Origin of the sequence: Cohnella phaseoli, assembly GCF_003386235.1 — a bacterium.
GTDB classification, from domain to species: domain Bacteria; phylum Bacillota; class Bacilli; order Paenibacillales; family Paenibacillaceae; genus Cohnella; species Cohnella phaseoli.
The window spans coordinates 229,397-287,067 of sequence record NZ_QRDZ01000003.1; the positions used below are offsets into that span (position 1 = coordinate 229,397).

Annotated in this window: 58 protein-coding genes (2 of these 58 running past the window's edge); 55 read left to right on the forward strand and 3 right to left on the reverse strand. The window is 55.7% G+C overall.

Annotated elements, in window-relative coordinates:
* The 3 genes from DFP98_RS05255 to DFP98_RS05265 all read right to left on the reverse strand — a co-directional run.
* Positions 1-143 carry the 5' end (the start) of a YifB family Mg chelatase-like AAA ATPase gene (locus DFP98_RS05255; protein ID WP_116059505.1) on the reverse strand. Its footprint begins 1,420 nt before the window's first position, so 143 of the gene's 1,563 nt are visible here — the first part of the coding sequence; it begins with the start codon at positions 141-143; its stop codon lies beyond the left edge, outside the window.
* 144 nt (positions 144-287) lie between these two features.
* Entirely contained in the window at positions 288-1,955 is a 1,668-nt protein-coding gene (locus DFP98_RS05260; RefSeq protein ID WP_246016423.1) for an ABC transporter substrate-binding protein, read from the reverse strand.
* Positions 1,956-2,077: 122 nt separating this feature from the next.
* Complete coding sequence (locus DFP98_RS05265) at positions 2,078-3,079, reverse strand: ABC transporter substrate-binding protein (protein WP_116059507.1); 1,002 nt, start codon at positions 3,077-3,079, stop codon at positions 2,078-2,080.
* 595 nt (positions 3,080-3,674) lie between these two features.
* On the opposite strand from DFP98_RS05265, the gene sucC reads away from it, so the two are divergent.
* From sucC to DFP98_RS05540, 55 genes are all read left to right on the forward strand, one after another.
* Positions 3,675-4,835, forward strand: coding sequence for an ADP-forming succinate--CoA ligase subunit beta (gene sucC / locus DFP98_RS05270; RefSeq protein ID WP_116059508.1), 1,161 nt, complete (start codon positions 3,675-3,677; stop codon positions 4,833-4,835).
* Positions 4,836-4,866: 31 nt separating this feature from the next.
* Positions 4,867-5,793 carry a succinate--CoA ligase subunit alpha gene (gene sucD, locus DFP98_RS05275; protein WP_116059509.1) on the forward strand — a complete coding sequence of 309 codons (927 nt, stop codon included), beginning with the start codon at positions 4,867-4,869 and terminating at the stop codon, positions 5,791-5,793.
* Between the two features lie 138 nt (positions 5,794-5,931).
* Positions 5,932-7,128, forward strand: coding sequence for a DNA-processing protein DprA (dprA, locus tag DFP98_RS05280; RefSeq protein WP_246016424.1), 1,197 nt, complete (start codon positions 5,932-5,934; stop codon positions 7,126-7,128).
* A 59-nt stretch (positions 7,129-7,187) separates the two neighbouring features.
* Complete coding sequence (topA, locus tag DFP98_RS05285; RefSeq protein WP_116059716.1) at positions 7,188-9,284, forward strand: type I DNA topoisomerase; 2,097 nt, start codon at positions 7,188-7,190, stop codon at positions 9,282-9,284.
* Between the two features lie 88 nt (positions 9,285-9,372).
* A complete protein-coding gene (gene trmFO / locus DFP98_RS05290) occupies positions 9,373-10,704 on the forward strand; it encodes an FADH(2)-oxidizing methylenetetrahydrofolate--tRNA-(uracil(54)-C(5))-methyltransferase TrmFO (RefSeq protein WP_116059717.1) in 1,332 nt (443 codons plus the stop codon).
* A gap of 108 nt (positions 10,705-10,812) precedes the next feature.
* On the forward strand, positions 10,813-11,358 hold the full coding sequence (hslV, locus tag DFP98_RS05295) for an ATP-dependent protease subunit HslV (protein WP_116059510.1): 546 nt from the start codon (positions 10,813-10,815) through the stop codon (positions 11,356-11,358).
* 32 nt (positions 11,359-11,390) lie between these two features.
* Positions 11,391-12,779: an ATP-dependent protease ATPase subunit HslU gene (hslU, locus tag DFP98_RS05300; protein ID WP_116059718.1), complete on the forward strand. Its 1,389-nt coding sequence runs from the start codon at positions 11,391-11,393 to the stop codon at positions 12,777-12,779.
* A gap of 82 nt (positions 12,780-12,861) precedes the next feature.
* Positions 12,862-13,635, forward strand: coding sequence for a GTP-sensing pleiotropic transcriptional regulator CodY (gene codY, locus DFP98_RS05305; protein WP_116059511.1), 774 nt, complete (start codon positions 12,862-12,864; stop codon positions 13,633-13,635).
* Between the two features lie 267 nt (positions 13,636-13,902).
* Positions 13,903-14,319 carry a flagellar basal body rod protein FlgB gene (gene flgB / locus DFP98_RS05310; RefSeq protein ID WP_342772460.1) on the forward strand — a complete coding sequence of 139 codons (417 nt, stop codon included), beginning with the start codon at positions 13,903-13,905 and terminating at the stop codon, positions 14,317-14,319.
* A 3-nt stretch (positions 14,320-14,322) separates the two neighbouring features.
* On the forward strand, positions 14,323-14,769 hold the full coding sequence (flgC, locus tag DFP98_RS05315) for a flagellar basal body rod protein FlgC (RefSeq protein WP_116059513.1): 447 nt from the start codon (positions 14,323-14,325) through the stop codon (positions 14,767-14,769).
* A 54-nt stretch (positions 14,770-14,823) separates the two neighbouring features.
* Positions 14,824-15,126, forward strand: a complete 303-nt coding sequence (fliE, locus tag DFP98_RS05320; RefSeq protein WP_371822868.1) for a flagellar hook-basal body complex protein FliE — start codon at positions 14,824-14,826, stop codon at positions 15,124-15,126.
* Between the two features lie 97 nt (positions 15,127-15,223).
* A complete protein-coding gene (gene fliF / locus DFP98_RS05325; RefSeq protein WP_116059514.1) occupies positions 15,224-16,792 on the forward strand; it encodes a flagellar basal-body MS-ring/collar protein FliF in 1,569 nt (522 codons plus the stop codon).
* A gap of 11 nt (positions 16,793-16,803) precedes the next feature.
* Positions 16,804-17,814: a flagellar motor switch protein FliG gene (fliG, locus tag DFP98_RS05330; protein ID WP_116059720.1), complete on the forward strand. Its 1,011-nt coding sequence runs from the start codon at positions 16,804-16,806 to the stop codon at positions 17,812-17,814.
* A complete protein-coding gene (gene fliH / locus DFP98_RS05335; protein WP_116059515.1) occupies positions 17,807-18,649 on the forward strand; it encodes a flagellar assembly protein FliH in 843 nt (280 codons plus the stop codon). The genes fliG and fliH overlap by 8 nt, the downstream gene beginning before the upstream one ends.
* Positions 18,636-19,955, forward strand: a complete 1,320-nt coding sequence (gene fliI / locus DFP98_RS05340) for a flagellar protein export ATPase FliI (RefSeq protein WP_116059516.1) — start codon at positions 18,636-18,638, stop codon at positions 19,953-19,955. Before fliH ends, fliI begins: the two co-directional genes overlap by 14 nt.
* 12 nt (positions 19,956-19,967) lie before the next feature.
* Positions 19,968-20,417, forward strand: coding sequence for a flagellar export protein FliJ (gene fliJ / locus DFP98_RS05345; RefSeq protein WP_116059517.1), 450 nt, complete (start codon positions 19,968-19,970; stop codon positions 20,415-20,417).
* Between the two features lie 42 nt (positions 20,418-20,459).
* A complete protein-coding gene (locus tag DFP98_RS05350) occupies positions 20,460-21,371 on the forward strand; it encodes a MotE family protein (RefSeq protein ID WP_147310131.1) in 912 nt (303 codons plus the stop codon).
* 31 nt (positions 21,372-21,402) lie between these two features.
* On the forward strand, positions 21,403-22,836 hold the full coding sequence (locus DFP98_RS05355) for a flagellar hook-length control protein FliK (RefSeq protein ID WP_116059519.1): 1,434 nt from the start codon (positions 21,403-21,405) through the stop codon (positions 22,834-22,836).
* Between the two features lie 26 nt (positions 22,837-22,862).
* A complete protein-coding gene (locus tag DFP98_RS05360) occupies positions 22,863-23,366 on the forward strand; it encodes a flagellar hook capping FlgD N-terminal domain-containing protein (RefSeq protein WP_116059520.1) in 504 nt (167 codons plus the stop codon).
* Entirely contained in the window at positions 23,359-23,745 is a 387-nt protein-coding gene (locus DFP98_RS05365; protein WP_116059521.1) for a TIGR02530 family flagellar biosynthesis protein, read from the forward strand. The genes DFP98_RS05360 and DFP98_RS05365 overlap by 8 nt, the downstream gene beginning before the upstream one ends.
* A gap of 88 nt (positions 23,746-23,833) precedes the next feature.
* A complete protein-coding gene (gene flgG, locus DFP98_RS05370) occupies positions 23,834-24,658 on the forward strand; it encodes a flagellar basal body rod protein FlgG (RefSeq protein WP_116059522.1) in 825 nt (274 codons plus the stop codon).
* A 61-nt stretch (positions 24,659-24,719) separates the two neighbouring features.
* Positions 24,720-24,953: a flagellar FlbD family protein gene (locus DFP98_RS05375; RefSeq protein WP_116059523.1), complete on the forward strand. Its 234-nt coding sequence runs from the start codon at positions 24,720-24,722 to the stop codon at positions 24,951-24,953.
* Positions 24,950-25,429 carry a flagellar basal body-associated FliL family protein gene (locus DFP98_RS05380; protein ID WP_116059524.1) on the forward strand — a complete coding sequence of 160 codons (480 nt, stop codon included), beginning with the start codon at positions 24,950-24,952 and terminating at the stop codon, positions 25,427-25,429. The genes DFP98_RS05375 and DFP98_RS05380 overlap by 4 nt, the downstream gene beginning before the upstream one ends.
* A gap of 80 nt (positions 25,430-25,509) precedes the next feature.
* The gene (fliM, locus tag DFP98_RS05385; RefSeq protein WP_116059721.1) at positions 25,510-26,511 is read left to right on the forward strand and encodes a flagellar motor switch protein FliM; all 1,002 of its coding nucleotides are present in this window, start codon (positions 25,510-25,512) and stop codon (positions 26,509-26,511) included.
* Positions 26,501-27,736, forward strand: coding sequence for a flagellar motor switch phosphatase FliY (gene fliY, locus DFP98_RS05390; RefSeq protein ID WP_116059525.1), 1,236 nt, complete (start codon positions 26,501-26,503; stop codon positions 27,734-27,736). Before fliM ends, fliY begins: the two co-directional genes overlap by 11 nt.
* 21 nt (positions 27,737-27,757) lie before the next feature.
* Positions 27,758-28,120 carry a response regulator gene (locus DFP98_RS05395; RefSeq protein ID WP_116059526.1) on the forward strand — a complete coding sequence of 121 codons (363 nt, stop codon included), beginning with the start codon at positions 27,758-27,760 and terminating at the stop codon, positions 28,118-28,120.
* Positions 28,121-28,144: 24 nt separating this feature from the next.
* Positions 28,145-28,687, forward strand: a complete 543-nt coding sequence (locus tag DFP98_RS05400) for a flagellar biosynthetic protein FliO (protein ID WP_116059527.1) — start codon at positions 28,145-28,147, stop codon at positions 28,685-28,687.
* Positions 28,684-29,430 (forward strand): flagellar type III secretion system pore protein FliP, encoded by a 747-nt coding sequence (fliP, locus tag DFP98_RS05405; protein ID WP_116059528.1) that lies wholly within the window; start codon positions 28,684-28,686, stop codon positions 29,428-29,430. Before DFP98_RS05400 ends, fliP begins: the two co-directional genes overlap by 4 nt.
* Before the next feature lie 31 nt (positions 29,431-29,461).
* Positions 29,462-29,731 (forward strand): flagellar biosynthesis protein FliQ, encoded by a 270-nt coding sequence (fliQ, locus tag DFP98_RS05410; RefSeq protein WP_116059529.1) that lies wholly within the window; start codon positions 29,462-29,464, stop codon positions 29,729-29,731.
* 6 nt (positions 29,732-29,737) lie between these two features.
* Entirely contained in the window at positions 29,738-30,523 is a 786-nt protein-coding gene (fliR, locus tag DFP98_RS05415) for a flagellar biosynthetic protein FliR (RefSeq protein WP_116059530.1), read from the forward strand.
* Positions 30,524-30,554: 31 nt separating this feature from the next.
* Positions 30,555-31,643, forward strand: a complete 1,089-nt coding sequence (gene flhB / locus DFP98_RS05420; RefSeq protein WP_116059531.1) for a flagellar biosynthesis protein FlhB — start codon at positions 30,555-30,557, stop codon at positions 31,641-31,643.
* 120 nt (positions 31,644-31,763) lie between these two features.
* Positions 31,764-33,797, forward strand: coding sequence for a flagellar biosynthesis protein FlhA (flhA, locus tag DFP98_RS05425; RefSeq protein ID WP_116059532.1), 2,034 nt, complete (start codon positions 31,764-31,766; stop codon positions 33,795-33,797).
* Positions 33,794-35,233, forward strand: coding sequence for a flagellar biosynthesis GTPase FlhF (gene flhF / locus DFP98_RS05430; protein ID WP_116059533.1), 1,440 nt, complete (start codon positions 33,794-33,796; stop codon positions 35,231-35,233). The genes flhA and flhF overlap by 4 nt, the downstream gene beginning before the upstream one ends.
* Positions 35,226-36,098, forward strand: a complete 873-nt coding sequence (locus tag DFP98_RS05435; RefSeq protein ID WP_116059534.1) for a MinD/ParA family protein — start codon at positions 35,226-35,228, stop codon at positions 36,096-36,098. Before flhF ends, DFP98_RS05435 begins: the two co-directional genes overlap by 8 nt.
* 68 nt (positions 36,099-36,166) lie before the next feature.
* Positions 36,167-37,690, forward strand: a complete 1,524-nt coding sequence (locus DFP98_RS05440; protein ID WP_116059535.1) for a protein-glutamate methylesterase/protein-glutamine glutaminase — start codon at positions 36,167-36,169, stop codon at positions 37,688-37,690.
* A 37-nt stretch (positions 37,691-37,727) separates the two neighbouring features.
* Positions 37,728-39,815 (forward strand): chemotaxis protein CheA, encoded by a 2,088-nt coding sequence (locus tag DFP98_RS05445; RefSeq protein ID WP_116059536.1) that lies wholly within the window; start codon positions 37,728-37,730, stop codon positions 39,813-39,815.
* A gap of 28 nt (positions 39,816-39,843) precedes the next feature.
* Entirely contained in the window at positions 39,844-40,305 is a 462-nt protein-coding gene (locus DFP98_RS05450; protein ID WP_116059537.1) for a chemotaxis protein CheW, read from the forward strand.
* Positions 40,306-40,308: 3 nt separating this feature from the next.
* Positions 40,309-40,926 (forward strand): chemotaxis protein CheC, encoded by a 618-nt coding sequence (locus DFP98_RS05455; RefSeq protein ID WP_116059538.1) that lies wholly within the window; start codon positions 40,309-40,311, stop codon positions 40,924-40,926.
* Positions 40,926-41,420 carry a chemotaxis protein CheD gene (locus DFP98_RS05460; protein WP_116059539.1) on the forward strand — a complete coding sequence of 165 codons (495 nt, stop codon included), beginning with the start codon at positions 40,926-40,928 and terminating at the stop codon, positions 41,418-41,420. Before DFP98_RS05455 ends, DFP98_RS05460 begins: the two co-directional genes overlap by 1 nt.
* 2 nt (positions 41,421-41,422) lie before the next feature.
* The gene (locus tag DFP98_RS05465) at positions 41,423-41,851 is read left to right on the forward strand and encodes a hypothetical protein (protein ID WP_116059540.1); all 429 of its coding nucleotides are present in this window, start codon (positions 41,423-41,425) and stop codon (positions 41,849-41,851) included.
* A 16-nt stretch (positions 41,852-41,867) separates the two neighbouring features.
* The gene (locus tag DFP98_RS05470) at positions 41,868-42,656 is read left to right on the forward strand and encodes a FliA/WhiG family RNA polymerase sigma factor (RefSeq protein WP_116059541.1); all 789 of its coding nucleotides are present in this window, start codon (positions 41,868-41,870) and stop codon (positions 42,654-42,656) included.
* Between the two features lie 16 nt (positions 42,657-42,672).
* Positions 42,673-44,088, forward strand: coding sequence for a flagellar assembly protein A (locus DFP98_RS05475; RefSeq protein ID WP_116059542.1), 1,416 nt, complete (start codon positions 42,673-42,675; stop codon positions 44,086-44,088).
* A 22-nt stretch (positions 44,089-44,110) separates the two neighbouring features.
* Positions 44,111-44,431: a hypothetical protein gene (locus DFP98_RS05480; protein WP_116059543.1), complete on the forward strand. Its 321-nt coding sequence runs from the start codon at positions 44,111-44,113 to the stop codon at positions 44,429-44,431.
* Between the two features lie 37 nt (positions 44,432-44,468).
* A complete protein-coding gene (locus tag DFP98_RS05485; RefSeq protein WP_116059544.1) occupies positions 44,469-45,077 on the forward strand; it encodes a hypothetical protein in 609 nt (202 codons plus the stop codon).
* Positions 45,070-45,660 carry a prolipoprotein diacylglyceryl transferase gene (locus DFP98_RS05490; protein ID WP_116059545.1) on the forward strand — a complete coding sequence of 197 codons (591 nt, stop codon included), beginning with the start codon at positions 45,070-45,072 and terminating at the stop codon, positions 45,658-45,660. Before DFP98_RS05485 ends, DFP98_RS05490 begins: the two co-directional genes overlap by 8 nt.
* A 414-nt stretch (positions 45,661-46,074) precedes the next feature.
* Positions 46,075-46,773 (forward strand): 30S ribosomal protein S2, encoded by a 699-nt coding sequence (gene rpsB / locus DFP98_RS05495; protein WP_116059546.1) that lies wholly within the window; start codon positions 46,075-46,077, stop codon positions 46,771-46,773.
* Between the two features lie 144 nt (positions 46,774-46,917).
* On the forward strand, positions 46,918-47,568 hold the full coding sequence (gene tsf / locus DFP98_RS05500; protein WP_116059547.1) for a translation elongation factor Ts: 651 nt from the start codon (positions 46,918-46,920) through the stop codon (positions 47,566-47,568).
* A gap of 67 nt (positions 47,569-47,635) precedes the next feature.
* Positions 47,636-48,364 (forward strand): UMP kinase, encoded by a 729-nt coding sequence (gene pyrH, locus DFP98_RS05505; RefSeq protein WP_116059548.1) that lies wholly within the window; start codon positions 47,636-47,638, stop codon positions 48,362-48,364.
* A complete protein-coding gene (gene frr / locus DFP98_RS05510; protein WP_116059549.1) occupies positions 48,364-48,918 on the forward strand; it encodes a ribosome recycling factor in 555 nt (184 codons plus the stop codon). Before pyrH ends, frr begins: the two co-directional genes overlap by 1 nt.
* Before the next feature lie 90 nt (positions 48,919-49,008).
* Entirely contained in the window at positions 49,009-49,812 is an 804-nt protein-coding gene (locus DFP98_RS05515) for an undecaprenyl pyrophosphate synthase (protein ID WP_116059550.1), read from the forward strand.
* 4 nt (positions 49,813-49,816) lie between these two features.
* Positions 49,817-50,608 (forward strand): phosphatidate cytidylyltransferase, encoded by a 792-nt coding sequence (locus tag DFP98_RS05520; protein ID WP_116059551.1) that lies wholly within the window; start codon positions 49,817-49,819, stop codon positions 50,606-50,608.
* A gap of 47 nt (positions 50,609-50,655) precedes the next feature.
* Positions 50,656-51,798, forward strand: a complete 1,143-nt coding sequence (locus DFP98_RS05525) for a 1-deoxy-D-xylulose-5-phosphate reductoisomerase (RefSeq protein WP_116059552.1) — start codon at positions 50,656-50,658, stop codon at positions 51,796-51,798.
* A gap of 110 nt (positions 51,799-51,908) precedes the next feature.
* Positions 51,909-53,171 (forward strand): RIP metalloprotease RseP, encoded by a 1,263-nt coding sequence (rseP, locus tag DFP98_RS05530; protein ID WP_116059553.1) that lies wholly within the window; start codon positions 51,909-51,911, stop codon positions 53,169-53,171.
* A gap of 47 nt (positions 53,172-53,218) precedes the next feature.
* Positions 53,219-54,667: a proline--tRNA ligase gene (gene proS / locus DFP98_RS05535; protein WP_116059554.1), complete on the forward strand. Its 1,449-nt coding sequence runs from the start codon at positions 53,219-53,221 to the stop codon at positions 54,665-54,667.
* 250 nt (positions 54,668-54,917) lie between these two features.
* Positions 54,918-57,671 carry the 5' portion of a PolC-type DNA polymerase III gene (locus DFP98_RS05540; RefSeq protein WP_116059555.1) on the forward strand. Its footprint extends 1,560 nt past the window's final position, so only the first 2,754 of its 4,314 coding nucleotides appear in the window; the start codon lies at positions 54,918-54,920; its stop codon lies off the right edge, out of view.

Below are 57,671 nucleotides of genomic sequence, written 5' to 3' on the forward strand. Positions count from 1 at the left end.
ACACGGTCGATCGATTCCCGCACGGCCGAATCGGGCAGCCCGACGACGTTTACCATAGGCAGGCCCGAGCTGATGTTCACCTCGACCTCGATCAGGCGACCTTCGATCCCCAGCACGCTGGCGCTCATCATTTTCGCATACATAACAAAAAAACACCCTCCTCCGTCCAAGATCATTAGTGAACGGGAAAGGTGCTTCCTCTCCGAAATATTGCGGTTGAAATAAGTGTACACGCCGGCGAAGCCCCTGTCAACGGCAGCCCGAACCGGTTTTCCGCTGAGCCTCGCTTAAGAAATCCGATTGAGAACCAACGGAAGCATATCGAGCAGACGCTCTTGAAATTTGGCGTCGTTATAGTTCCAGGCGTCGGCTTCGAGTACGTAAACGCAGCCGCTGCGAACGGCCGGCAAGCTTCTCCATAACGAACTTTCCATCATCGCTAGCGCGGCGCGGCGCGATTGTTCGTTCTCGGATAGCAGCATAAAAACATGGTCTCCCGCGTATTCGGGCAGTCTGTCAGGGGGGATCTCCGCGAAGCCTACGCCAGCTTCGACGATGTCGCGAATTCCGTCTGCAGCCTGAAAGCCGCAAGGGTGATAGAGCGCGGAGGATAAGCCGGAAGCTCCCATGACGAATAAATGCTCTCCGTGCTCGTAGACGAATACAGAAGCCGTATGACCCTGTCGCACGACGGAGCGTAGGTTGTTCCACATAGCCGCCGCCTTGGGGTTAAAGGAGGAAAGCCACTGCTCCGCTTCCCGTTTGCGACCTAGCCATTGTCCTAACGTATGCAAACGGTGCTCCAACGGAGCAAACGTATTAAAGGTAACGGTAGGCGCGATTTTGGATAAGGCGTTATATTGATTCTCATCCGCGTTCGCGAAAATGATCAGGTCCGGTTTAAGGGCTTGGGCTTTGCCGGGATCGATCGGCATTCCCACTTCGAGGAAGCCGCGCTCGCGTTCTTCGAGAAAGCCGTTGTTTTTGAAGCTGTCGCTGGTTCCGATCGCCCGAATGCCCAAGGCGCTTAAGTCGCCCAGCGTTTCCCCGTGATAGATGATCCGCTGCGGGCTTGCGGGAATATCTACTTCGTGGCCTGTCCAATCCTTCACGCGGATTTTGCCGCGGGTCGATTGCGAATATTGTCGGGGCGTCATTCCGGTAGATTGACGAAATCGGCGATTGAAGTAATATTCGTCCGCGAATCCGACCCGGCGAGCGATTTCCCGCAGCGGCTCGGCAGTCCGACGAAGCCATTCCTTCGCATGCCCGATTCGAACATCGGTCAAGTAATCAAGCGGTTTTTTGCCGGTAAGCTTTTGAAATGCCGCGCTGTACTGCCATTGAACGAGCTGCGAGATTTCAGCAAGCTGTTTTACGGTAATCGGGTACATATAGTTGTTGCGCATATAGCTAATCGTTAATTCAATAGCCTGAAGCGGGTTGGGGGAATGCCCGGCGCGCACGTTGTGCTCGAACAAAACGGCGAGCAATTCATTAAACTGCGCTTGACGAGTCAAACCCTCGGCGCCTCCGTGCGATCGTCTGCCCTCATACAGAATGTCGGCCAAACGGGAGAGCCGAGTGAAGGGGAGGGCGGCGAGCTCGCTCCCCTCCGGCAGAATCTCTCCGTCGTATTTTGCGTATTCGCCGCCTTGGATTTGAACGGCGGCGAAGGTCAATCTATAACAGCGTATCGCGTCGCATTCATTGACGAGCCTGAACGGGACTCCGGGGTTCAGCCAGTAGCATTTATCGGCTATAATCTTTGTAAGCTCGCGGTTTTGAAACAATCTGCCCTGCCCGTTCGTTACGATCAGCAGCGTGTACAGATCGGTTTCGTACATATGGGGATACCATGCGGCGTTATGTTCAATTCGTTCGATATCGACGAAATGGAAGAGCAGGGAGCTTAAGGGAACGCTGACGGAGTCGGAGCTTAAACCATTCATCATGCTATCCTCCTGAAGTGATAACCATTCTCATCAACGTCGATTGTATAATAAAAAGAAGACGTATTTCAACGGTTTCGTCGAAAACGTCTTCTAAGTTTTGAAGTCATGTTATGTTCTGTTGCCTATTTGGCCATCAACTTCGGAAGCTGCTCGATTAGCCACTGCCTGCTAAGGGCATCGCTTCCCGATTGTTTGATATCTAGCCGATAGACATGGCCTGCTTTGACAGCGGGCAGGTCTTGCCAGATCCGGCTATTCAATAAATCTTCGGTAGATTGAATGGCGTCCTTCAACTCGGAAGCCGGGTTAAGAATGAATATCCGATCTCCGGCATATTCGGGCAGCATCTCGGTCGAGATTTGTTCGAATCCTCTATCCAATACTTTCTGAATGGGTTCCGTCGGTTTTAGTCCGTCCGGGGTATACAGCACTTGGGATAGCCCGGTTCGCGCCATCACGAACAGTCGCTCTCCCGGATAATAAGTAAAGACGGAGGCCGTCTCCCCCGGCTTCAAGCCCGCTGCCTGCAGTTCCTTCCACATCTGATCCTCTTGTTTGTTATACTCTGCCAGCCACTGCTCCGCTTGCGGCTTTTTCCCCAGGACGTCTCCAAGCAGCGGCAAGCGTTCTTCGAGGGGAGCGAACGTATCGAATACGATCGTCGGCGCGATTTTGCTAAGCTGTTCGTAGACTTTCTCATCCGTATCGGCGATGATAACGAGGTCGGGCGCGAGCGAGATGATTTTCTCCAGATTGATCGGGAAGCCTACGTCTTCAATGCCGGCCAGTTGATCTTCATACACGGTTTCGGAAGCCATGCTGGTCGAAGTTCCGATCGCTTTAACGCCCAACGCTAACAAGTCGCTGAACGTTTCTCCGACGAAAACGACGCGCTCGGGGGAGACTGGAATTTCAATCTCGTGGCCGATGTAATCCGTTATTTTACGCACCGAAGCGGCAGGATTGGAAGAGGGGGATGCCGAGATTGTAGCGGACGGACTGGCGGCAGGGGCGCTCCCGTTGGATGCGGCATTGTTGTTTCCACTGCTCCCGCAAGCCGCCAATAACGTTCCAAACAGCGCGATCGTGCCGAGAGTTAAGACGATTTTCATTTTCTTGCTCATGAATTTGATTCCTCCGTAGTTTCAATGTGATCATTAGATAATGATAATCATTATCGATTCGTGTCAGTGAAAGTATAGAAGATGGCGCAGCTCCGCTCAATGGACAAAAATAAATCGGACAATCGAATTTGTACAAACATAAGGGGGGAGGCGCGGGTCGCACGGTTGGGGCATGAGTTTTGCGGCATTGGACAAAATAAAGCGAAACTGCAAGCCGAGATCTACTTATCGCAATTAAGAGATGCATTTCCGGCAATTCCATCTCAAAATTCGATGAAATCATTGCCAAAGAAGACTGATAATTTGTTGAAAAGATAAGGAAGCATTCGGCAATTAGTGATACAATGATGAAGGTTTTGTTACATATTTGTTTAACATGCGCGTTCATAGGATTCGACGTCGAGTCTGCTTTCAAGTGAGGCTTCGTGATCAAAAGCGAACTTATTGAACAACCTCTTAAAGGAATGTGTAACGGCTGCTAGCGGTGAACTCATCGCTAACATGGGTCAAGCTGTGACGGCCCCGCCCGGCGATTCCGCGCCGAAGCGATCGGCCGCACCAGATATTAAGCGCACAACGGGAGGATGCCAGAACCATGAATATTCATGAGTATCAAGGCAAGGAAGTCTTGAGGCAGTATGGCGTTAACGTGCCGCGCGGCAAAGTGGCGTTTACCGTCGACGAAGCCGTTAGCGCAGCGAAAGAACTCGGAAGCTCGGTAACGGTTGTTAAAGCCCAAATCCATGCGGGCGGACGCGGCAAAGCCGGCGGCGTCAAAATCGCCAAAAGCCTGGACGACGTCGCGAGCTACGCCAAGGAGCTGCTCGGCAAAGTGCTGGTCACGCACCAAACGGGACCGGAAGGCAAGGAAATCAAGCGTCTTCTGATCGAAGAAGGCTGCGATATCAAGAAGGAATACTATCTCGGGGTCGTCGTCGACCGCGGGACCGGACGCGTTGTTATGATGGGTTCGGAAGAGGGCGGCATGGACATCGAGGAAGTCGCCGAGCATTCCCCTGAGAAGATCATTAAAGTCGTCGTCGATCCGGCTGTCGGACTGCAAACGTTCCAAGCCCGTCAATTGGCGCTCGACATCAATATTCCGGTAGAGCTGGTCAACAAAGCGGTCAAGTTCATGTTGGCTCTATACAAAGCGTTCGAGGAAAAAGATTGCTCCATCGCCGAGATCAATCCGCTCGTCGTAACCGGCGGAGGCGACGTGATGGCGCTTGACGCCAAGCTGAACTTCGACTCCAACGCCCTGTTCCGCCATAAGGATATTGTCGAACTGCGCGACCTGGACGAGGAAGACGAGAAGGAAATTCAAGCTTCCAAGTTCGACCTGAGCTATATCGCGCTCGACGGCAACATCGGCTGTATGGTTAATGGCGCAGGTCTGGCTATGGCCACGATGGACATTATCAAATATTACGGCGGCTCTCCGGCCAACTTCCTTGACGTTGGCGGCGGCGCGACGAAAGAAAAAGTAACCGAAGCGTTCAAAATCATCCTGTCCGACGCGAATGTCAAAGGGATTTTCGTCAATATTTTCGGCGGTATCATGAAGTGCGACGTCATCGCAGAAGGCGTTGTCGCCGCAGCTCGCGAGCTTGGTCTCGACAAACCGCTCGTCGTTCGCCTCGAAGGCACGAACGTGAATCTGGGCAAAGAAATTTTGAACGGTTCCGGTCTGAATATCGTGGCCGCGGATTCGATGGCCGACGGCGCGCAAAAAATCGTTTCGCTTGTGAAGTGACAAGGGAGAACTTACCGGGGAGTGTATAATCATGAGTATCTTGATCGATAAGAACACCAAGGTGATCACCCAAGGCATCACGGGCGCGACGGGGTCGTTCCATGCTAAAGGTGCTTTGGAATACGGCACGCAGATGGTCGGCGGAGTAACGCCGGGCAAAGGCGGCCAAACGATCGATTTCGATCTGGAGAACGGGACGAAAGTCACGTTGCCGATCTTCAATACGGTTAGAGATGCGGTGACGGCAACGGGCGCAACGGCATCCGTTATTTATGTCGCGCCTCCGTTCGCGGCGGATTCCATCATGGAAGCGGTCGATGCGGAGCTGGACCTGGTCATCTGTATTACGGAAGGCATTCCGGTTATGGACATGATCAAAGTCAAGCGCTTTATGGAAGGCAAGAAAACTCGTCTGATCGGGCCGAACTGCCCGGGCGTCATTACGCCGGAAGAGATCAAAATCGGCATCATGCCGGGCTATATTCATAAAAAAGGCCACGTAGGCGTCGTTTCCCGTTCGGGAACGCTCACTTACGAGGCGGTTCACCAATTGACGACGCGCGGCATCGGTCAATCGTCGGCTGTCGGCATCGGCGGAGACCCGGTCAAAGGGTCCGAGTTCATCGACATTCTGAAGCTGTTTAACGAAGATCCCGATACGTATGCGGTCATCATGATCGGCGAAATCGGCGGTACGGCGGAAGAAGAAGCGGCGGAATGGATCAAAGCGAACATGACGAAACCTGTCGTCGGCTTCATCGGCGGCGCAACGGCGCCTCCGGGGAAACGGATGGGACATGCGGGCGCGATCATTTCCGGCGGCAAAGGCACGGCTGCGGAGAAAATTTCCGTGCTCGAAGCCAACGGCATTCGCGTCGCTCCGACGCCTTCCGACATGGGCGCGACGCTTGTCGCCGTGCTTGAGGAAAAAGGATTGCTGGAAAAGTGCAAAGGTTAATGGTACAGTAGCAGTAGGATAAAATAATTGCCGGAAACCATTGTTTTCCGTGCACGGCAAGGCAAGCAGCCTTCCGCGCCCTCTTCGAGGGAGTGGAAGGCTTTTTGTCGTACATGAGCCTGGGGAGGGTTTGAGGAGATGCTGGACAACGAGGAGAATAAGAAAAAGGATAATGTCAGGGTCGTATCGCTGGCGGAGGCGCTCGAGACAGGCATGACGCGAGAGGTGCTGATCGCGCTGCATGAGGCCGACGGGATCGGGCGGGTGACGATTGCGACGGTTTTCCTGTACGGCGTCATGAAGGGGCCGGGCTCCTTGCGGGATTCGGGAGATTTTCTCGCCGGCGATTGGCGGGACATGGGGCTGAGCGCAAGGCAGGCGCTGGCTGCGGAGCGAAGCGTGCGCCTCGCTGCGAGAGAGCGCAGACAAGTTCGTTACGCGGAGGGAAGGATGGGGGTCGTCACCTATCTGGACGACGACGATTACCCGTCCCTGCTGCGGGAGATCGCCGACCCCCCTTGGGTGCTCTATTGCAGGGGGAGACTGGAGCTGTTAAGGCATCCGGCGATTGCGATTGTCGGCACCAGACTTGCCACGGGTTACGGGCGCAAGATGGCGGAGGGGCTCGGTGAGGGCTGTGCGGGGCGCATGACGGTCGTCAGCGGGTTGGCTAAGGGGATTGACGCGGCGGCCCACAGAGGCGCCGTATCCGCCGCATACGGGACGATAGCGGTGCTTGCCGGCGGCGTCGATCGATGTTATCCTCCGGAGAACGCCGCTTTGTATCGCGAGATCGGGATGCAAGGGCTGCTGCTGGCGGAAAGTCCTCCGGATACGATTCTTCACCCCGGATTGTTTCCTCTGCGCAATCGCATCATTGCCGGTCTTTCTTACGGCGTCGTCGTCGTAGAAGCCGCGCACAGGAGCGGCGCGCTGATTACGGCGGATCTGGCGCTCGGCTACAATCGAGATGTGTTCGTTATACCGGGGCAGGTGACTTCTCCGCGAAGTTTGGGCGCGCTCGAATATTTTCGCAAAGGGGCGCATCCGGCGCTGGACGCTTCCGATATTTTTCAATATTATGAGTATCGAATGCCTTCCGTCACAGGGCCGGAACCCGCAAACGGCGCGGCGTCCGGGGCTTCCGCGGGGGAGGAGGGGCTGAACGAAGACGAACTGCTCGTCTACCGTTTAATCCTCGATCGGCCCGCTTCCGTCGATGAATTGGCGACCTTTTCCGGGATGACGTTTGGACATTTACACTCCGTTCTGCTAAATTTACTAATGAAACGACGAATTGAACAACGAACCGGTTTCGTATATCATGTCCTTTAATAATGAAGGCATAAGAAATAGGCACGAGGACTTGTCGACCGTAGGAGAGGAGGATGGACGTGGCGGACTCGCTAGTGATTGTGGAATCGCCGGCTAAGGCGAAGACGATCGGCAAATATTTAGGAAGCAAATTTATCGTCAAAGCGTCCATGGGGCACATTCGCGATTTGCCGAAAAGCCAGATCGGCGTCGAGGTGGAAAACGGCTTTCAGCCGAAATACATCACGATCCGGGGCAAAGGCAACGTTTTGAAGGAATTGCGCGATGCCAGCAAAAAGGTGAAAAAAGTTTATCTCGCAGCTGACCCCGATAGGGAAGGCGAAGCGATCGCGTGGCATTTGGCCCATTATCTGGAGCTGGACGAGAAGGAAGATTGCCGCGTCGTTTTTAACGAGATTACGAAGCAAGCGGTCAAGGACGCTTTCAAGTCGCCCAGACCGATCGATATGGATTTGGTGAACGCCCAGCAGGCGAGAAGGGTGCTCGACCGGCTCGTCGGATACAAAATCAGCCCGCTGCTGTGGAAAAAGGTCAAGAAAGGACTTAGCGCCGGCCGCGTGCAATCGGTCGCCGTTAAGCTGATCAACGACCGCGAGAACGAGATCAATGCATTCGTTCCGGAAGAATATTGGAGCATTACCGCTCATTTGACGCAGGGCAAAGCGGCGTTCGAGGCGAAGTTCCATTCCGTTCATGGCGAGAAGAAGGAGCTGCACAGCGAAGCTGAGGTTAAGGAAGTGCTGGCACAGCTAACCGGAGCGCAGTTCACTGTCGGAGAGGTCAAGGAGAAGGAGCGCCAGCGCAACCCGTCTCCGCCGTTTATTACGAGCTCGCTGCAGCAGGAAGCCGCGCGTAAGCTGAACTTCCGCGCTTCGAAGACGATGCAGATCGCGCAGCAGCTTTACGAGGGCGTCGATCTGGGCAAGGAAGGGACGGTCGGTCTCATTACGTATATGCGTACCGACTCGACTCGTATTTCGCCAGTTGCGCAGGAGGAAGCCAGAGAGTATATCGAGGGCAAGTACGGCAATCCATTTTTGCCTGAAACTCCTCGGGTTTACACGAAGAAGAACGCTTCCGCGCAGGACGCGCACGAAGCGATTCGTCCGACGTCGGTGCTGCGCGATCCGGAATCGGTCAAGGCGTTCACGTCCAAAGATCAGTTCAGACTGTATAAGCTGGTCTGGGAGCGCTTCGTCTCCAGCCAGATGTCGTCGGCCGTGCTCGATACGATGACCGTCGATCTGCAGAATGGGCCGGCTGTGTTTCGGGCCAACGGTTCGAAGCTGAAATTCCCCGGCTTTATGAAGGTGTACGTCGAAGGCAACGACGACGGCACGACGGATGAGGATCGGCTGCTGCCCCCGCTCGCTGTGGGAGACAAGGCGGAATCGAAGGACATCGAGCCGAAGCAGCACTTTACTCAGCCGCCGCCGCGCTTCACGGAAGCCCGACTCGTGCGGGCGCTCGAGGAGTTGGGCATAGGCCGCCCAAGCACGTACGCTCCGACGTTGGAGACGATCCAAAAGCGCAATTATGTCGCCTTGGAAGAGAAGAAGTTTACTCCGACCGAACTGGGCGAGCTCGTCGTCCAATTAATGGAGGAGTTTTTTCCAGAAATCCTCGACGTCGAATTTACCGCCAACATGGAAGGCGATCTTGACCATGTCGAGGAAGGCATGCAAGATTGGGTCAACGTCATTGGCGAGTTTTACAAGTCGTTCGAGCAGCGGCTGGCGGTCGCCGAAGAGGAAATGAAGGAAATCGAGATCAAGGATGAGCCGTCGGACGAAGTGTGCGACAAGTGCGGCAGCCCGATGGTCTATAAAATGGGACGCTTCGGCAAGTTTCTGGCTTGCTCGGGTTTCCCGAATTGTCGGAATACGAAGCCGATTATTAAAGATACCGGCGTAACGTGCCCGAAGTGCAAAGAAGGTCAGATCGTCGAAAGGCGCAGCAAGAAGGGACGCGTATTCTACGGGTGCAATCTGTATCCCGGCTGCGATTACGTCTCTTGGGATAAGCCGGTTGCCAAGCCGTGCCCGAGCTGCGGCGGGGTAATGGTCGAGAAGCGGGTCAAAGGCGAGACTCAACTGAATTGTACGGTATGCAGCCATTCGGAAGCTGCCGAAGAAGCCGAGGAAGCGGCGGAATAATCGAATAAGCCGCAAGCGGGACGCCGCTGCCGGGGCGAAGAGCTTCGGCAGGGCGGCTCGCGGAGGCGACGGGGTGGGGGCAACCGTTTTGAAGCAAGATCAATCCGTGACGGTTATCGGCGCGGGGCTGGCAGGCAGCGAAGCCGCCTGGCAAATCGCCGCGCAGGGTATCCCTGTCACGTTATACGAAATGAGGCCGGTCAGACAGACGCCGGCCCATCATACGGCGAGCTTTGCCGAGCTCGTATGCAGCAACAGTTTGCGGGCGAATGGCTTAGCGAACGCTGTCGGCGTACTGAAGGAGGAGATGAGGCGGCTCGATTCGCTCATTCTGGCCTGCGCCGACCTGCATGCTGTTCCTGCCGGCGGCGCGCTGGCAGTTGATCGCGAAGGCTTCTCAGCCGAAGTGACGAAGCGGCTGAGAGAGCATCCGCTCATCAAGGTCGTGAACGAGGAAGTTACCGCAATTCCGGAGGACGGGATCGTCGTCGTCGCGACGGGACCGCTCACTTCTCCCGGGCTGTCCGATAGCATCAAGCGGCTGCTCGGAGAAGAATACTTCTACTTTTTCGATGCGGCTGCGCCGATCCTGGAGAAGGACTCCATCGATTTCGACAAAGTGTTCCTCGCTTCCCGTTACGACAAAGGGGAAGCGGCTTATTTGAACTGTCCGATGACCGAGGCCGAGTTCGACGTCTTCTACGAAGCGCTGATCAACGCAGAGACGGCGGAAGTGAAAGACTTCGAGAAGGATATGTATTTCGAAGGCTGCATGCCGATTGAAGTCATGGCCAAACGCGGCAAGCAGACGGTACTGTTCGGGCCGATGAAGCCGGTGGGCTTGATCGATCCTCGGACGGGCGCTAAATCCCATGCGGTTATTCAATTGCGTCAAGACAACGCTGCCGGCACGCTGTACAACATCGTCGGTTTCCAGACGCATCTGAAGTGGGGCGAGCAGAAACGGGTATTCTCGCTTATTCCGGGATTGGAAAACGCCGAGTTCGTCCGTTACGGCGTGATGCACCGCAATACGTTTATCAACTCGCCGAAGCTGCTCCATCCGACCTATCAATTCCGCGGACGGGAGACGCTGTTTTTCGCGGGTCAGATGACCGGGGTGGAAGGCTATGTGGAATCGGCCGCATCCGGATTGGTCGCCGGTCTGAACGCAGGGCGGTTGGCCGGAGGCCGAGAGCCGCTGACGCTTCCCGAGCACACTACGTTGGGCAGCATGTCGAATTATATTACGACAGCGGACTTCAAGCATTTCCAGCCGATGAACGCGAACTTCGGCTTGTTCCCGCCGCTGGGCTATCGCGTCAAAAGCAAGAAGGACAAGAACGACGCTATCGCCGCGCGCGCCCTGGAGGCGATCGATGCGCTGCGTCCCGAGCTTCGGGCAAGCTCCGTTCTGTAACCAATGAAGCAGCGGCTGCGTATAAGACCTAAGCCGCTGCTTTTCCGGCTCTAGGCGAAGTTTCAAAGATGCGAGATTCGCGATCAAAACAAACGGGAGGAACAGCCCATGGATATGAGTTTCCACGCCACGACGATCTGCGCGATCCGCCATAACGGCAAAGGCGCGATCGCAGGGGACGGCCAGGTCACCTTCGGCAATAGCATGGTGATGAAAAATACGGCCAAAAAAGTACGTAGACTGTACCGCAACCAGGTGCTTGCCGGGTTTGCCGGTTCGGTCGCGGACGCGATTACGCTGTTCGAGAAATTCGAAGGCAAGCTTGAAGAGCATCACGGCAACCTGCAGCGCGCCGCGGTCGAGTTAGCCAAGGATTGGCGCTCCGACCGGGTTCTCCGCCGGCTTGAGGCGATGATGATCGTTGTCGACGCCACAGGTATGCTGCTGTTGTCCGGCAATGGAGAAGTAATTGAACCGGACGACGGAATTTTGGCGATCGGTTCGGGCGGCAGCTTCGCGCTGGCTGCGGCGCGGGCGCTCAAGCGTCACGCTCCGGCCATGGAAGCCCGCGACATCGCCCGCGCAGCGCTGGAAACGGCATCTGAAATTTGCGTATTCACCAACAATAACCTGGTCGTTGAGGAGATAGAATGATTACATTCGACAAACGTAAGGGAGAGGATCGCATGAACGATGCACTGACGCCCCGTCAAATCGTTGCTGAGCTCGACAAATACATCGTCGGGCAGAAGCCTGCCAAGCGTTCGGTCGCCGTAGCGCTGCGCAATCGCTATCGCCGCAGCCGCCTACCGGAGGAAATCCGCGATGAAGTCGTGCCGAAGAACATTCTGATGATCGGACCGACCGGCGTCGGCAAAACGGAAATCGCGCGACGGCTGGCGAAGCTGGTTCAAGCTCCGTTCATCAAGGTTGAGGCGACTAAGTTTACGGAAGTCGGCTATGTCGGCAGAGACGTGGAATCGATGGTTCGGGATTTGGTCGAAACGGCGATTCGTATGGTGAAAGAGGAGCGAACGGAGCAGGTGAAGGACAAAGCCGAGAGGGCGGCCAATGAACGGCTGGTCGCTCTGCTTGCCCCTTCCCCGGCGCGTCCGAAGACGCAGAAAAACCCGCTCGAGATGCTGTTCGGAGGCAACTCGGTTCCTAACGACGAGCCCGATCCGGTCGATTCGGGATTGCAGGACAAGAGAAGAGACACGAAGGCTAAACTTGAGGCCGGACTTCTGGAGAACGAGACCGTCGAAATCGAGGTGGAGGACAACTCGCCGACCATGCTCGATATGCTAGGCGGACCGGGTCAGGAGCAGTTCGGCAACATGCAGGAAATGCTCGGACAATTTCTGCCGAAGCGCCGGAAGAAGCGCAGACTGACCGTTAAGGAAGCGCGCAAGGTGCTGATCGTGGAGGAAGCCAATAAGCTGATCGACATGGACGACGTCACCTCTGAGTCCGTGCGCAGGGCGGAGCAGTCGGGCATCATCTTTATCGACGAGATTGACAAGATCGCCAGCCAAGGACGCGGGCAAGGGCCCGACGTCTCGCGCGAAGGCGTGCAGAGGGACATCCTGCCGATCGTCGAAGGTTCGACGGTCGTGACCAAGTATGGGCCGGTTAAAACCGATTACGTCCTGTTTGTGGCGGCCGGAGCGTTCCATGTCGCGAAGCCCTCGGACCTGATTCCCGAGCTTCAGGGGCGCTTCCCGATCCGAGTCGAGCTCAGCAGCTTGACCGACGAAGACTTCATCCGCATTCTGACCGAGCCGGAGAACGCCTTGACGAAGCAGTACACGGCGCTGCTGCAGACGGAGGGCATCAACGTTACCTTCACGGAGGCGGCGATCTCCGAGCTGGCGCGCATGGCGCAGGAAGTTAACCGGAATACGGAAAACATCGGCGCTCGCAGACTTCACACGCTGCTTGAGAAGCTGCTTGAGGATTTGAGCTTCGAAGCGCCGGAGCTGCAGCTTGAGGAAATGGTCATTACGCCGGAATATGTCCGCGAGAAATTATCGACGATTGCAAGCAATCGCGATTTGAGTCAATATATTCTATAACGGCTCTTAGCCGAACGGATGCCGCCGTCCCCGGACGGCGGAATCGTTGTACTTGTTTGTCGTATTAGGAGGAAGCACAATCATGACGCTGTTGATGAAAACCCGAACGCTTAACCGGCTGCTGCAGGAAGCGGCGGGCAAGCCTCTCAACTTCCGCGAGATGGCGGAGGGGCTGCGCGAGACGATGCAAGGCGATGTATTTGTGCTGAGCAGAAAAGGAAAGGTGCTGGGCTCGGCGCATTCCGCTGGATTTCCCGAGATGTGGCTGCGCAGAGAAGAAGCGGACGGGCTGCGCTTCCCTTCCGAGACGAACGATCGCTTGCTGCGAATTTCGGAGACGGCCGCGAACGTTTCTTCCAACGAGGAAACGTTGACGCCGATCGAAGCGGCTTTTGGCAACGCAATTGTCACAATCGTTCCGATCATAGGTGGAAGTGACAGATTAGGGACTTTAGTCCTGTCTCGTGAGCACGAATCGTTCGGAGACGACGATCTGATTTTGGCGGAATACGGCTCGACAATTATCGGCATGGAGATTCTGAGAGAAAGAATCGACGAGCGGGAAGCGGAGGCCAGAAGCAAGGCGATCGTCACGGTTGCGGTCAATTCGCTCTCCTTCAGCGAGATGGAAGCTGTTGAGCAGATTTTTGAAGAACTTGAAGGAAAAGAAGGGCTGCTCGTCGCTTCTAAGATTGCGGACCGGGCTGGAATCACTCGTTCGGTTATCGTTAACGCGCTCCGGAAGCTGGAGAGCGCGGGGGTGATCGAGACCCGCTCTCTCGGGATGAAGGGAACTTATATCCGCATTCTCAATGCGCAGCTTCTGCGGGAACTGGAGCATCGCAAAAACGCATAAGCGCGACGCCAATAGATAAGTAAGCCCGATCTTCCAATGGAAGATTAGGGCTTTTTTCTTATTGTCACGCACAGCGTTGTCGTAGATGATGTATCTTAGAAAATTCTAATTATGTCGGATTGCGATTCTTTTTTTGTAGAATGAGCAAAAGTATTGTCGCTTCAAGCAGGAATTTAAGAGATTTGCGTGGAAATAAGTCAAAGCGAAATGCGATTGAGTGCGAAAAATGAAGAAAAATGAAGATTATCTCATGAATAGGGGCGACTAATGATGGAGTTGTTAAGCGGCGCATCATTTCTGCGCTTGGAGAACGCCATCCAGGCCGCGGCGATGAGACAACGCGTGCTGTCCAACAATATTGCCAATAACGATACGCCATATTTCAAGCGATCCGATGTCGTATTCGAAGAGCTGCTGACGCAAGCGATCGGAGCGCAGGGGACGCGCGCATTTGCGAGCAAGCCGACCGACCCTCGACATTTTCCGATTAACGGAGCTTACCCGTTGCCGGCGCCAAGAGTTGTAACGGACGAATCGACGGCAATCAACAATAACAAAAATAACGTAGATGTAGAGAAAGAAATGGCGCTCCTTGCGGAGAACCAGCTCAGATACAATCTGATGACGCAGCAGGTCAATCATGAAGCAAAGATGATGAGAATCGGAATTCAAGGGAGTGCGTAACGAATGAAGCTCGGAGGATTCGATATCAGCGCTTCCGCGCTAACGGCCCAACGGCTGCGTATGGACGTCATTTCGGCCAACATTGCGAACGCGGAGACAACGCGCGCCGGATACGTGAACGGAAACTTCGTCCCTTACCGCCGCAAAGTCGTCGTGATGGAGGCGGCACAGCCTAAGTTCCAGGACGTGCTTAGCCAGCAGTTGAACGGAATGTCGGCGCAGGGCGTCAAGGTGGCGTCCATTCGCGAAGATTCCGCGCCGTTTAAACAGGTGTACAACCCGACGCATCCCGATGCGGATGCGAGCGGTATGGTCTATATGCCTAATGTGGATATGCTGAAGGAGCAAGTCGACCTGCTGGCGGCCTCCCGGTCGTACGAGGCGAACATAACGGCGCTGAACGCAAGAAAGTCGATGTTCATGAAGGCGCTGGAAATGGGACGTCGTTGATCGTTCAAAGCAAACGCCGCCAATTGAATCCAATCAACCTGAAGGAGTGTTAGCTTGATTACGAATACGATGTTTAATCCCGTTCAAGCAGTGACAGCGCCAAACTTGAATCAGATAAAGGCGACGCCGGCGGAGGCGACGGAAAGCTTCGCTTCGTTCCTGAAGAACGCCCTTGACGGAGTGGCCGCTCAAGAACAGAACGTACATAAGCTCAACGATCAATTTCTGATTGGGGAAGTCGACGAGAATCAGGTCATCATTGCTGCTACGCAGGCGGAGCTGAGTCTTTCCCTGACAGGGCAGGTCCGCAACAAAGTCATCGAGGCGTATCAGGAAATTATGCGGATGCAGCTGTAATCCTGACGCGGAAACTACAAGTAAAACATAATCAAGGGAAGAAGGCGCGGAGGTTCTCCGCCTTCTTTGCTCTTCTAACCGCAGGTGGGGTGAAATCGTGAACGAGAAGTGGGCACAGGTTCGAGAAAAGCTGTCCGGTTTCTGGAACCAGTACAGCAAGACGCAAAAGTGGGTGCTCGCCTCAACAGCGGCCTTGTTGCTTTTTGCCATCATATTACTTACTTATTTATTCACCAAAACCGAGTACGAACTTGCTTTCCAGAATCTGGACAGCACCGATGCCGCCTCCATTATGGAATACCTGGACGGCAACGGGATCAGCTACAAGCTTGGCGACGCCGGGACGAGCATCTTCGTGCCGAGCGCTTCCGCTTCCAAGGTCAAGGTGGCGGTCGGATCGCAAGGACTCATCGAGAACGGCTCGATCGGGTTTCCGGAACTGAGCAAAGCTTCATCGGCGATCGGAACGACGGATCAAGAGTTTGACGTCAAGTTTCGGAATGCGCTCAACGGAGAGGTCCAGCAATTGTTGCTCAGAAAGCAGGGCGTTGCACAAGTAAAAGCGCTCGTAACGTTGCCGGAAGATTCGGTATTCTTGAACGAATCGGACAAGGAAAAGGCGATTGCCGCTGTCATCATCACCTTTAAGCCAGGCTTTCGGCCGAAGCAAGAGGAAATCGACAGCTACTACAATCTGGTCAAATCGGCCGTGCCGAATCTGGCAATTCAAGATATTACGATCAGCAGCAGCACGAGCGAACTGACCCCGTCCACGAAGTTGGGCGGAGGAGCCGGAGTGGGCGGAGCGATCTACGAGACCCAGTTCGCCATTCAGAATGAGTTCGAGAATACGCTGAAAAGAAACATCCAGCAATTTCTGAACCCGATTGTCGGCATGGACAACATGGTCGTCAGCGTCGTGTCTTCCTTGAATTTCGATAAGAAATCGTCTGTGGAACAGCTTGTGCAGCCCTTGCCGGATAACGACAATAGAGGGATCGAAATCGGCCGACAAGAGACGAGCGAGACGTACCAAGGCCAGGACGGGCAAGCCGGAGGAGTAGCGGGGACGGGAGAAACCGACGTCACCAATTATCCGTCCGGGGGCAACTCGGGCTCATCTACGTCCGAGAAGGTTTCCAGTTCGATTAACTACGATGTAAACCGCATTACTAATAATATCGACTACGGCCCTTATAAAGTGAAGGACTTATCGATAAATGTCGGCGTAAATTCTGCGAATATGACGCCCGAGAGACTGGCCGAGATCCAGAGCATGCTTGTTAATAATGTAAGAGTGCTTCTGAACGAATCGGGATTGGATTTGTCGGACGAAGCTTTGACGCAACGCGTCTCGGTTTTGTCGCAATCCTTCGACGGCACGGCAGCGGTCTCTGGCAGCGCGTCGAATTCGACTTTGTGGATGGCGGCAGCGGGATTGTTGGCGCTGGCGTTGCTCGGAGGCGGGGGCTACTATATTTATCGTCGTCGCAAAGCGGCGCAAGAAGCGGCAGCGATCGAAGACGCTCCGCGCGTGGAAATGCCGACGATCGATATCGACAACGTTTCGAACGAAAGCCAGGTGCGCAAGCAACTGGAAAGCTTGGCCAAGCGCAAGCCGGATGAATTCGTTAATCTTCTCCGGACTTGGCTAGTGGATGAATAGAGGTGGCGGCAGTGGCGAAGGGGATTCAATTGTCCGGGAGGCAGAAGGCGGCCATTCTGCTCATCACCCTTGGACCGGAAGTATCCGCGCAAGTGTTCAAGCACTTGCGCGATGACGAGATTGAACAGTTGACGCTGGAAATCGCCAACGTGCGCAAGGTGGACGCGAGCGAAAAAGAACTTATTCTCGGTGAGTTTCACCAGATTTGCGTCGCGCAAGAGTATATTACGCAGGGCGGCATTACCTACGCCAAAGAAATATTGGAGAAGGCGCTCGGTTCGCAGAAAGCAATGGATATCCTGAACAGGTTGACCGCGACGCTGCAGGTTCGGCCTTTCGATTTCGCACGCAAGGCCGAGCCTTCGCAAATCTTAAACTTCATTCAGAACGAGAACTCGCAGACGATCGCGCTCGTGCTTTCCTACCTGCAGCCGGATCAATCGTCGGCAGTCCTCTCGTCCTTGCCGCAGGAGAAGCAAGCGGAGGTGGCGCGAAGGATCGCGCTCATGGACAGCACTTCTCCGGAAGTCATTGCGCAAGTCGAACGGGTGTTGGAGCAGAAGCTCAGCTCGACGGTTACTCAGGATTACACGAATGCCGGCGGCATCGAGGCGATCGTGCAAATTTTGAACGGCGTAGACCGAGGTACGGAGCGTACGATTTTGGATTCCCTGGAAATTCAGGATCCGGAGCTGGCGGAAGAGATCAAGAAGCGGATGTTCGTATTCGAGGATATCGTCAATCTCGACAATCGTTCGATCCAGCGCATCATTCGCGACATCGAAAACGCCGATTTGCAGCTTGCGCTCAAGGTGGCCAGCGACGAAGTGCGGGAATCGATTTTCCGGAATATGTCGAAACGGATGGCGGAGACGTTCAAGGAAGAGATGGAATACATGGGGCCGGTGCGGCTGCGCGACGTAGAGGAGGCGCAAACCCGCATCGTAGCGACGATTCGCAGATTGGAAGAGGCCGGAGAAATCATTATCGCTCGCGGCGGAGGAGACGATATCATTGTCTAATCTCATCAAATCTTCGCATGTCGTGTCGCTGGACGATCTAAAGCGATTGGAATTGATTCAGAGAACCGCGCCCGTTTCGCAAAATATTTCAGGTTCCGGCATGGATGGCGAAGGAAATCAGACGCTTGATGTCGAAACTCAAACATTAAAGGAACGCATTATTGCCGATGCGGAGCAGACGGCCGAGCAGATTATGCAGCAGGCGAAAGCCGATGCGGCGGAGCTTAGGGCGGCTGTAGAGCGGGACGCGGAATCGTGGTGGCAATCGCGCCGCGAGGAAGACGACCGAATTCGCGAAGAGGCGAGCAGGCAGGGGCACGAAGAAGGCTATCGCGCCGGCGCGCTGGAGGCGGAAGAGCAGCTTAAGCTTCAGTACGAGGAGAGGCTACGGGAGGCCGAGGCGATCGTGATCCAGGCCTATGCGGCGAAGGAATCGATCATAACCGAAGGCGAAGTCTTTCTCGTCGAGCTAAGCTGCACAATTGCGGAGAAGATCGTGCAATCCCAGTTGGAGCAGGCACCGGAGATGTCGAAAGCGTTGTTCGAGAAGGCGTTGTCCAGAAGAAAGGAACAAGGCGTTATCGTGCTATGCGTATCGCCGTCGCAGTTTGCTTACGTACAGGCGGCAAAGGACGAGCTTGCTCTTGCGCTGGACGCGCAGGCAGAGCTGCAGGTCGTCCCGGATGCTTCGATTAAAGAAGGTGGATGTATCGTTAGATCGCCTTTCGGCAGCATTGATGCAAGAGTCGATACGCAGCTTGAAGCGATCCGAGAGCAGTTGCTAAGAGTGGCGGCCCACCGCAGCGAGGAGGGCGAACCGTATGGCGCTCCTTGATATCGGTCGTTATACGGATACGCTTCGCGATTTCGATCCGGTGCGGGTCAACGGCAAAGTCATTCAAATTATCGGGTTGACGGTCGAGTCCGAAGGGCCGGATGCGAGCATCGGCGACGTTTGCTCGATCTATCCGATGAAAGGCGGCAAGCCCGTGCTTGCCGAAGTCGTCGGTTTCCGCGATAATCGCGTTCTGTTGATGCCGCTCGGAGAACTGCATGCCATTGGCCCCGGCTGCGACGTTGTCGCTACGGGCAGCCCGCTTACAGTGCAGGTTGGATCCGAGCTGCTCGGCAAAGTGCTGGACGGCCTCGGTCGGCCGCTTGACGGAACAAGGCTGTCCGTGCGTATGCCGCACTATTCCACGCATAACGCACCCGGCAATCCGCTCAGCCGTCCGCGAGTGACGACGCCTCTTGGCGTCGGAGTTCGGGCGATCGACGGATTGCTGACGGTCGGTCAGGGACAGCGGATCGGCATTTTTGCAGGCTCGGGCGTCGGAAAGAGTACGCTGCTTGGCATGATCGCTAGAAATACCTCCGCAGACGTTAACGTTATTGCCTTGATCGGAGAACGCGGACGCGAGGTGCTGGAATTCGTCGAGAAGGATCTCGGCCCGGAAGGGCTGGCCCGCTCGGTCGTTATCGTCGCAACGTCCGACCAGCCCGCGCTTATTCGAATGAAAGGCGCGCTGATCGCGACGACGATCGCCGAATATTTCCGCGACCGCGGCATGAACGTCATGCTGATGATGGATTCGGTCACTCGTTACGCGATGGCGCTGAGGGAAGTGGGGCTGGCCATCGGCGAGCCGCCGGCGACGCGAGGCTATACGCCTTCCGTGTTCGCAGCGCTGCCCAAGCTGCTGGAGCGTGCGGGGACGGGGCCGACGGGTTCGATAACGGCTTTCTATACCGTGCTCGTAGATGGCGACGACATGAACGAGCCGATCGCGGACGCCGTGCGCGGCATTCTGGACGGGCATATCGTTCTGCACCGGAATTTGGCAAACAAGGGACATTTTCCGGCTATTGACGTGCTGTCGAGCGTCAGCCGCGTCATGAAGGACATCGTCAGCGAAGATCAGCAAGGCGCCGCCGAACAGCTTAAGAAACTGCTGGCCGTCTACCGGGATTCCGAGGATTTGATCAACATCGGCGCTTATCAGCGCGGCTCCAACGCCGAGATCGACAAAGCAATCCAGTACTACGATCTGATCCGCAACTACACGCAGCAGAGAACGAACGAAAAAGTGACGCTGCAGGAAGCGCAGGAGCGGCTCATAATCGATTTTTACAAGAGATGAGGATAAGCGACGATGTCATTCCGATATCCTTTGCAGAAGATCGTAGATTTGAAGGGCAGCGAGAAATCGATGGCCGAATGGGAATACGCCGCTTCGCTCGGCAAGCTTAGATCCGAGGAGGAGCGGTTGAGAGAGCTCCATGAAGAACGCCGCGGTCTGGAGGATGAGCTGTTGGTTGCCGCCAAAAGGCCGACGCCTCTGACCGAGCTGATGGCAACCGAGCGATATATGCAGGTTGTCGATGCGAGAATCCGCCGACAGAACGAAGGGGTTCGCGTCGCCGAAGACCAGGTGCGCAAGCGTCAAGGTCAGTTAACGGACAAAATGGTGGACGAAAAAGTATGGCTGAACGCGCGCGACCGCGCATTGGAGCGCTTTAGGCGCGACCGCTTGGCCAAGGAACAAAACGAACTCGATGAAATCGCGATCGTAAGAGCTGCCTCCTCCTCCTCGCGAAGGTAATGGAGATCCGCGGCCGGATTGCAGGAGAAGGGAGGGAAATTCGTGGCGAGCGCGGATGTGGAAAAAAGCAGTTACAGCGGGTTCGAGCGATTTCTCTTTTTTATTACCCCGATTTTGTTTACGGCAGTGCTGCTGGGCGTATTGCTGCTGATGTTCAATGCGGACTGGCGCAATGCGGCGCTGGAGATCGGCCATAAAATACCGGTGATCCGGTCGATTTTGCCGAATCCGGACAGCCCGCAGACTCCGGAAACGCAGACGGACGAAACATTATCAGTGAACAACGCCAAAGCGAAGTTAGACGAACTGAACGCGCTTCTTGCAGATCGGGAAACGGCGCTGAAGCAAGCGACGGCGCTTGGCGAAGAACAGAAGAAAAAGCTGGACGAGCTGCAGCTTAAGCTGGACGAGCTGTCCAAGGCGGGAGAGGAACGCACGATTACGGGCGAAGCCTATCAGTCCCGTATTAAAGGACTTGCCAACATGTATGGGAAAATGACTCCGAGCAAAGCGGCTCCGATTCTGGAAAGCATGACGCTGGAGGAGTCGGCTCTCGTACTGGGGGCGATGACGGAAGCCGAGCGCGGACGCGTGATGCAGCGAATGACTCCGAAGCGGGCGGCCGACGTAACGGTGAAGCTAAAGGATTCCGAAACGGTGGACGATCGGGAGATCGCTGCGCTGCAGTCGCGAATCAAGGAGCTGGAAAGCCGTCCGGTGGACACGACCGCCGCACTGGATACGGCGGAATTGAATCGCACCTTCTCCAGCATGGATTCGAAGAAAGCGGCGGAGCTGCTGCTGCAGATGTCGAAGACAAGCCAGAGCAAAGCTTTGCGTATTCTGGATGCGCTTGATAATGAAGCGCGGGCCAAAGTGCTTAACGAACTGTCCACGCTGGACAAGAAAGCCGCGGCTAGCTTGGTCAGCAAGCTGATGCCGGCAAACCCGTAACGATCGATTTGCGAAAGGAGGTGAGAACAAGATGAACATGATGATTTCATCCGCGCCTTCCGCAGCGGGCAAAGCGTTGGCTTCGGCTACGGGAGCGGCTCAAGGTTCCTCCGAAGGCGGTAGCGGATTCGCAGGCGCCCTCGTGCAGGCGATTGACGGCGGCAACGCTTCGGCGACGACAAGCGAAGGCGGCGGCAGTCTGTCCCTTCCCGTTGGATTGGCAGGGCTCATCGGAACGGTCGGAGCATCGGGCGGCGAAAGCGAAACGCAGGATCTGCTGGCGATGCTATCGAATCTCGCGGAGCAACTGGAACAGCTCGATCAGACGGGCGCTGAGCTTACGCCTGATGCGCAGGAGCAGCTTGCGGCGATGTTAGCTGCGTTGCAAAGCTTGCTGGATCAGCTTCGCACAGCCCAGCCGACGGCGAATGCAGCGTTTGCGCAAACGTCCGACGCCGGACAGACCGTGGACGTTGCGTTGGATACGCAATTGTCCAAGCCGATCGTCCAATCGCTGCGCGATGTCGTGAAGCAGTTGACCGAAGCGATCGCATCCGCGAAGGAGGGCGAGGAGCAAGCTCCTGCAATCGGCGGGCGGATCCAAGCGGCTCTCGATACATTGACGGCGATTACTTCGGCTTCCGCGGCCATCCGCGAAACGAAGACGGGAGAAGCTGAAAACGCCAAAGCTTCCGGCAAAGCGAATAACGCTTCAGCGGGAGAGACAGCCGGCGTTAAGGAAGCTCTCGCACAGACGTCCACGACCCAAGAAACGCGTCGACCTGCTCAGGCGCTTCGCGATCCGGTGTGGCGTTTCCAGATGTCCGCAGCTGCGGATGCTTCCGAAACGGGTGAGCAGACAGCAGCACCGGCAAGCGACGCCGCCGAACAGACGGGCTCGCAGGAATCCAAACCGATATGGACGCTGCTGCAGAACGACCGGTTGTCCAACGTGGACAGCGCCTCTGCCAAAGCGACAGCTCCGGTTCCGAATCCGGTTCCGGTTCAGCAATTCGCCGACCAGATTGGCAAATACTTGGTCAAGCAATTCCAACTGACGCAAGGAAACGGAATATCCGAGGCGAAGCTGAAGCTGACTCCAGAGCATCTCGGGCAAGTGGACATTCGCATCGTCATGAACAACGGAGTGCTGACCGCACAGTTTATCGCGGACAGTCCGGCGGCAAGAGAAATGCTGGAAAACCAGATGGCGCAGCTCAGAGCTTCGCTAAGCGGACAGGGATTGCAGGTAGAACGGCTTGAGGTCGTTCAGCCGTCCTCGGCTTCCAGCGGCGCAACGTTTCAGAATCAGGAGCACCGCAATTCGAAATCCGGCAGAGACGGAAGCTCCGACGGACGGAGCGGCGGCGAAGGCGGCGAAGATGCCGTATTCGAAGCCGAATTGGAACGCAATTCTTCGTTGAAGGAGATCGGCTACGGAAGCTCGATTAACGTAACGGCATAGCGTTGGAGCAAGAGGAGGTGAGTGATGTGGCTGACAGCGTCGGCGGCACTAAGAACATTTGGCCGTATTATTCGGCCCAGAACGTACAGGCCGCCGCTAGAGAACCGGTCAAGCAGCTCGGCAAAGACGAGTTTCTGCAAATTCTGGTCACGCAGCTTCGTTACCAGGACCCGATGCAGCCGATGCAGGATAAGGAATTCATCGCCCAGATGGCGCAGTTCTCTTCCTTGGAGCAAATGATGAACATGACCAAGGAAATTACAGCGCTGAAGCAATCGGCGGGAATGGCAACCGGACTCATCGGCAAGCAGATCGAATGGTATGCGGACAACGTCGAAGCTGGCGGAGAAAGCATCGTGCAGCGGGGCAAGGTCGATTCGATCATTTGGACAGGCGGCGTACAGTATGCGCAGGTTGGCGATCTGGCCGTTCCGATCGACAAAGTGATCTCAATCTCCGAGCCTGCCGCAGAGGACGACGGAGCCGGAGCCGGCGAAAGCCAGCAGCCGGAGGTGACGGAAGATGAATAACCCGATGCTCGTCGGTCATCTGACGACGGGACGTACGGGCCCGATTCAAGGCCATCGGCCGTCGGATCGGAACAGGCAGACAAATTCTGACGGAGTGTCTTTTCAGGAGCTGCTTAGCCAGCAGCAGTTGAAATTCAGCCATCATGCCGAGCAGCGCTTGCAGCAGAGGGGCATTCAATTGCAGCCGGACCAGCTCGAACGAATCGCGAGCGCCGTCGATCAGGCTGCCGCCAAAGGCGCCAAAGATTCGCTGGTGCTGTTCCAAGACATCGCGATGATCGTCAGCGTGCCGAATCGAACCGTCGTAACCGCAATGGACGGCCATTCGATGAAGGAGCATATTTTCACGCAAATCGACAGCGCCGTTGTCGTCAGCTAACGAACAACAGGGCCGGTCCTGCAAAGGAAGCCCGCAGCCGCGGACCGATTGAAGCGGCTTAATCCACCTTAATGGAGGTAGGCACTACATGTTGCGTTCAATGTATTCCGGCGTATCCGGAATGAGAGGGTTTCAAACGAAGCTTGACGTCATCGGCAACAACATTGCCAACGTGAACACCGTTGGCTTCAAGGCGGGCCGAGTTATGTTCAAGGACATTCTGAGTCAGTCGATGTCGGGCGTCACCGCTTCGGCCGAAGGCGATCAGGGTGGTGTGAACGCCAAGCAAATCGGTCTCGGCGTCACGGTGGCCGCGATCGACACGCTGCACACACCGGGCAGCGCAATGACGACGGGCAAATCGACGGACTTGCGCATTGACGGAGACGGATTTTTCGCGGTCAGTCCGGGAGGAGACGGAGAGCAGGTATACTTGACTCGCGCCGGCAACTTTGATCTGGATGCGAACCGCCAGCTCGTCAACGCCGACGGCATGTTCGTATTGGATTCCGGCGGGGGCATCATCCAACTCGATGAAGAAGTGACGGCGTTCTCGATCTCCCAGACAGGTGAGATCATTTCCATCGGAGCGGACGGTTTGGCTGCGCCGACCGGAGTTTTTATCGCCGTTACGGTTGTAGCTAATCCGGGCGGTCTGGAGAAGGTCGGCGGAAACCTGTACCGCATGACGCCGAACGCGAATCCTGACGGAGAGCTGGAAGAATTAGGACAAGCTTCAGATCCCGAGACCGGCTCCGGAGCTATCGTCTCCGGCCAGCTTGAAATGTCCAACGTCGACTTGACGAACGAGTTTACGGAAATGATCGTCGCGCAGCGCGGTTTCCAATCGAACTCGAGAATCATTACGACTTCGGACGAAATTCTCCAAGAGGTTGTTAACCTGAAACGGTAATTGATTTCCTGCCGGGGAGGAGCCCAGGCTCTTCTCCCGGCGGTCTGGGGGAGGCCCAGCGATGATTCAAGTCACGCGATTGAACGGCACGAAGTTTCACCTGAACGCTTTGTTGATCGAGACGGTGGAGGAAACGCCGGACACGATCATTACGCTTACGACAGGAAGAAAATTTATTGTTATCGAAAATTCTTCGGATGTAATCCGGGCGATCCGGCATTACTTGCGCAGTATCGGCGTGTTGGCGGCGATTACGAATCCTGCAGACCCGCAATCGGAGGGAGCTACGTCATGAGAAAATTGTTGCCATGGCTCGTTTCGCTATTATTGGCGATTACGTTGATTGTCGTTGTTGCGTTTATCTTCTGGAACAATCTGTTCGGGGACAAAAACAAGGATCCCGATCAGGCGGTCAAGGAAGCTACGGAGAGCGTGCAATTAGAGCCAATATCTGCGGATGAAATGGTCAAGGTCACATCCGAATTAATTGATATTAGCACCAACCTGGCAGATACGGACTACATAGTAAGAATCAGCTTGTCTTTCCAATTCGACAGCGAGAAGGCTAAAGAAGAGTTCGACAAGATCAAGGAGAATGAAATCAAGCCGATCATCAATCGCGCTCTATGGGTAATGACCCCGGAGGAGATGAGCGGAACGAAAGGCAAAGATCAGCTGGCCGCAGGACTGATCAACTCGATCAACTCCGTGATTACGGAAGGCAAGCTGCTTAAAGTCGGAATTAAAGGATTTGTCATGACTCCTATCTAATATAGAAGAAGTCCGGAACATCAGTCAGGCCGGCGGTTCGAGCGATCGTTCCGCGGAGGCTCGAGAAAGGGGTGAGAGATTTGGTAGATGTACTGTCGCAGAATGAGATAGACGCGTTGCTCGCGGCGCTGTCCTCTGGCGAAATGGATGCGGAAGAGCTCAAAAAGGAAGATACGCAGAAAAAGGTTCGCGCTTACGACTTCAAACGCGCGACCCGCTTTTCTAAGGATCATATTCGCAGCTTGACCCGGATTCACGAAAATTTCGCAAGATATTTAACGACTTATTTTTCCGCCCAGCTTCGAACGTTCGTCCAGATCAGCGTCGTTCAAGTCGAGCAGCTGCCTTACGACGAGTTTATCCGCTCCATCCCCAAGATGACGATTTTGAACATTTTCGAGGCGGAGCCGCTTGAAGGCCGCATGGTTCTGGAAGTACATCCCAACGTCGCTTTCGCGATGCTGGACAGGCTGCTGGGCGGAGGCGGAAGCGCCCCGAGCAAGATCGGCAGTCTGACGGAAATCGAAACGATCATTATGGAGAAAATATTCAGCCGCGCGCTCGATAGTCTTCAAGAAGCCTGGAAGACGATTATCGACACGCAGCCGCGTATGGAAGCGCTGGAGACGAACCCGCAGTTTATGCAGATCGTATCTCCGAACGAGACGATCGCTCTGATTTCGCTCAGCACGAAAATCGGAGAGACGACGGGGATGATCAACCTCTGTATTCCTCATGTCGTTATCGAACCGATTATGTCGAGGTTGTCCGTTCATCACTGGTTTGTCTCGCAGAAGAAGACGCGCGCTCCCGAAGAGCAGCACATTCTGGAACAGCGGGTACAAAAAGCGAAGCTGCCGATTGTCGCCGAGCTGGGCTCCTCGCATATTTCCATCCAGGAGTTTCTCAATTTGGCGGCTGGAGACGTCATTACGCTGAACCGCCAAACGACGGAAGGTCTTGAAGTCAAGGTCGGGGATAATGTAAAGTTTATCGCGAGCCCTGGCACGCTGCGAGATAAAATGGCGATTCAAATTGATGAAATCGTCAGCGAAGGAGTAGATGAAATCAATGACGAGTAAAGATTACTTATCCCAAGAGGAAATCGACGCGCTGCTTAACCAATCCTCCGGCGGAGGGAGCGATGCTCCGGCTGCTCCGGCTTCGGCCGACGTTGCGCCGTCGATTGACGAATACTTGACTCCGCTCGAGCAGGATGCTCTTGGCGAGATCGGAAACATCACGTTCGGAAGCGCGGCTACGGCGTTGTCGACGCTGCTCGGCAAGAAGGTAGACATTACGACGCCTACCGTCTCCGCCATTGCCAGAGATCGGTTCGAGGCCGAATTTCCGAAGCCGCACGTGGCGGTTCACGTCAGCTATGTCGACGGCTTCGAAGGGATCAATTCGCTCGTAATCAAGTCTCACGACGCGCAGGTGATCGCTGACTTGATGTTGGGCGGCGAAGGCAATGTAACGACCGAGGAATTAAATGAAATTCACATTAGCGCCGTCCAGGAAGCGATGAACCAGATGATGGGCTCGTCGGCGACTTCGATGTCGACGATCTTTAACCGGATGGTCAATATTTCTCCTCCGGGCATCGATATTATGGATGTGAAGAACAACTCCGGCGTCAGCAATTTGCCGCAAGAGGAAGTATTCGCCAAAATTTCCTTTCGTTTGAAAATTGGCGATCTGATCGATTCCTCGATCATGCAGCTGCTCACGGTGCCATTCGCCAAAGAGCTGGTAAGCTCTTTGATGGGCACTGTATCGGAGCCGGTTCCGCAGCCTGCGGTAGCGCCTCCGGCGGCACCGGCCCAACCGGCTGCGCACTCGGCGCCTGCGCCGACACCGCCGCCGCAGGCTCCTACGCCACCGCCGATGCATCAAGCTCCGCCGATGGCTGCCGTGCCGCCCGGTTATGGAGCGCCGATGCCGAGCCACCCGCAGTCTCTGGGCGGAGGCGGCATGAATCGGAACGTCAACGTCAATCCGGTTCAGTTCGCCAACTTCCAAGGCGGCGGATACGCGCAGGCGGACGAAACGAATCTTAATCTGCTGCTCGACATTCCCTTAAAGGTTACGGTGGAGCTCGGGCGTACGAAGAAGCAGATTAAGGATATTTTGGAGCTGTCCCAGGGCTCGATTATCGAGCTGGACAAGCTGGCCGGCGAACCCGTCGACATCTTGGTTAACAACAAATTGATCGCCAAAGGCGAGGTCGTTGTCATTGACGAAAATTTCGGAGTACGCGTTACCGATATCGTCAGTCAATGGGACCGCGTCCAAAAAATCCAATAAGCTAATCGGGAGGAAACAGAAATGGCAAACCGCATTCTCATCGTTGACGACGCAGCATTTATGCGCATGATGATCAGAGATATTTTAACGAAGAACGGGTACGAGGTAGTAGGAGAGGCGCAGGACGGCGCGCAAGCGGTAGAAAAGTTCAAGGAACTGACGCCGGACTTGATCACGATGGACATTACGATGCCTGAAATGGACGGTATTGCGGCGCTTAAAGAGATTCGCAAGTTGGACTCCAACGCAAAAGTGATCATGTGCTCGGCGATGGGTCAGCAAGCGATGGTTATCGATGCAATTCAAGCGGGCGCTAAAGACTTCATCGTTAAGCCGTTCCAAGCGGACCGCGTTATTGAAGCGATCAAAAAAACGCTCGGTTAAGCGAAGTCGGGAGCGTTGAAGCTTATGCGAACCTACGGGCTTGCCGATGAATTGCCGGATGTGTCGTCGTGGGGTTCGGTATGGGACTTGTTCAAGGTGCTTGCTGTTCTCGGACTGATCATCGGCTTGATCGTGTTTGTTTTGCGGTTTCTGGCAAAGCGAGGCAGAGGGTGGGGGATGAACCGCTCGCTGCGCTCGCTTGGAGGATTTCCTCTAGGCACGAACAAGTCGATGCAAATCGTGGAATGGAACGGGCGGATATACGTGCTCGGCGTCGGCGAGAACATTACGCTGCTGGAAGCGATCACCGATTCGGACATCGTGGACGCCTTGCTGGCGGAACATGAAGCCGGATTGGCCGATACGGGACCGGCTCTGCCGGAATGGCTTCGCAAGTGGACCGAACGCAACAATTTGCGGAACGAGGAGACGGGCTCCAAATCCGGCGGCTCCGACTCCAGCTTCGAGAAATCGTTGGAAACCCGGCTCCGTCAACTCTCCGAGAGAAGACAGCGGGCGGAAGAACTGCTGGATGACCGTTCCGAAGATCGGACAGATGAGCGATGAGAAAAAAGATTACATATAGTTTCCTGATGTTGCAGGCGTTGCTGTTGGGGCTGCAAGCCTCCGTCTCTGCCGAACCCATTATCGGGGTGACGCTGGGCGACGGCTCGGAGCCCATGGGCACGTCCTCGTTGTCCCTGCTGCTGCTCATTACCGTGCTGAGCTTGGCTCCGGCAATACTTGTGCTGATGACAAGCTTCACGAGAATCGTCATCGTGCTCGGCTTCGTTCGCACATCGCTGGGCACGCAGCAAATGCCGCCGAACCAGGTGCTGATCGGTTTGGCGTTGTTCATGACGCTATTCGTGATGGCCCCGACTTTCTCGCAGGTGAACGAAACGGCGCTTAAACCGTATTTGGCCGGAGAGATCAGCCAGACGGACGCGCTGGAGAAAGCTTCGGTGCCGATGAAGGAATTCATGTACAAACATACGCGGGAGAAGGATTTGCTCCTGTTCATGAAGTATACGAAAACCGAAAAGCCGGCTACTTTTCAAGACATACCGATTACGGTTCTCGTTCCGGCTTATGCGATAAGCGAGCTGAAAACGGCATTCCAGATGGGCTTTATGATTTTCATTCCGTTTCTTGTGATCGACATGGTCGTCGCCAGTACGCTGATGGCGATGGGGATGATGATGCTTCCGCCGGTGATGATCTCGCTGCCCTTCAAAATTTTGCTCTTCGTGCTCGTCGATGGCTGGTATTTGGTCGTGAAGTCGCTGCTGACCAGCTTTAGCCCTTGAACCGGCCGAGCGCAAAAGGGGGAGGAAGCCAATGACATCCGAGTTTATTATCGGCCTTGCAGGCCAGGCGCTGTTTACCGTACTGAAGGTAAGCGCGCCGATGCTGATTATCGCGCTTGTCGTCGGCCTCAGCGTCAGCATTTTTCAGGCGACGACCCAGATTCAGGAGCAGACGCTCGCCTTCGTTCCCAAGATTATCGCCGTTTTCCTCGCTTTATTGATTTTCGGTCCGTGGATTTTGAACATCATGGTCGATTTTACGGCCCACCTGCTAGGAAATTTAGAGAAATACATTGGGTGACTTGATATGAATATGATCATGCAGGTCTTCCCTGCTTTTCTGCTCGTTCTTTGTCGAATTACAGCGTTTTTTGTAGTCGCGCCTGTGTTTTCGTCACGCAGTTTCCCGACTGTCATCAAGATCGGACTTGGCTTTTTCGTTTCGGTGATCGTATTTTTGAACGTCGGCTTCGATACGAAAGTAACGGCGGATGCGACGTATATACTGGCGATTATTCGCGAAGTTTTCGCCGGCCTGCTGATCGGATTTGTAGCGTATCTATTTTTTACGATCGTGCAAACCGCCGGGGGTTTGATGGATATGCAGATGGGTTTGGCGATGGCCAACATCGTAGACCCGGTTACCGGAGTGTCGGCACCGATCATGGGAAATTTCAAGTTTATGGTGCTCATTCTCGTATTTCTATCTATTAACGGCCATCATTACTTGCTTGCCGCCATAATGGACAGCTATAAGTGGTTGCCGTTGGACAACAATCTATTTCAAATTTATTACGGCGGCAGCGTTACGGAGTTTCTGACGCATACGTTTGCCAGCACTTTTTTGCTTGCACTGCAGATTTCCGCTCCGATCGTCGTGGCGATGTTCTTGACCGACTTCGGTTTGGCTCTGCTTGCCCGGGCGGCTCCGCAATATAACGTATTTGTGATCGGTTTGCCGCTAAAGCTGCTGATCGGACTTGCGCTGCTTATTTTGCTGATCCCTGGGTTCGGTCCTTTGTTTCAAATCATTTTCGATCGGATGTTTCAAGCGATCGAACAGTTGTTCACCATTGTGAAAACCTCATCTTGACCGCCGCGGGTGCCATTCGGGAGGTGTTGTCATGCTCCGCAAGCGCCTAAGGATGGATTTGCAGCTGTTCTCCGGCGAGAAGACGGAGAAGGCAACGCCGAAGAAACGCCAAGAGAGCCGAAAGAAAGGGCAGGTTGCCAAAAGCGCGGAAGTTCCAAGCACACTGATCCTGCTCGCCTGCATCAGCTTTCTGGTTATGCTCGGCCCGTTTCTGGAGCGGCAGCTGCTTTCCTTGATCGGGGACGCGTTTCTGTATCGGTTGAACATGCAGGTTACCGACAGCAACGTGCTTTCCTTGTTTAATCATTACGCGATCGAAATGCTTGTGCTGCTGGCGCCGGTATTCGTCATTGTTGTCGTCATCGCGTTCGCGGCCAACTACGTGCAAATCGGATGGCTGTTCACAACCGAGCCGCTCAAACCGAAATTCAACAAGCTGAATCCGATCAACGGCGCCAAAAACCTGTTCGGGATGCGCACGGTGGTCGAATTTCTGAAAAGCGGACTCAAGCTTGTCTGCGTCGGACTTATCGTATTTATGGTGCTATGGTCGGAGAAGAAGAGGCTGCTGGATTTGGCGCATCTGCCCGTGCAGGACATTTTCGCCTTTGTCACCAGCTTGACGGTTCGTTTGGGCCTGTTTATCGCCGTGCTGCTGTTCATACTGGCAATCGGGGATTTTATGTACCAGCGTTACGAGTATGAGAAAAACTTGCGAATGAGCAAGCAGGATATTAAGGACGAGTACAAGAACGTGGAAGGCGATCCGCTGATCAAAGGGAAGATCAAGGAACGCCAGCGCAGAATGGCGCTCATGCGGATGATGCAGGAAGTGCCGAGCGCGGACGTCATCATTACGAACCCGACCCACTTCGCAGTCGCGCTGAAATACGACTCGGAGAAGATGGACGCCCCGACGGTGGTGGCCAAAGGTCAGGACTATCTGGCATTGAGAATTCGGGAGATCGCCAAGCAGAACGAAGTCATAACGATGGAAAACAAGCCGCTCGCCCGCGCATTGTACGAGAGAACGGAAGTGGGACAAAGCGTTCCCGCCGATCTGTTCCAGGCGGTCGCGGAAGTGCTGGCATACGTATATCGGCTCAAAGGCCGAAGATAGAAGATAGAAGAAACAAGAGTATCGGAACAATCGGCTGAATTCATGTTGGCTGTCGAATCCGCTTCTTGCAACGCTTCGCGATCAAAATTGAACCTCTTTAATAGGAGTGGGGGTGGCGTCATGAAAATCAGGGACCTCAGCATATTAATCGGCGTCATCGGCATCGTTCTGATGATGGTCGTTCCGATTCCCAAAGGGCTATTGGACGTCTTGCTCATCATCAATATATCTGTGGCGATCATGATTTTGCTGATTGCGATGAACACCCAGGATGCGCTTCATTTTTCCATATTCCCGACGATGCTGCTCATTACAACCGTGTTTCGACTCGCGCTGAACGTCTCCACGACGAGGCTGATTTTGTCCAAAGCGGACGCAGGCCACGTCGTCGAGACGTTCGGACGCTTCGTAGCCGGGGGACAGCTTGCCGTCGGTTTTGTGGTGTTTCTCATTCTGGTCATCGTGCAATTCATCGTAATTACAAAAGGTTCCGAGCGTGTCGCCGAAGTCGGAGCGAGATTTACGCTCGACGCGATGCCGGGTAAGCAGATGAGCATCGACGCGGACTTGAACGCGGGGATGATCAACGAACAGCAGGCGCGCGAGCGCCGTGAGAAAATCGAGAAGGAAGCGGATTTCTACGGAGCAATGGACGGGGCGAGCAAATTCGTTAAAGGGGACGCGATCGCATCGATCATCATCGTGCTGATCAACCTGATCGCGGGCTTTGTCGTGGGCATGGCGATTCACGGCATGGACGTGATGACCGCGCTGGAGACATACTCCGTGCTGTCGATCGGCGACGGTCTCGTCAGCCAGATCCCGGCGCTGCTTATCAGTACGGCGGCGGGCATCATCGTTACGAGAGCCGCCTCCGAAGGCAACATGGCCGACGATATGAGCAAGCAGTTTCTGCGTTACCCGCGGTTGCTGTACATTGTTGCCGGGACGGTGGCGCTGCTCGGACTTGCCACGCCGATTCCGCTCCTCAGCACGCTCCCCTATGCGGCGATTTTGGCTATCGCCGGATATCGGCTGCAGAAGAATTTGCATCGGGAGCAGCAAGAGGCGGAAATGCTCGTCGAGGAAAAGCAGATCGAAGAGGTTCGCAGCCCGGAGAGCGTCATCAGCTTGCTTCAGGTCGATCCCATCGAGTTCGAGTTCGGCTACGGTCTGATTCCGCTGGCGGATACGCAGCAGGGCGGGGATTTGCTCGACAGAATCATCATGATTCGACGTCAATGCGCTCTCGAAATGGGACTTATCGTTCCCGTCATCCGTATTCGCGACAATATTCAACTAAAACCGAACGAATATGTCATAAAAATGAAAGGAAATACGGTAGCGCGCGGCGAATTACTTATTCATCACTATTTGGCAATGAGTCCAGGGTTCGATGACGATTCCGTAACAGGTATTGAGACCCAGGAACCTGCGTTCGGGTTGCCGGCGCTCTGGATCGACGAGACAACGAAGGAACGAGCGGAAATGGCCGGATATACGGTCGTCGATCCGCCGTCGGTCGTTGCCACTCATTTGACCGAAGTGATCAAGAAATACGCGCACGAGCTGATCGGCCGCCAAGAGACGAAAGCTCTGGTCGACAGCGTCAAGGAAACGTATCCTGCGCTGGTCGAAGAGCTTATTCCGTCGATTCTCGGCGTCGGGGACGTTCAGAAGGTGCTGTCCAAGCTGTTGAAGGAAAAAATCTCGATCCGCGACCTTGTGACGATTTTCGAGACGCTTGCCGATTACGGCAAGTACACGAAAGATCCGGACGTCTTGACGGAATATGCGAGACAGAGCTTGTCGCGGCAGATTACACAGCAGTATGCGTCGCCGATGGAGCCGCTTAAGGTTATAACGGTGAGCCCGTCGGTAGAGAAGAAGATTGCGGAGGCGGTGCAGCAGTCCGACCAGGGAAGCTATCTCGCCCTTGATCCGGCTTCTTCCCAAGCGATTTACCAGCGGCTGACGGAGCAGGTGAACCGCCTTGTACAGGCGGGGCAGCAGCCGATTATCCTGACTTCTCCGACGATCCGCATGTATTTGCGGCAACTGCTGGAAAGAAGCCTGCAGGATATTCCCGTCATCTCGTACAGCGAATTGGAGCCTAGCATCGAAGTGCAAAGCGTTGGGGTGGTGAGCGCATGAAGGTCAAACGATACATAGTAGACGACGTGCCGGAAGCGGTGCAGATGATTCGTGCCGAGCTCGGCTCCGACGCCGTTATTTTGAATACGAAAGAAATCCGCGTAGGCGGATTTCTTGGCATGTTCCGTCAAAAACGAATGGAAGTCATCGCGGCCGTCGACGAGACGGTCAGCAAAGCTCCGGCAAGAGCTCCTGCGCTGACGAGAGTGCTTGAGAACATGCCGAAGCCGGAAGCGAGGGCGATCGCCGCCGCGATAAGCGAATCTGCGGCGAGGCCGATCCCTTCGAACGCCGTTCGGGAGAGGTACACGCAGCCGCCGTTCTCGGACAGCGGCCGGCAGCCGATCACCGGCGGGCCTTCCGCCGCTGTGAAAGAACCTCAGGCCGAACGGCTCACCCAGATCGAGTTGAACAAGCCGGCGGAGGAGCAGGCGGCGAGTGCCGCTCCCAATCCGATCGACCCGCTTGATCGGCTGCGGTCGGGAATCGCCGACAGGCTGAAGTCGGACGCGCTTGCGGCCGCGGAGCCGAAGCCGGATTCGTTTCGCGACAGCGAGATCCGGGACGAAACGTCCGTGGTGCTTCAAGAGCTTCGTTCCCTTCGCGAAATGATGACGATCATGACGAAGCAGCAGACGACCCGTTCGATTCCCGAGTCCGTGCTCAATTGGAGCAAGCGGCTGGCGTCGCAAGGCGTCGAGCCCGCGTACGTCGAGCAGTTTGCAGAGGCGGTCGGGGCCAGGCTGAAGTCGGGCGCGGAGGACGGTCAAGCTTACGAAGCCGCGCGGGACGTGCTGCTCGCTTGGCTGAACGAAGCCAAGGGAGAAGGCATCGCACCGGAGACGCGCATCGTTCATTTCGTCGGACCGACCGGTGTCGGCAAAACGACGACAATCGCCAAATTGGCTGCGGATCAGTCGTTCGGACAGCGTCGCAGCATTGGATTCATTACGGCGGACACTTACCGAATTGCGGCGGTGGACCAGCTTAGGACGTATGCCGACATTTTGAACGTGCCGCTCGAAGTCGTGTTTTCGCCCGGGGAATTAACGCGGGCCTATCATAAACTGGCCGATCGAGACCTCTTGTTCATGGATACCGCCGGCCGGAATTATCGCAACGAGCTGTTCGTCTCGGAAGTGAACAGCCTTCTCTCACTGGCGGAGGGGGCGGAGTCGACTCTCGTTCTGAGCATGACGAGCAAGTATTCCGATATGAAGGCGGTAGCCTCGCAATTTTCGAAGTATGGAGTCCGTCAGCTTCTGCTCACGAAGTTCGACGAGACCGAATCGTACGGCGCCGTCGTCAATCTCGTCAAGGAATTCGATTTCCGCATTTCCTATTACACTTGCGGGCAGACGGTGCCGGACGATATCAAGGCGTTCGATCCGGAAGAAATCGTTCGCAAGTTGCTGGGAGAGACCGTCGATGATTGATCAGGCTCAGGCGCTTCGTCATTTGGTCCATTCCAAGGATTTGCTGTCGGCGAAGACCACCAAGGTCGTGACGGTTACAAGCGGCAAGGGAGGGGTAGGCAAATCGAATTTCAGCCTGAACTTCGGAATGGCGCTGCAAAATCGAGGATACAGCGTGCTTCTCTTCGATGCGGATATCAGCTTTGCGAACATCGACGTGCTGATGGGGACGCCTGCCAAGTACAACCTCATTCACCTGCTTAAGGGCGAGAAGTCGATCTGGGAGATTATTCAGATTGGCCCGAGCGGCCTGCAGTTCATCGCCGGCGGTTCGGGATTTCAAGATTTGGTGCGGCTAAGAGAGCAGGAGCTGGAGTATTTTGCCGAACAGATCGGCAAGCTGCACGGCCATGTCGATTTTATTTTGTTCGACACGGGCGCTGGCCTGTCCAAGGAGACGACCAAATTCATCACCGCGGCGGAGGAGACGATCGTCGTGACGACGCCGGAGCCGACGTCGATTACGGATGCTTACGCTCTGATCAAAATGATGCACTCCATGGGGCATCAGGTTCCGTTTCGCCTCGTCGTCAATCGGGTGGCGGACGATCGAGAGGGCGCGCAGACCGCAGACAACATACGTCAAGTGGCCAGCAAATATATCGGCATCGATATTCCGGTTCTCGGCTTCATTCCCGACGACGTCAGCGTTTCGAAGGCGGTCAGGCGGCAGACGCCGCTGTCGGTCGCTTTTCCGAACAGCGAGGCGATGCAAGGCATCGATCGGATCGCTTCCCGATTTCTAATGGAGGAGCGATCGCAAGCGCAGAAGACGACGCGCGGGTTGTCGGGGTTCATGCAGAGAATGAAAAAGCTGTGGAGCTGATCGAACGCGAGTCGGCGGGCATGCGAGCGCAAAACGATTAAACAACTAGATAACGAGGAGGATGCCATATGACGGAGTTAAAAGTGCTCATCGTGGATGATTCCCCTTTTATGCGCAAAGTGTTCAGCGACGTTGTCGACATGGATTCCGCTTTCCAAGTGCTGGCAACCGCATGCGACGGCGAGGAAGCCGTTAAGATGACGATCGAGCTAATGCCCGACATCATTACGATGGATTTGGAAATGCCGCGCATGAACGGGATCGAAGCGCTGCAGAAAATTATGGAGACGAGACCGACTCCCGTCATTATGCTGTCCGCGGTGACGGACAATGGCACCAGAGATACGATCAGGGCGCTCCAATTCGGCGCGATCGATTTCATCCGCAAGCCGGATGGAGCCGTAAAGCTGGACATTCGGCAGGTTGGCGAGCAATTGCTGGAGAAGCTGCGCATCGTCGCGGAGACGATCGATAAAGGGCCGCTGCGACTGCTGCCCGCGGTCGTGGAGAAGGCTGCGGAGAAGGCTTCGCCATCGTTGGCTTCGTCTGCTCCGCTCGTTTCGCCGGTCAGACAATCGGTTGAGGAAGCGAAGGAGGCTGAGCGGATGGCCGCTGCGACCGCTGAGCCTCCGCTAGACAAGCAATCGGCCGGCAAAGTGGGTTCCGCTGCCATGGAGCAACCTGTCAAAGAAAAGCCGGCCTCCGCGTTATCGGAAACCGATAAAGCCCCAAGACTGCCGCGACGGGAGACGGAGGTTCGCAGGAACGAGCCGCCAGCACGGCCGTCTGCGTCAGCCTCGCGCAAGCTTCCGCCAGCACTGGATCGTCCGGACAGCTTGCGGAAACCGGTCAAGCCGCCGGTCGCCGGTTCGCCGGCTGCATCGGCCAAGAAGGATGCGAAGCCGCCTGTTCGGCAGCCCGGCGTTGCGATTGCCGCTTCGCCGCCTGCCGCTTCTGCTGCTGTCGTGCCGCCGATTTCAGCCGAACCGAAGCCGACGACTTCGTTCACGCAGATCGTTGCGATCGGAACTTCTACGGGCGGACCGCGGGCGCTGCATGAAGTGCTGACCGGAATTCCGGCGGATTTCCCCGCGCCGATTCTCGTCGTTCAGCATATGCCGCCCAAGTTCACGCATTCCCTTGCGCAGCGTCTGGATTCGTTCTGCAGCATCCACGTCAGGGAAGCGACGGACGGGGAGCAGCTCGAAACCGCAACTGCGTATATCGCTCCGGGCGGCAAGCATATGTCGCTGACGAAAGACGCCTTCGGCAAATATCGGGTCAAGCTGACGAACGAGGGCCCCCGCAGCGGGCATATGCCTTCGGTCGACGTTCTGTTCGAATCCTTGATCGGTCATCGGCAGCTGAAACGCTATGCCGTGCTGATGACCGGAATGGGCAGCGACGGAGCGAAAGGGATGAAGGCGCTGCTCGACGACGGAGCGCAGACGACGATCGCCGAGGCCGAGCAGACTTGCGTCGTGTACGGGATGCCCCGTTCGGCGGTCGAGCTCGGGGCTACGACGCATCAGGTGCCGCTACAGAGCATCGCTCCGCTGCTCGTGCAGGAATTGAAATCGCGCAAAACCTAGCGCGCTGAAAGCTCAGCCAACAAGGAGGTGTCCGGCCATGGAAATGAATCAGTACATGTCCATGTTTATCGACGAGTCCAACGATCACTTGCAAGCGCTAAATGAAAATATGCTTCGGTTGGAGCAGCAGCCGGAGGATATCGGCATCGTGCAGGTCATTTTCCGTTCCGCGCACACGTTAAAAGGGATGTCCGCGACAATGGGGTTCGAGGATCTGGCCTCGCTGACCCACGAGATGGAGAACGTGCTTGATCTTGTTCGCAACGAGAAGCTCAGCATGAACGGTCATATTTTCGATACGTTGTTCAAATGTCTGGATGCGCTCGAAGCGATGGTTCAGGACATTGTCGGCGGAGGAACGGGCAAAGGCGAAGTCGGCGAGCTGGTCGAACGTCTGAAAGGCATCGTCAAAGGCGATACCGGAGCCGCTGCGCCGGCATCCGGGACGTCCGCGTCGGCTCAAGCCGCTGCAGCGCTGCCCGCTTCGCTCGTGCTCGATCAATATCAGCTGTCCGTTCTCGCGCAATCGATCGAGGGCGGGCATAGCGCCTACTTCATCGAGGTGAAGGTGCGCGAGGATTGTTTGCTGAAAGCGGCCAGAGCTTATATGGTGTTCGACGTGCTCGAGAGAAACGGCGAGGTCGTCAAGTCCTACCCTTCCGTTCAAGAGATCGAGCAGGAGCAATTCGACCGCAGCTTCTCCGTCTACTACATCACCCAGACGCAAGAACAGACGCTGCAAGAGCAGCTTTCCAAAGTATCGGAGATTGAAGCCGTCACGTTGAACCTGGTGGACAAAGCCTCCCTTCAGGAGATGGAGAACAATTTGCGAGCTCCGGGGAAGAGCGACGCGGCGCAGGAAGCGGCCGCTGCTGCGGCTCCCGCTCAGACGGCGGCGCCGCAAGCCGCCCCCGCTCCCGACAAGAGCGCGGCTCGTCCGGCGGCTCCGGCGGCATCATCCGGCAGCGCAGCTCCCCGTACGATCCGGGTCGATATCGAGCGGCTTGACACGCTGATGAACCTGTTCAGCGAAATGCTTATCGACCGCGTACGCCTCGAGCAGCTTGCCTTCGAAATCCGCCGCAACGACTTGACGGAGACGGTGGAGCATATGGCTCGCGTTAGCGCCGACCTGCAGAACATCGTGCTTAAGCTGCGCATGGTGCCCGTGGAGAGCGTCTTTAACCGTTTTCCTCGCATGGTTAGAGATTTGGCGAAATCGTTGGACAAGAAAGTCGATCTGGTCGTCGTCGGCGCCGAAACGGAGCTCGATCGCACCGTCATTGATGAGATCGGCGATCCGCTCGTGCACTTGATTCGCAACTCGGTCGACCATGGCGTCGAATCGATCTCGGACCGTCTGGCGCAGGGCAAGCCGGAGACGGGAACTGTCGTGCTGAGGGCGTTCCACAGCGGCAATCATGTATTTATCGAGATTGAGGACGACGGCAAAGGCATCAATCGTCCTAAAGTGCTCGAGACGGCGATCAAGCGAGGCGTCGTTACGCCGGAAGAGGCGAAGGCGCTCAGCGACGATGAGACGAACATGCTGTTATTCGCTGCCGGCTTCAGTACGGCGGACAAAGTATCGGACATCTCCGGGCGCGGGGTCGGGCTCGACGTCGTCAAGTCGAAGATAACTTCCTTGGGCGGCAATGTCAGCGTGACGTCTTCGCTGGGCAAAGGGACGAAGTTCTCGATCCAACTGCCGCTAACGCTCTCGATTATCGCGGCGATGCTGATCAAGCAAGGCTCGGAGAAATACGCGTTCCCGCTGTCTTCAATCGTCGAGACGGGCTCGATCAAGCGTTCGGACATACGCAGCCTGCACGGCAGCAGCATGATCGATTATCGCCAATCGATCATCCCCGTCATTTCGTTGTCGCAGCTGATCGATTCGCCGGATTATCGCGACGACGACGAGAGCGAAACCGAAATGCTCGTCGTCCGCAAAGGGGACAAGCTCGCGGCCATTCTCGTCGACGAGTTCATCGGCCAGAGCGAGATCGTGCTGAAGCCGCTAGGCAAATATTTGGCCGGCGTCAAAGGCGTCGTTTCGGGAGCGACGATACTCGGGGACGGGCAAGTCGCCTTGATCGTGGATCCTAACTCCATTATTAAATAACAGTCCGGACTCTAAGGAGGAATCATTCATGGCAGAAGAATTGAAAGTGATCGTCTTCACGCTGGCGCAGGAGGAGTACGGAATCGAGGTCGACAAGGTGCGTACGATCGAGCGGATGATGCCGATCACTCGCGTCCCTAAAACGCCGGCGTTCGTGAAGGGCGTCGTCAATTTAAGAGGCGTCGTCATTCCGGTCATCGATCTGCGCGGCCGTTTCGGCTTGAACGAGTCGGACTACACCGAGAATTCCCGCATTATTATCGTTGCGGCAAGCGAGCTTGAAGTCGGCTTTATCGTCGACTCGGCGAACGATGTGCTGGACGTGATGAGCGATGCGATCGAAAATCCTCCGGAAGTGGTCGGCGGAGTGAAGGCGAAATATTTGAGCGGAGTGGCCAAGATCGGGGAGAACCGCCTGCTCATCCTGCTGAACTTGCCGGAAGTGCTTAACCGCAACGAAATCATTCAATTGGAACAGTTCGAGGAATAAGCCGTGAAGCTGTTTAGAAACGATGAGGCTTTTAAGCTGGACGTGCTCCGCGAGGTCGGCAACATTGGCGCAGGCAATGCGGCTACCGCGCTATCGACGCTGCTGAACAAACCGGTGGACATGGCGGTTCCTACCGTAAATCTGCTTCCGTTCGAAGCGATCGCCGAGCGGGTCGGCGGCTCGGAAGCGGTCGTAATTGCGATCTTCCTCCGCGTAGAGGGAGACGCGCCCGGCAATATGTTTTTCATTATCAGCCGAGAGCAGGCGCGACGGCTGTTGCGGGATTTGCTCGGCTTTAGCGCAGGCGAGAACGAAGAATACAGCGAGCTGGAGCTGTCGGCGCTGAACGAGATCGGCAACATTTTGGCCGGTTCGTATTTGTCCTCGCTGGCGGATTTCACCGGCTTGCGGATGTCCCCGACGGTTCCGTCGCTCGCGGTGGACATGGCCGGGGCGATATTAAGCTACGGACTACTTCAATTCGGCACGATGGGCGACGACGCTTTGCTCATCGAGACGACGTTTCTGGAAGGGCAGCAGGAGGCCGAAGGCCATTTCTTCCTTATACCGGACCCGGAGTCGTTCGAGAAGCTCTTTCGTGCGTTAGGAGTGCCGATCTAATGGCCGAAGGCATTTTAATTAAAGTCGGAATGGCTGATTTGAATATCGCGGACGGGGGAGCGGTGCTTAAGACGACAGGGTTGGGATCTTGCGTCGGCTTAACGCTATTCGACCCCGAGCTGCGTATCGGCGGAATGGCGCACATTATGCTGCCGTCCTCCGACATTGCTCGCGAAGGTCAACTCAATATCGCCAAATACGCGGATACGGCAGTCCCGGAGCTTGTGCGAAGGCTGCAGAGCAAGGGCGCTTCGCTTCATCGGATGGTCGCCAAAATGGCCGGAGGCGCGCAAATGTTCGCCTTCATGGGCGGAACGGATACGATGAGAATCGGGCCGCGCAACGTGGAAGCGACGAAGCATGAACTGGATCGATTCTCGATCCGCCTCTTGTCCGAAGACACCGGTGGCAACTATGGCCGAACGGTGGAATTGTACAGTCATAACGGGATTTTTCTTATTCGCAGCGTGCAGCATGGGGTAAAGGAGATTTAACGATGAAAGGTTCCTGGCGATTCACAATCGGATTCGGAGCGTTCGGAGCGCTGCTCATCTGCTTGCTCTCATTATCGAACAATCCGCTGGGAACGTCGCTGCTCAGAGGCCTATACGCTTTTCTGGCGTTTGCCGCATTGGCGCTTGTTGTCGGCTTCGTGCTTGGGCAGCTGCTTGCTACTGGCAAGCCGGCGCCAAGCGGAGCCGAGGTTCCGTCCGACCGCGGCAGCATGCTCGATCTGACGATTCCGGACGAAGGAGAAGCCTTGTCGGAGATGATGAAGGAGCAATGGGCGGACGGCAAGTCGGCAACGGCAACAGACGGGGAGGCCATGAGCTTTCAGCCTCTGCAGCCCAAGCGGGTGGTGTCGCTCGATAATCCGAATCCGGAGGAAGTGGCTCAGGCGATACGGCGCCTGACGGACGAATAAGGATGGTGAGGCTAAAATGGTCGATCAAACACGTTCCCGGTTATCCCATCAAGATTTGTGGCAGCAATGGAAAGACGACGCGGACCCGGATGCGAGAAAAAAGCTGATCGAACACTATTTGCCGCTCGTAGATTACGTCTCAAGCCGTATGGCGGTGGGTTTGCCTAAAAATGTGACGAAAGACGACCTGGCGAGCAATGGGGCCATGGGACTGATCGACGCGATCGAGAAGTTCGATTATCGGCGCGGTTTGCAATTCGAGACGTATGCTTCATGGAGAATCAGAGGGGCGATCATCGATGGGCTTCGGCAAGGAGATTGGGTGCCCCGCTCGGTTCGTGACAAAGCGAAAAAAATCGAGGACGCTTATGCGGTGCTGGAGCAGCAGCATTTGAGATCTGCTTCGGATGACGAAATATGCGACTTTTTGAATATTAGCAACAAAGAGTTTCAGCAAATGCTTCAAGAGGTTGCGGTCGCGGCCGTATTTTCTCTCGAAGATCCGATCCGGGAGGAAGAATCCGAGACCCGTCTGTCGCTGCTCGTCGACGACAAAGCGGTCAGCCCGGAATCCAAAGTTCACGAGACGTATTTGAAAGACTCTCTGAAATACGGCATCGAGAAACTCACAGAGAAAGAACGGATCGTCATTTCTCTGTTCTATTACGAAGATTTGTCTTTAAGCGAGATCGCTGAAGTGATGTGCCTGTCGCCATCGAGAATATCCCAATTGCATTCCAAAGCGATTTTGAGGCTTCGCGGAGCGCTCGCGAAACATAAGGAACAGCTGCTTCAAAACGGATAATAGGGGGGCATTGACGATGTCTGACACTGGAAGCTTCTCCATGGGGGAGGGGCTGCAAGTTACGATTTCCGATGACAAAATGAATGCATTTCTCGTTTTCAAGCGAGTGGAAAGCGACCCGAAGTTTACCGCCCGCGATCTGGAGCAATACTTGGCGTCGCAGGGCGTTAAGTCGGGGCTGCAGTCGGACGCGATCTACTTGATCTCGCAACGGCCGCAGGACTTCTATTTTTCGCAAAACGTCGTGGCTGTCGGCAAGCCGCCGGCGCCGGGCAAAGACGGCTATATCAAGCAGATGTTCGGCGAAGAGGAAGAAGAGAGCCGAAGTCCCGTCGAGCGCGAGGACGGAAGCGTCGATTACAAGCAGGTCACCAAGCTTGCCAACGTGAAGGCGGGGCAGCTGATTGCCGAGAGAGTGCCAGCCGAACCGGGCGTTCCGGGCAAAACCGTCACCGGAGAGGAAATTCCTCCGAAGGACGGCAAGGAGGTTCACTTCAAAATCGGCAAAAACGTCGTCGTTAATCCCGAGAAAATCGCGATGTATGCGGCGATCGACGGCCTCGTGACGAAGACGGACAAGGACAAGCTGAACGTATTTCCCGTTTATGAAGTGAACGGCGACGTGGACTACAATATCGGCAATATCGACTTTGTCGGCACAGTCGTCGTCCGCGGCAATATTTTGACCGGCTTTCGCGTCAAAGCTTCGGGGGACATTCGGGTAACGGGCGGCATCGAAGGCGCCGAGGTCGAGTCCGACGGTTCGATCGAAGTGACCGGCGGAATTATCGGATCGAACAAAGGATTTGTGAAGGCCGGTCGCAACGTTCGCTGTTCCTTTGTTCAGGAAGGGAACGTCATTGCCGGCGAGGACGTTCTGGTGACCCAGAGCATTATGCACTCGAACGTCCGCGCCGGCAAATCGGTCAAATGTCTGGGAGCCAAAGGGCTGATCGTAGGCGGCACGATTCAGGCGGGAGAACGGGTAACGGCGAGAATGATCGGCAATTCGATGTCGACGGCGACCGTCGTCGAGGTGGGCGTTAGGCCGGAACTTCGTCAGGAGCTCGGAGAATTGCGAGCGACGATGCGTCAGCAATCCGAGAACTTGGACAAGACTGCGAAAGCGCTGTCTATGCTGGATCAGATGGCCGCGGCCGGTCAGCTTAGCGGAGACAAGCTGGCGCTGCGGGTTAAGCTGACGGCGACGAAGCGCCAGACGACCGAGGATCTGCAGCAGGCCAAGGAGCGCGTCCTGGAAATCGAGAAGACGCTGGAAGACGCGACGACGGCGCGCGTGGATGCAGTTCATACGTTATGGGGCGGTACGAAAATCGTGATCGGAAGATATACGCGATTCGTAAAGGATGCTTCGCAAAGAGTCACTTTTCGGTTTTCGGACGGGGATATCGCCATGGTTCCTTTCTATTGATCCCAAGATGAGGTGATGCGGCGTGAGCTACAAACCGATCGATATGCAAGTGTCTATGCCTCGTTCCGTGGAGATGACGCCTCTGCAGCACCATCAGCAGCAGCGCTCGGCTACGGAGCAGAGCTTGCTGGGTCAGCAGGCGATGAAGACGGCGGAGCAGAACGCGGCGAGAAGCGCGAAGACGGAAGCGGCGGAGGGCGGAACCATCTCGGAGCGCGACCCTCGCGAAAGAAACAAACGCGACCGCGGAGCGAAGAAAAATTCGTCCCAGGATCAGGCCATAGAGGAAAGCAAAGTCCCGGAGCACCCGTACAAGGGAAAACATATTGATTTTATGGGCTGACGGCAACAGGAACGGCAAGGCGAGAGGAGAATTCAGGGTGGAACCGTGGTTTTATATTGTTGCGTTCGGAACCGCGATTGCCGGGTTTGCGTGGATGACGCCCAAATCCGGCGACGCCGGTCCCAAGCAGGAGTTCGTCACCGAAGAATCGTACAACCGACTGCTCGAGGATCTGGAGGTGGAGAACGGCGAGCTGCTGGACGCGGTCGCCAAGTTCAAACGCGAGCATGACGGCACGGTCGAGAAGCTTGGACGCAGAATCGTCGAGCTGGAGCAGCAGATGAAGTCGTTGTCGGAACAGCCCCGATACTCCGAAGCGCCAGCGGATTTCACCCCCACGGCTTTGCCTCCTTCTGCGTTACCCGATCAGCAGATCCATGCGTACAGTCTTGAGGAAGCTTCATTGAAATACGATTCGGCTCCTTCTTCAACCGCCGTCTCCGATGAGGAAGCGGCGCAGCCGGAACTAGCGAACGATTCTGAGCCGGAATACGCGCCGACGACGATTCGCGGGCGGTATGCGGAACTGCTCGGCATGCACGAGACGGGCAAGTCCGTCGAGCAAATCGCCAAGGCGACCGGTATGAACAAGGGCGAAGTACAGCTCATTTTGCAATTGGTCAAACGGGAGGAGCAGCATGCGTAAACATCGGAGCTGGCTGATGGGATTCGGAATCGGATTGATTGTCGGCGCGATTATGCTGCAGATGATTCTGTTCGCCGAGAAGCAGGATGCGCCTCTAGCCAAAGAGCCGCTGAAAGCGGAGGAGCTTGCCGACGAAGCGAAGAAGGCAGGTTTGCTGCTGTTGACGCCGGAGCAGTTGGACGCCCGCGTCAACGAGGCGAGGGCGGAGGCCAACGGAAGCGGAGCCGAAGGGCAGGAAGGCGCCTCAGGCCAGCCGGACGACGCCTCGGAGAAGCAGCCGGCCGCAGAGGAACCGGAAGCCTCGGAGTCGAACGCGCCGGCTTCCGAGACGCCATCTGCCGGACAGAACGAGGCGAATCCCGCTAGCGAAACGGAGCCGCAGCAGGTATCTTTATACGTTAGCTACGGGATGAGCTTGACCGAGGTCGGAGAAGAACTGCAAAAGCTGGGCGCCATCGACGACGTTAAGGAGTTTATTGAGGAGACGCGCCCGGTGGCCGCGAAGATGAGGGTCGGGACGATCGTACTTAAGGGGAGACCTACCTATCAGGAGATTATGGACGAACTCGTACGCAAAAAGTAAAGAGGTAGTTCAAAAAGTCCGATTTTGATCACGAAGCATACTCAGGGAGCAAACTCGACGTCGAATCTTGAACTCAGCCGGATCTTCCGGTACTCACGTAGCTTCCACTACGCTTGGCGATCGCTTCCTCATCACCGGTCTTCGTCCAACCTTCTTGGTGCTGAAAATCAAACTTTTTGGACTTTTATTTGAACGGTAGTTCAAAAAGTCCGATTTTGATATAAGAAAATTGCCGGCGCAAAGCGTCGAACCATTGCGCGACGGTTGGCGATATGGTATATTATTTCTCGGTGTAAAAAACACACGCTTTTCAATTCTGTCAACGGTGCTTGTTCGGCGAATGCGGACGAGTTTTGGCGGAAAACGCGAGAAGCGGCGGATGATTCACCAAAAACCATTAGGAGGTGCAGGGAGATGGCAGTTATTTCCATGAAGCAATTGCTCGAAGCGGGCGTGCACTTCGGTCACCAAACACGTCGTTGGAACCCGAAGATGGATAAGTACATCTTTACTGAACGTAACGGCATTTACATTATCGATTTGCAGAAAACGGTTAAGAAAGTCGACGAGGCGTACAACTTCGTGCGTCAACTCGCAGAGAACGGCGGAACGATGCTGTTCGTAGGAACGAAGAAGCAAGCGCAAGACTCCGTTAAGGAAGAAGCGGAGCGCAGCGGCCAATACTACATCAACCAACGTTGGTTGGGTGGTACGCTGACGAACTTCTCCACGATCCAGAAGCGTACGGATCGTCTGCACCAACTCGAGAAGTGGGAACAGGACGGCACGTTCGAAGTGCTGCCGAAGAAAGAAGTTATCATTCTCCGCAAGGAAATGGAGCGTCTTGAGAAATTCCTCGGCGGTATCAAGAACATGCGCAGACTGCCTGACGCCCTGTTCATCATCGATCCGCGCAAAGAGCGCATCGCGGTTGCGGAAGCTCGCAAGCTGGGCATCCCGATTGTCGGCATCGTCGACACGAACTGCGATCCGGACGAGATCGACTACGTTATCCCTGGTAACGATGACGCGATCCGTGCGGTTAAGCTGTTGACGGCCAAGATGGCCGACGCGATCGTCGAATCCCGTCAAGGCGAAGAGACGACGGCTTAATCAAGAAAATTCCGGTTCGAACATACAGTTACGATCGAAGGGTGGTCAGAAGGGTAACTTCTCACCGCCCTTTTTTTCCAAAAAAAATGATCAGCCTCACCTGCGCTTGCAGGCGCGGGGAGCCTATATTCAGGAGGAGTTCCCATGGCAATTAGTGCAGCAGACGTTAAAACGCTCCGCGAAAGAACAGGAGCAGGCATGTTGGATTGTAAGAAGGCGCTGGAGGAAGCAAACGGCGATCTGACGAAAGCATCCGAGCTTCTTCGCGAGAAGGGTCTTGCAGCGGCAGCTAAGAAGGGCGACCGCATTGCGACTGAAGGCGTCGTAGAATCTTACATCCACGCTGGCGGCCGCATCGGCGTTCTTGTCGAAGTTAACTGCGAAACCGACTTCGTAGCAAAGACGGACCAGTTCCGCGCATTCGTGAAAGACATCGCGATGCAAATCGCTGCAGCTAACCCGAAATTCCTGGCTCGCGAAGAAGTGTCTCAAGCAGAGCTGGACAAAGAGAAAGAAATTCTTCGCAACCAAGCGCTGAACGAAGGCAAGCCGGAAAAAATCGTCGACAAAATGGTCGAAGGCCGCATGAACAAATATTACGAAGAAAACTGTCTGATGGAGCAAGTGTTCGTTAAGGACCAAGAGAAAACGATCACTGAGCTGCTGAACGAGAAAATCGCGGCAATCGGCGAGAAAATCTCCATCCGCAGATTCGCTCGCTACGAGCTGGGCGAAGGTTTGGAGAAGAAGACGGAAAACTTCGCGGAAGAAGTTATGGCGCAAGTCAACCAATAAGATTTATCGATCCGGGAACACGGCGTGTTCCCTCTTTTTTAAATATGCATGCTGGAGGTACAAAACGTTGGAACGTCCCGTTTATAAACGCGTGGTATTAAAGGTGAGCGGCGAGTCTCTGTCTGGCAACAACGGTTACGGCATCGACGCGGCGACGATTCTGTCGATCGCGGAGCAGATCAAGGAAGTGATCGAGCTGGGCGTCGAAGTGGCAATCGTCTGCGGCGGCGGCAACATTTGGCGCGGCATTGCGGGCAGCCAGAAGGGGATCGATCGCGCGACGGCGGACTACATGGGCATGCTCGCTACGGTTATGAACTCGTTGGCGCTGCAGGATGCGCTGGAACAGATGGACGTGCCGAGTCGCGTGCAGACGTCAATCGCCATGCAGCAGATCGCGGAGCCGTATATCCGCAGACGCGCCATCCGGCATCTGGAGAAGGGACGTGTCGTCATTTTCGCGGCTGGAACGGGCAATCCGTTCTTCTCGACGGATACGACTGCGGCGCTTCGCGCGGCGGAGATCGAGGCCGAAGTCATTCTGATGGCCAAGAACAAAGTCGATGGCGTCTACAGCGCAGATCCGTTCAAAGATCCAGGCGCGGAGAAGTACGAGCAGCTCACCTACATGGACGTGCTCAACAAAAACCTTGGCGTCATGGATTCGACAGCATCCTCATTATGCATGGATAACAATATTCCGCTTCTGGTATTCGCAATTACGGAGCAAGGCAATATTAAACGTGCCGTCATGGGCGAGAAAATCGGCACGATCGTAAAGGGGAGCATGAACTAATGCCGCAAGCGATTAAAAAAGACGCCGAAGAACGCATGGAGAAGGCGTTGGGCGCGTTAAAGCGCGACTTAGTGACTCTGAGAGCGGGCCGCGCGTCGGCCGCAATGCTGGATCGGGTGCAAGCCGACTACTATGGCTCGCTTACTCCGATCAATCAGATGGGCGCGATCAATACGCCGGATACCCGTACGCTTACAATTACGCCATGGGATAAGACGGCACTGTCCGCCATCGAGAAAGCGATCCAGAAATCGGATCTAGGCCTCACGCCGGCGAACGACGGTTCGATCATTCGTCTGAACATTCCGCCGCTGACGGAGGAACGCCGCGCTGAGCTGGCCAAATCGACGAAGAAGTTCGGCGAAGAGGCGAAGGTGGCGATCCGCAACATTCGCCGCGATGCCAACGACGAGATCAAGAAAAAAGAAAAAGGCGAAATTTCCGAGGACGAGTCGCGTCGCCATCAGGAAGACGTGCAGAAGCTGACGGACAAGTTCGTTGCTGAAGTAGATAAAATTTTGGCCGCTAAAGAAAAAGAAATTATGGAAGTGTAAAGGGTAAGCGCACGACCCCTCCGCAAGGGGGGGTTATTCTCTTTTTGATTGGCTGCAGGATGAGGTGTCGCTACTTAGGGGGAAGCAAAGATGGGTTTGTTCGGAGAATGGCTCCGTAAGCTGCGCGTCGGGGCGTTCACGGCAGAAAAAGTTGCGGAACGGGAACGGTCGGAAGACGGCGAGTTTCCGTCGGGCGACAATATTCCGAAACACGTAGCGATCATTATGGACGGGAACGGCCGCTGGGCGAAGATGAGAGGACTTCCCCGGATTGCCGGACACCATAACGGAATGAAGGCCGTGAAACGCATTACGAAAGCCGCCGACCGCGCCGGCATTGAGGTGCTGACGCTGTACGCCTTCTCCACGGAAAACTGGAAAAGGCCGAAGGCCGAAGTCGAATTTCTGATGAAGCTGCCTCAGGAATTTCTGTCGATCGAACTGGAGGAATTGATCGAGAACAACGTTCAGGTTCGTATGATGGGCGATCGCGGGCAGCTCCCGTCTCATACGGTGGCTGCGGTCGAAGAAGCGGTCCGACGGACCGCGCACAATACGGGTCTCATTCTGAACTTTGCCCTGAACTACGGAAGCAGGCACGAAATGCTGGAGGCGGTCAGGGAGATTGCCCGTCAGGCGGCTGCCGGGCAGCTCGACCCGGAAAAGCTGCAGGAAGCCGATTTCGCGAGCCGACTATTGAGCAGCGAGCTGCCCGATCCGGATCTGCTGATCCGAACGAGCGGCGAGCTGCGGCTCAGCAACTTTATGCTGTGGCAGGCGGCTTATAGCGAATTCTGGTTCACCGACGTGTTCTGGCCGGAATTCAGCGAGCGGCATCTGTACGAGGCGATCAGAGAATATCAGCGGCGCGCGCGCCGCTACGGAGGGCTGTGACGGTATGGGTCAGCGGATCGTTACCGGCGTCGTCGCCGGGGCGATATTCATCGGTTTATTGGTCGCGGGAGGCTGGTATTATAGCGGGCTGCTGTTGGCCATGGCGATTATCGGATATTGGGAATTCGCAAGGCTGAACGGGCAGGCATGGACGCGTCCGGACGTGTTGGTCGGCTTCGTAGCGACGCTGCTGATCGCCTTGCCCGGTCTTCCGTTCGGGGGCGAACTGCCGCCGCTGGGGACGACCGTATGGCTGCTCATGTTCGTGCTGCTGGCCGCAACGGTATTCAGCAAAAATCGCATTCAACTGGAAAATGCCAGCGTGCTGTTCCTCGGAGCGGTCTATGTGGGCATGGGATTTCATTACATGGCGGCGACGAGAGAACTGGAGCACGGCATATTCTGGTCGGCGCTTGCATTCGCTTGTATCTGGGCGTCCGACGCTGGGGCGTATTTCGTAGGCAAGGCGATCGGGCGGACGAAGCTGTGGCCTTCGATCAGCCCGAACAAGACGATCGAGGGCGCACTTGGCGGTCTTGCGATCGCAGTTCTGGTCGGCCTGATCTTCGCTTACGCACAGCCGGAATGGCTCGGCTACGGACGTGCGGCGTTGATCGGCCTGACGGCAGCGGTCGCCGGACAGCTTGGCGATCTGATCCAGTCTGCGTACAAGCGGTTCCGCGGCGTGAAGGATTCCGGCCAACTGCTGCCGGGACATGGCGGAGTGCTGGATAGAACGGACAGCTGGCTGATCGTGTTTCCGCTCGTCCATTTGCTTGGGCTGTTGGCAGGATAATCCGGCGATTGACTACATAAACATAGAGTGGACAGCGGAGGTTGACTATGAAAAAAATAGCCGTACTCGGCAGCACGGGCTCGATCGGTACTCAGACGCTCGACGTGATCTCGCATCGTCCGGAGGATTACGAGGTCGTAGGTCTGGCGGCTGGAGCCAACATCGGCTTGCTGCTTGAGCAGGTGCGGCAATTTAAGCCGCGCTGGGTGTCCGCCGGAACTGCGGAGCTGGCCGCGCAGGTCAGGGCGGAAGCGCCTTCGGACGTTCGCGTCGTGCACGGAGAAGAGGGATTGCGGCAGATTGCGGGCGAATCGGGCGCCAACTACGTCGTATGCGCGCTAGTTGGCAGCCTTGGGCTGACTTCGACTCTGGCGGCAATTGAGGCGGGCGCGGATATCGGTCTGGCCAACAAAGAGACGCTCGTGACGGCGGGGCATCTCGTGATGAGCCGCGCGAGGGAGAAGGGCGTCTCCATTCTGCCGGTCGACAGCGAGCATTCGGCGATTTTCCAGTGCTTAAACGGGGAACCGGCGAAGGCGATCAAACGGCTGATGCTGACCGCTTCCGGAGGAAGCTTCCGCGATCTCGGGCGCGAGCAACTGAAGAACGTCACGGTCGAGGATGCGTTGAAGCATCCGAACTGGAGTATGGGTGCCAAGGTCACGATCGATTCGGCGACGATGGCCAACAAAGGGCTTGAAGTGATTGAAGCCCACTGGCTGTTCGATCTGCCGTACGATCAGATTGACGTAGTGCTGCATCCGGAGAGCATCGTCCATTCAATGGTCGAATTCGTCGACACGAGCGTTATCGCGCAGCTCGGCAATCCCGACATGCGCGTGCCGATCCAATACGCGCTTACCTATCCGGAGCGCGTCGCTTCCCCAGCTTCGCCGCTTGATCTGCTGAAGCAGGGCGCTCTGCATTTCAGGCCGATGAGCTTCGAACGTTATCCTTGCTTGCGTCTCGCTTACGAGTCCGGTAGAGCGGGAGGCACTGCAACGACGGTGTTTAACGCGGCGAACGAGGTTGCCGTCGCACGGTTTCTCCGTGGCGAAATTTCCTTCCTGGCGATCGAGGAAACGATTGAGCGCACGCTCGCGAAGCATGTCTCGTTACCGTCTCCGAGCCTGGAGGCGATTCTCGAGACGGACGCTTGGGCGCGGCGGGAAGCGGAAGCGGTCGGCTGACCCCTGCGGGCTCGCTTGTAACGGCTCGGACAATAATGTTAATCTAAGATCAGCCGAGCCGGAGCGATATGCCCGGACGGTTGCTTTCGAATCGCAAAGGGGTTGGACAGATGGGAAATTTACAGGTTGCGCTGCTGACGATATTAATGTTTTTCTTGCTCGTTTCCTTGCATGAATGGGGGCACTTCTACTTTGCCCGCAGGGCGGGCATTCTCGTGCGCGAATTCGCGATCGGCTTCGGCCCTAAGCTGTTCTCCGTGAAGCGAGGGGAAACTCGCTATACGCTGAGGCTGCTTCCGATCGGCGGCTTCGTCCGCATGGCCGGGGAAGACCCCGAGATCGTCGAGGTGCAGCCTGGGCAGACCGTTGCGCTGCGAGTGAAAGACGATAAGGCGACGCGCATTTATTTGGATCGTCTGGACGAACGTTCGGACGTCATGCGCGGAGAAGTGACGGCGCTCGATCTGGAGAAGCATTTATTCATCACGTTGGACATCGATGGTGACATCGAGCGCTATGCCGTCCACCCTCAGGCGCAAGTGATCGCCAAAGGCAGAGAGACGCAGATCGCGCCGCTTGATCGCCAGTTCGGACATAAAACAGTCGGACAGCGAGCTCTCTCGATATTCGCAGGCCCAGTGATGAACTTCGTGCTGGCTTTCGTGCTGTTCGCGCTGTACCTTGTGCTGCAGGGCATACCTGTCGAGAACTCTTCGAAGGTGTTCATCTCCAAGGTGGTGGCAGGCGCGCCGGCCGCTCAGTCGGGCATTGAAAAGGGCGACTGGGTCAAAACGATTAACGGAGAGCCTGTCGGCGGCGATTTGAACACTATGGTGGAGAAAATCAACGAGTCGGCGGGCAAACCGCTTAATCTGGTCGTCGATCGAGACGGCGTGGAGCTGCCGATCAAGGTGACGCCCGATCCGGAGACGGGGAAAATCGGCATTTATCCGATCGGGGAGATGCGCAGCCCCGGCGCAGTGGAGACGATCCGCTTCGCAGGGAATAACATGGTGGAGATGACACAGGTCATTTTTGAAGGGTTCCGCAAGCTGATTTTCGGAGAGTTCAAGCTGGACGACCTGGGCGGCCCGGTCAAGACGACGCAGGTGACGGTGGAAATCGCGCAGCAGGGGCTGGCGCAGCTGACGCTGTGGGCCGGCATTCTCAGCCTATACTTAGGCATCTTCAATCTGCTGCCGATCCCGGCATTGGACGGAAGCCGGCTGCTGTTCCTTGGACTGGAGGCGATCCGCGGCAAGCCGATCGATCCAAATCGAGAGAGCATGGTTCATCTCGTCGGATTCGCCATGCTTATGCTGCTGATGATCGTAGTTACGTATAACGATATCGTAGGATTGGTCAAAAATTAAGCCGTGCAAAGCGTTTCGCAAGCCTAATCAGGAGTTGGAGGACCGTCATGTCGAAGGATAAAGGATTCGTAACGGAGATTACGCCTCAAGAGGAGGATTTCTCCCGCTGGTATATCGATGTCATTAAAAAAGCGGAGCTGATGGACTATTCGCCGGTGCGCGGCTGCATCGTGTTCCGTCCGGACGGCTACGAGCTATGGGAGAACATGCAGAAGGAGTTGGACCGGCGGTTTAAGGATACGGGGCATCGCAACGCGTATTTCCCGCTGTTTATTCCGGAAAGTTTCTTCACGAAGGAGAAGGAGCATGTGGAGGGTTTTAACCCCGAGCTGCCTTTCGTGACGGAAGCGGGCGGAGAGCAGCTTGAGGAGAAGCTGGCGATTCGTCCGACCTCGGAGACGATGTTCGGCCATATGTACTCGAAGTGGATCAACTCGTATCGCGATTTGCCGTTGCTGATCAACCAGTGGGCCAACGTCGTGCGCTGGGAGAAAAGAACGCTGCCGTTTTTGCGGACAAGCGAGTTTTTGTGGCAGGAAGGCCATACGGCGCACGAGGACGAGGCGGATGCGCGCAGAGAGACGATGCAGATGCTCGACGTGTACACCGACTTCGTGGAGAACGTTTTGGCGATTCCGGTCATCAAAGGACAGAAGACGCCTTCGGAGCGTTTTGCCGGAGCGGTGGACACGTATTCCATCGAAGCGATGATGAAGGACGGACGCGCTGTTCAGGCCGGAACGTCGCACTATCTCGGCACGAAGTTTGCCGTAGCTTTCGACATCAAGTATCTAGATCGCGAGAATACGCAGCAATATTGCCATACGACCTCCTGGGGAGTCAGCACGCGTCTGATCGGCGCGTTGATCATGGTGCACGGCGACGATCGCGGCCTTGTCGTTCCGCCTAAGGTGGCGCCGACGCAAGTGGTGATGATTCCGATCGGCCCGCCGAAGACGCGCGAAGTCGTGATCGGCAAGACGGACGAGTTGTACGCACAGCTGAAGGCTGCCGGCATTCGCGTGCGCGTGGACGACCGCGCCGACGTGTCGCCGGGCTGGAAGTTCAACGAATACGAGATGCGCGGCATCCCGATCCGTCTGGAGCTCGGCCCGCGCGATCTGGAGAACGGTCAGTGCGTGCTCGTCTCCCGCGTGACCGGCGAGAAGAAGTCGGTCGCTCTGGACAATCTTGTCGCCGAAGTGCAGGCGCTGCTGAAGCAAATCCACACGGACATGTACGAGCGCGCGCAATCGTTCCGCGAAGAGAACTTCTTCTCGGTGGATACGCTGGACGAATACAAAGCGGCGATGGAAGAGAAGCGCGGCTTCGCGCTCGCCGGCTGGTGCGGTTCCGACGCCTGCGAGAAGCAGGTGAAGGAAGAGACCGGCGCGACAAGCCGGAATATCCCGTTTGAGCCGGCCGAGAAGAAGAGCAAATGTCTCGTGTGCGGCGACGCGGCCGAGCACACTGTGGTGTTCGCTCGGGCGTATTGATGGAGAAATAACGAGAATAAAAGAGTGTATCGCGATAGATGCCCCGGCGCGCTTGAATCGATACAACTCACTTTGCTTCATTTTTCGACACAATGTGGGTTGCCCGTTCGGTAGCCTTCTAGTAAAATAAATAGAAAGCGCAACGTCAGCTTCTGATGGAAGACGGTGTCCGGATGCGGTTATCCGCGCCGGCCCTTTTCCCGGAAGCTTTTATATTTCAGGGCCATAACGCAAGGAGAGGAACGTGGGAATGCAGCTGACGGATGATAGGCGCAAACGGTTCGAAGTGCTGCTGCAGCAGGCCGAGCTCCCGACCGAGTGGCTGGGGCAGCATTTTCGGGACGGGCACATTGAGCAAGTGGAAATCAGCCGGTCGCGCAAACGATGGACGATTACAGTCGGCAAGGAAACGCTGCTTCCAAGAAACATATATATAGGCACGTTAGAGCGAGTCAAGGCCAAACTTGGACATATCGCTGACGTTGATCTCGTTATGAATTACGAAGCGCAGGTTACAACGGACAGCCTTGTCAAGGAGTACTGGCTCGCTTTTGTGGAACGGATGCAGAAGGAAGTCGCTTCCGTTAACGGCTGGCTCGCGAAAGCGAACGTTAGCGTGGAGGGGGACGTCTTGAACGTCGCGCTGCTGAATGAGACGAACCTTGCGCTGGCTCGCAAGAAAGAAATCGACACCTATGCGGTCAAGTTTTTCGAACGGCGGTTTCTTCGTTCTTTTCGCGTGAAGATGATCGTCGGGGAGACGAGTCCCGATACGTATACGGAATTTACGCAGAAGATCGAGGAAGAAAATCGGGCCGCGATTGAGCAGATTATGGCAAGCGCCCGAGAGGAAGCTCCTGCGGTCGAAGAGGGCGAAGCGCCGCAGGTGCTGCAGCACGGCTACGAGATCAAGGAGCCGCCGGTGCCAATCCAGGAAATTCGCGAGGAAGAGAAGAAGGTGACGGTGCAAGGCGTCATTTTCGGCTTGGAGACGAAGGAGCTGCGGACAGGCAGCACGCTGTTCACCTGCTCGATTACCGATTTTTCCGATTCTCTGTCGATCAAAATTTTCGGCAAAAACAAAGAAGATATCAAGATGCTCAACCTGCTGGCAAACGGCAAGTGGGTGAAGATGCGCGGGAAAATCGAATACGACCGTTTCCTCAATCCGCCGGAGCTGGTCATGTTCCCCAACGATATTCGAGAAATGCCCTCTCCGCCGGAGCCGAAGGATACGGCCGAAGAGAAGCGTGTTGAGTTTCACCTGCACACGACGATGAGCACAATGGACGCGGTTACGCCAGTCGACGTATATATCAAAACAGCGGCCAAGTGGGGCCATAAGGCGATTGCGGTAACGGATCACGGCAACGTGCAGTGCTATCCCGACGCGGCGAAAGCCGGCAAGAAGCACGGAATCAAGGTGATGTACGGCGTAGAAGCCAACGTCGTTAACGATTCGGTCGGCATGGTCATTCAGCCGCGAGAGCAGACGCTTGAGGATGCGGAATACGTCGTGTTCGATATCGAGACGACAGGACTTTCGGTCACCGACAACAAAATTATCGAGCTGGCCGGCGTCAAGATGAAGAACGGTCAGGAGTTTGATCGCTTCGAGACGTTCATCGATCCGCACGAGCCGATTCCGTATAACATTCAGCAGTTGACGAACATTACCGACGACATGGTCAGAGGCGCGCCGGAGCTGGAGCCGAAGCTGAAGGAATTTATCGAATTTGTCGGGGATGCGATTCTTGTGGCGCATAACGCCCGCTTCGACATCGGCTTTATCCAGCATTCCTGCAAACAATTCGGTTTGCCGCCTCTGGACAACCCCGCATTGGATACGCTTGAGGTGGCCCGGTATTTGCATCCGACGATGAAAAATCACCGGCTCAATACACTCGCTTCGCTGTACAAGGTATCGCTTGAAAATCATCACCGGGCGATCGACGATACGGTCGCGCTCGGCGGAATTTTGAACGGATTGCTGAAGGATCTTCAAACCCGCGGCATCAATCAGTTAAACACGCTCAACGGCCTCAACGAGAACGGCTGGAAGACGACGCGTCCGTTCCACTGCGGCATCTACGCGCTTAATGCGGTCGGCAAGAAGAACTTATATAAGCTGATTTCGATGTCTCATACCGAATATTTTCATCGCGTGGCCTGTATTCCGCGGAGCAAGCTGATCGAATACCGCGAAGGACTGCTGATCATCTCCGGCTGCGAGAAGGGCGAACTGTTCGAGACGGTGCTGAACAAATCGATTGAAGAAGCCGAGGAAGTCGCCGCCTTCTACGATGTGCTGGAAATTCAGCCGCTCGACTTCTATATGCACTTGCTGGACAAAGGGCTTGTCGGCAGCAGAGCTTCGCTGGAAGAGGCGCTGCGGCGTATCGTCCGGCTTGGCGAGAAGCTGACGAAGCCGGTCATTGCGACGGGCAACGTTCACTATTTGCAACCACGGGACAAAATTTTCCGCGATATTACGATTCACGGCATTACCGGCTTCAGTCCGCTGAAGGATCAGCGCAAGCCGGACGCTCATTTCCGCACGACAACGGAAATGCTGGAGGCGTTCAAGTTTCTCGGCGACGAGAAAGCTTACGAGGTGGTCGTCACCAACACGTCCGAGCTGGCCGACCGGTTCGAGGAGATCAAGCTGTTCCCCGACGAGCTGTTTACGCCGATTATCGAAGGCGCGGACGACGAAATTCGCAATACGTGTTATGCCACGGCGCGCAGCATGTACGGCGACGAACTGCCGGAGGTCGTGACGGCTCGGCTCGAGAAGGAGCTTGTGCCGATAATCAAGTACGGTTTCTCGGCCAACTATCTTATTTCGGCCCGACTCGTCAAAAAATCTAATGAAGACGGCTATCTTGTCGGATCGCGGGGATCCGTCGGATCGTCGATTGTCGCGACATTCCTCGGCATATCCGAGGTTAACCCGCTTCCGGCTCATTATTTGTGCCGCGTTCCAGATTGCAAGCACAGCGAA

Excerpts from the sequence above, each read along its gene's own strand:
- DFP98_RS05260 (WP_246016423.1), bottom strand. The coding sequence starts at position 1,955 with ATGATGAATGGTTTAAGCTCCGACTCCGTCAGCGTTCCCTTAAGCTCC.
- DFP98_RS05265 (WP_116059507.1), bottom strand. The coding sequence starts at position 3,079 with ATGAGCAAGAAAATGAAAATCGTCTTAACTCTCGGCACGATCGCGCTG.
- sucC (WP_116059508.1), top strand. The coding sequence starts at position 3,675 with ATGAATATTCATGAGTATCAAGGCAAGGAAGTCTTGAGGCAGTATGGC.
- sucD (WP_116059509.1), top strand. The coding sequence starts at position 4,867 with ATGAGTATCTTGATCGATAAGAACACCAAGGTGATCACCCAAGGCATC.
- dprA (WP_246016424.1), top strand. The coding sequence starts at position 5,932 with ATGCTGGACAACGAGGAGAATAAGAAAAAGGATAATGTCAGGGTCGTA.
- hslV (WP_116059510.1), top strand. The coding sequence starts at position 10,813 with ATGGATATGAGTTTCCACGCCACGACGATCTGCGCGATCCGCCATAAC.
- hslU (WP_116059718.1), top strand. The coding sequence starts at position 11,391 with ATGAACGATGCACTGACGCCCCGTCAAATCGTTGCTGAGCTCGACAAA.
- codY (WP_116059511.1), top strand. The coding sequence starts at position 12,862 with ATGACGCTGTTGATGAAAACCCGAACGCTTAACCGGCTGCTGCAGGAA.
- flgB (WP_342772460.1), top strand. The coding sequence starts at position 13,903 with ATGATGGAGTTGTTAAGCGGCGCATCATTTCTGCGCTTGGAGAACGCC.
- flgC (WP_116059513.1), top strand. The coding sequence starts at position 14,323 with ATGAAGCTCGGAGGATTCGATATCAGCGCTTCCGCGCTAACGGCCCAA.
- fliI (WP_116059516.1), top strand. The coding sequence starts at position 18,636 with ATGGCGCTCCTTGATATCGGTCGTTATACGGATACGCTTCGCGATTTC.
- fliJ (WP_116059517.1), top strand. The coding sequence starts at position 19,968 with ATGTCATTCCGATATCCTTTGCAGAAGATCGTAGATTTGAAGGGCAGC.
- DFP98_RS05355 (WP_116059519.1), top strand. The coding sequence starts at position 21,403 with ATGAACATGATGATTTCATCCGCGCCTTCCGCAGCGGGCAAAGCGTTG.
- DFP98_RS05365 (WP_116059521.1), top strand. The coding sequence starts at position 23,359 with ATGAATAACCCGATGCTCGTCGGTCATCTGACGACGGGACGTACGGGC.
- flgG (WP_116059522.1), top strand. The coding sequence starts at position 23,834 with ATGTTGCGTTCAATGTATTCCGGCGTATCCGGAATGAGAGGGTTTCAA.
- DFP98_RS05375 (WP_116059523.1), top strand. The coding sequence starts at position 24,720 with ATGATTCAAGTCACGCGATTGAACGGCACGAAGTTTCACCTGAACGCT.
- DFP98_RS05380 (WP_116059524.1), top strand. The coding sequence starts at position 24,950 with ATGAGAAAATTGTTGCCATGGCTCGTTTCGCTATTATTGGCGATTACG.
- fliY (WP_116059525.1), top strand. The coding sequence starts at position 26,501 with ATGACGAGTAAAGATTACTTATCCCAAGAGGAAATCGACGCGCTGCTT.
- DFP98_RS05395 (WP_116059526.1), top strand. The coding sequence starts at position 27,758 with ATGGCAAACCGCATTCTCATCGTTGACGACGCAGCATTTATGCGCATG.
- DFP98_RS05400 (WP_116059527.1), top strand. The coding sequence starts at position 28,145 with ATGCGAACCTACGGGCTTGCCGATGAATTGCCGGATGTGTCGTCGTGG.
- fliP (WP_116059528.1), top strand. The coding sequence starts at position 28,684 with ATGAGAAAAAAGATTACATATAGTTTCCTGATGTTGCAGGCGTTGCTG.
- fliQ (WP_116059529.1), top strand. The coding sequence starts at position 29,462 with ATGACATCCGAGTTTATTATCGGCCTTGCAGGCCAGGCGCTGTTTACC.
- fliR (WP_116059530.1), top strand. The coding sequence starts at position 29,738 with ATGAATATGATCATGCAGGTCTTCCCTGCTTTTCTGCTCGTTCTTTGT.
- flhB (WP_116059531.1), top strand. The coding sequence starts at position 30,555 with ATGCTCCGCAAGCGCCTAAGGATGGATTTGCAGCTGTTCTCCGGCGAG.
- flhA (WP_116059532.1), top strand. The coding sequence starts at position 31,764 with ATGAAAATCAGGGACCTCAGCATATTAATCGGCGTCATCGGCATCGTT.
- flhF (WP_116059533.1), top strand. The coding sequence starts at position 33,794 with ATGAAGGTCAAACGATACATAGTAGACGACGTGCCGGAAGCGGTGCAG.
- DFP98_RS05435 (WP_116059534.1), top strand. The coding sequence starts at position 35,226 with ATGATTGATCAGGCTCAGGCGCTTCGTCATTTGGTCCATTCCAAGGAT.
- DFP98_RS05440 (WP_116059535.1), top strand. The coding sequence starts at position 36,167 with ATGACGGAGTTAAAAGTGCTCATCGTGGATGATTCCCCTTTTATGCGC.
- DFP98_RS05445 (WP_116059536.1), top strand. The coding sequence starts at position 37,728 with ATGGAAATGAATCAGTACATGTCCATGTTTATCGACGAGTCCAACGAT.
- DFP98_RS05450 (WP_116059537.1), top strand. The coding sequence starts at position 39,844 with ATGGCAGAAGAATTGAAAGTGATCGTCTTCACGCTGGCGCAGGAGGAG.
- DFP98_RS05460 (WP_116059539.1), top strand. The coding sequence starts at position 40,926 with ATGGCCGAAGGCATTTTAATTAAAGTCGGAATGGCTGATTTGAATATC.
- DFP98_RS05465 (WP_116059540.1), top strand. The coding sequence starts at position 41,423 with ATGAAAGGTTCCTGGCGATTCACAATCGGATTCGGAGCGTTCGGAGCG.
- DFP98_RS05470 (WP_116059541.1), top strand. The coding sequence starts at position 41,868 with ATGGTCGATCAAACACGTTCCCGGTTATCCCATCAAGATTTGTGGCAG.
- DFP98_RS05475 (WP_116059542.1), top strand. The coding sequence starts at position 42,673 with ATGTCTGACACTGGAAGCTTCTCCATGGGGGAGGGGCTGCAAGTTACG.
- DFP98_RS05490 (WP_116059545.1), top strand. The coding sequence starts at position 45,070 with ATGCGTAAACATCGGAGCTGGCTGATGGGATTCGGAATCGGATTGATT.
- rpsB (WP_116059546.1), top strand. The coding sequence starts at position 46,075 with ATGGCAGTTATTTCCATGAAGCAATTGCTCGAAGCGGGCGTGCACTTC.
- tsf (WP_116059547.1), top strand. The coding sequence starts at position 46,918 with ATGGCAATTAGTGCAGCAGACGTTAAAACGCTCCGCGAAAGAACAGGA.
- frr (WP_116059549.1), top strand. The coding sequence starts at position 48,364 with ATGCCGCAAGCGATTAAAAAAGACGCCGAAGAACGCATGGAGAAGGCG.
- DFP98_RS05515 (WP_116059550.1), top strand. The coding sequence starts at position 49,009 with ATGGGTTTGTTCGGAGAATGGCTCCGTAAGCTGCGCGTCGGGGCGTTC.
- DFP98_RS05520 (WP_116059551.1), top strand. The coding sequence starts at position 49,817 with ATGGGTCAGCGGATCGTTACCGGCGTCGTCGCCGGGGCGATATTCATC.
- DFP98_RS05525 (WP_116059552.1), top strand. The coding sequence starts at position 50,656 with ATGAAAAAAATAGCCGTACTCGGCAGCACGGGCTCGATCGGTACTCAG.
- rseP (WP_116059553.1), top strand. The coding sequence starts at position 51,909 with ATGGGAAATTTACAGGTTGCGCTGCTGACGATATTAATGTTTTTCTTG.
- proS (WP_116059554.1), top strand. The coding sequence starts at position 53,219 with ATGTCGAAGGATAAAGGATTCGTAACGGAGATTACGCCTCAAGAGGAG.